At 70.5% G+C, this 40850-nt stretch carries 34 protein-coding genes, 1 pseudogene and 1 riboswitch (1 of these 36 cut by a window edge); of the genes and pseudogenes, 20 read left to right on the top strand and 15 right to left on the bottom strand.

Translation table 11 applies throughout. The features are described from left to right. Positions 1-1138, bottom strand: partial view of a non-reducing end alpha-L-arabinofuranosidase family hydrolase gene (locus ACYVK5_RS02430; RefSeq protein ID WP_460701686.1) — the 5' portion only. Its footprint begins 260 nt before the window's first position; the window shows 1138 of its 1398 coding nt (coding positions 1-1138); its start codon is at positions 1136-1138; the stop codon falls past the left edge of the window. Positions 1139-1323: 185 nt separating this feature from the next. Here ACYVK5_RS02430 and ACYVK5_RS02435 point away from each other — a divergent pair, with 185 nt between their 5' ends. Continuing rightward, positions 1324-1473, top strand: a complete 150-nt coding sequence (locus tag ACYVK5_RS02435) for a hypothetical protein (RefSeq protein ID WP_460701734.1) — start codon at positions 1324-1326, stop codon at positions 1471-1473. Between the two features lie 103 nt (positions 1474-1576). Here the strand turns inward: ACYVK5_RS02435 and ACYVK5_RS02440 are convergent. Both ACYVK5_RS02440 and acs read right to left on the bottom strand, forming a co-directional pair. Further along, positions 1577-1981, bottom strand: a pseudogene (locus ACYVK5_RS02440) (RICIN domain-containing protein); the annotation flags it as partial. A 170-nt stretch (positions 1982-2151) separates the two neighbouring features. Next, a complete protein-coding gene (gene acs, locus ACYVK5_RS02445; protein WP_460701732.1) occupies positions 2152-4185 on the bottom strand; it encodes an acetate--CoA ligase in 2034 nt (677 codons plus the stop codon). Positions 4186-4848: 663 nt separating this feature from the next. Between acs and ACYVK5_RS02450 the strand changes: the two genes are divergently transcribed. Continuing rightward, a complete protein-coding gene (locus ACYVK5_RS02450; RefSeq protein WP_460701687.1) occupies positions 4849-5967 on the top strand; it encodes a DNA glycosylase AlkZ-like family protein in 1119 nt (372 codons plus the stop codon). 13 nt (positions 5968-5980) lie between these two features. Here ACYVK5_RS02450 and ACYVK5_RS02455 read toward each other — a convergent pair whose 3' ends face one another. Together ACYVK5_RS02455 and ACYVK5_RS02460 are read right to left on the bottom strand one after the other, a co-directional pair. Further along, on the bottom strand, positions 5981-7618 hold the full coding sequence (locus ACYVK5_RS02455; RefSeq protein ID WP_460701688.1) for a thiamine pyrophosphate-binding protein: 1638 nt from the start codon (positions 7616-7618) through the stop codon (positions 5981-5983). 72 nt (positions 7619-7690) lie between these two features. Further along, positions 7691-8362, bottom strand: coding sequence for a GntR family transcriptional regulator (locus ACYVK5_RS02460; RefSeq protein ID WP_460701689.1), 672 nt, complete (start codon positions 8360-8362; stop codon positions 7691-7693). 338 nt (positions 8363-8700) lie between these two features. Between ACYVK5_RS02460 and ACYVK5_RS02465 the strand changes: the two genes are divergently transcribed. Both ACYVK5_RS02465 and paaZ read left to right on the top strand, forming a co-directional pair. After that, positions 8701-9573 carry an enoyl-CoA hydratase/isomerase family protein gene (locus ACYVK5_RS02465; protein WP_460701690.1) on the top strand — a complete coding sequence of 291 codons (873 nt, stop codon included), beginning with the start codon at positions 8701-8703 and terminating at the stop codon, positions 9571-9573. After that, positions 9573-11825: a phenylacetic acid degradation bifunctional protein PaaZ gene (gene paaZ / locus ACYVK5_RS02470; protein ID WP_460701691.1), complete on the top strand. Its 2253-nt coding sequence runs from the start codon at positions 9573-9575 to the stop codon at positions 11823-11825. The genes ACYVK5_RS02465 and paaZ overlap by 1 nt, the downstream gene beginning before the upstream one ends. 27 nt (positions 11826-11852) lie before the next feature. Here the strand turns inward: paaZ and ACYVK5_RS02475 are convergent, their stop codons facing one another. Continuing rightward, the gene (locus tag ACYVK5_RS02475) at positions 11853-12461 is read right to left on the bottom strand and encodes a TetR family transcriptional regulator (protein ID WP_460701692.1); all 609 of its coding nucleotides are present in this window, start codon (positions 12459-12461) and stop codon (positions 11853-11855) included. A gap of 75 nt (positions 12462-12536) precedes the next feature. On the opposite strand from ACYVK5_RS02475, the gene ACYVK5_RS02480 reads away from it, so the two are divergent. Further along, positions 12537-13307: an enoyl-CoA hydratase/isomerase family protein gene (locus ACYVK5_RS02480; protein WP_460701693.1), complete on the top strand. Its 771-nt coding sequence runs from the start codon at positions 12537-12539 to the stop codon at positions 13305-13307. A 103-nt stretch (positions 13308-13410) separates the two neighbouring features. Here the strand turns inward: ACYVK5_RS02480 and ACYVK5_RS02485 are convergent, their stop codons facing one another. Beyond that, complete coding sequence (locus ACYVK5_RS02485; RefSeq protein ID WP_460701694.1) at positions 13411-14265, bottom strand: HAD family hydrolase; 855 nt, start codon at positions 14263-14265, stop codon at positions 13411-13413. A gap of 214 nt (positions 14266-14479) precedes the next feature. On the opposite strand from ACYVK5_RS02485, the gene ACYVK5_RS02490 reads away from it, so the two are divergent. From ACYVK5_RS02490 to ACYVK5_RS02530, 9 genes are all read left to right on the top strand, one after another. Next, positions 14480-15268 (top strand): CpaE-like family protein, encoded by a 789-nt coding sequence (locus ACYVK5_RS02490; RefSeq protein ID WP_460701695.1) that lies wholly within the window; start codon positions 14480-14482, stop codon positions 15266-15268. Next, a complete protein-coding gene (locus ACYVK5_RS02495; protein WP_460701696.1) occupies positions 15265-16428 on the top strand; it encodes a TadA family conjugal transfer-associated ATPase in 1164 nt (387 codons plus the stop codon). Before ACYVK5_RS02490 ends, ACYVK5_RS02495 begins: the two co-directional genes overlap by 4 nt. Beyond that, entirely contained in the window at positions 16392-17564 is a 1173-nt protein-coding gene (locus tag ACYVK5_RS02500) for a type II secretion system F family protein (RefSeq protein ID WP_460701697.1), read from the top strand. Before ACYVK5_RS02495 ends, ACYVK5_RS02500 begins: the two co-directional genes overlap by 37 nt. A gap of 296 nt (positions 17565-17860) precedes the next feature. Further along, positions 17861-18079 carry a DUF4244 domain-containing protein gene (locus tag ACYVK5_RS02505; protein ID WP_460701698.1) on the top strand — a complete coding sequence of 73 codons (219 nt, stop codon included), beginning with the start codon at positions 17861-17863 and terminating at the stop codon, positions 18077-18079. 35 nt (positions 18080-18114) lie between these two features. Continuing rightward, positions 18115-18450: a TadE family type IV pilus minor pilin gene (locus ACYVK5_RS02510; protein WP_460701699.1), complete on the top strand. Its 336-nt coding sequence runs from the start codon at positions 18115-18117 to the stop codon at positions 18448-18450. After that, positions 18447-19283, top strand: coding sequence for an Rv3654c family TadE-like protein (locus tag ACYVK5_RS02515; protein WP_460701700.1), 837 nt, complete (start codon positions 18447-18449; stop codon positions 19281-19283). Before ACYVK5_RS02510 ends, ACYVK5_RS02515 begins: the two co-directional genes overlap by 4 nt. A 76-nt stretch (positions 19284-19359) precedes the next feature. Then, complete coding sequence (locus tag ACYVK5_RS02520) at positions 19360-20394, top strand: ABC transporter ATP-binding protein (protein WP_460701701.1); 1035 nt, start codon at positions 19360-19362, stop codon at positions 20392-20394. Next, entirely contained in the window at positions 20391-21254 is an 864-nt protein-coding gene (locus ACYVK5_RS02525; protein WP_460701702.1) for an ABC transporter permease, read from the top strand. Before ACYVK5_RS02520 ends, ACYVK5_RS02525 begins: the two co-directional genes overlap by 4 nt. A 3-nt stretch (positions 21255-21257) precedes the next feature. Next, positions 21258-21494, top strand: a complete 237-nt coding sequence (locus ACYVK5_RS02530; protein WP_408632848.1) for a helix-turn-helix transcriptional regulator — start codon at positions 21258-21260, stop codon at positions 21492-21494. A gap of 120 nt (positions 21495-21614) precedes the next feature. Here the strand turns inward: ACYVK5_RS02530 and ACYVK5_RS02535 are convergent, their stop codons facing one another. The 3 genes from ACYVK5_RS02535 to ACYVK5_RS02545 all read right to left on the bottom strand — a co-directional run bounded on the left by ACYVK5_RS02535 (position 21615) and on the right by ACYVK5_RS02545 (position 23817). Next, positions 21615-22121, bottom strand: coding sequence for a hypothetical protein (locus ACYVK5_RS02535; protein WP_460701733.1), 507 nt, complete (start codon positions 22119-22121; stop codon positions 21615-21617). Between the two features lie 102 nt (positions 22122-22223). Further along, positions 22224-23483: a UDP-N-acetylglucosamine--N-acetylmuramyl-(pentapeptide) pyrophosphoryl-undecaprenol N-acetylglucosamine transferase gene (locus tag ACYVK5_RS02540; protein ID WP_460701703.1), complete on the bottom strand. Its 1260-nt coding sequence runs from the start codon at positions 23481-23483 to the stop codon at positions 22224-22226. A 121-nt stretch (positions 23484-23604) separates the two neighbouring features. Next, positions 23605-23817 (bottom strand): hypothetical protein, encoded by a 213-nt coding sequence (locus tag ACYVK5_RS02545; RefSeq protein ID WP_460701704.1) that lies wholly within the window; start codon positions 23815-23817, stop codon positions 23605-23607. 110 nt (positions 23818-23927) lie between these two features. Continuing rightward, positions 23928-24032, top strand: a riboswitch (TPP riboswitch). Between ACYVK5_RS02545 and thiC the strand changes: the two genes are divergently transcribed. After that, positions 24027-25793, top strand: a complete 1767-nt coding sequence (gene thiC, locus ACYVK5_RS02550; protein WP_460701705.1) for a phosphomethylpyrimidine synthase ThiC — start codon at positions 24027-24029, stop codon at positions 25791-25793. (Overlaps the previous riboswitch by 6 nt.) A gap of 525 nt (positions 25794-26318) precedes the next feature. On the opposite strand, the gene ACYVK5_RS02555 is transcribed toward thiC, so the two are convergent. The 3 genes from ACYVK5_RS02555 to ACYVK5_RS02565 all read right to left on the bottom strand — a co-directional run bounded on the left by ACYVK5_RS02555 (position 26319) and on the right by ACYVK5_RS02565 (position 31428). Further along, on the bottom strand, positions 26319-29198 hold the full coding sequence (locus ACYVK5_RS02555) for a DEAD/DEAH box helicase (RefSeq protein WP_460701706.1): 2880 nt from the start codon (positions 29196-29198) through the stop codon (positions 26319-26321). Positions 29199-29287: 89 nt separating this feature from the next. Continuing rightward, positions 29288-31069: an arginine--tRNA ligase gene (argS, locus tag ACYVK5_RS02560; RefSeq protein ID WP_460701707.1), complete on the bottom strand. Its 1782-nt coding sequence runs from the start codon at positions 31067-31069 to the stop codon at positions 29288-29290. Between the two features lie 122 nt (positions 31070-31191). Further along, positions 31192-31428: a hypothetical protein gene (locus tag ACYVK5_RS02565; RefSeq protein ID WP_460701708.1), complete on the bottom strand. Its 237-nt coding sequence runs from the start codon at positions 31426-31428 to the stop codon at positions 31192-31194. Between the two features lie 475 nt (positions 31429-31903). Here ACYVK5_RS02565 and cysS point away from each other — a divergent pair, with 475 nt between their 5' ends. Then, on the top strand, positions 31904-33331 hold the full coding sequence (cysS, locus tag ACYVK5_RS02570; protein ID WP_460701709.1) for a cysteine--tRNA ligase: 1428 nt from the start codon (positions 31904-31906) through the stop codon (positions 33329-33331). Positions 33332-33394: 63 nt separating this feature from the next. Here the strand turns inward: cysS and ACYVK5_RS02575 are convergent, their stop codons facing one another. Both ACYVK5_RS02575 and ACYVK5_RS02580 read right to left on the bottom strand, forming a co-directional pair. Further along, positions 33395-34150: a C1 family peptidase gene (locus tag ACYVK5_RS02575; RefSeq protein WP_460701710.1), complete on the bottom strand. Its 756-nt coding sequence runs from the start codon at positions 34148-34150 to the stop codon at positions 33395-33397. Positions 34151-34180: 30 nt separating this feature from the next. Continuing rightward, positions 34181-35896, bottom strand: coding sequence for an outer membrane protein assembly factor BamB family protein (locus ACYVK5_RS02580; RefSeq protein ID WP_460701711.1), 1716 nt, complete (start codon positions 35894-35896; stop codon positions 34181-34183). A 257-nt stretch (positions 35897-36153) separates the two neighbouring features. On the opposite strand from ACYVK5_RS02580, the gene ACYVK5_RS02585 reads away from it, so the two are divergent. From ACYVK5_RS02585 to ACYVK5_RS02600, 4 genes are all read left to right on the top strand, one after another. Further along, on the top strand, positions 36154-37527 hold the full coding sequence (locus ACYVK5_RS02585; protein WP_460701712.1) for a tetratricopeptide repeat protein: 1374 nt from the start codon (positions 36154-36156) through the stop codon (positions 37525-37527). A 233-nt stretch (positions 37528-37760) separates the two neighbouring features. After that, the gene (gene tyrS, locus ACYVK5_RS02590; RefSeq protein WP_460701713.1) at positions 37761-39149 is read left to right on the top strand and encodes a tyrosine--tRNA ligase; all 1389 of its coding nucleotides are present in this window, start codon (positions 37761-37763) and stop codon (positions 39147-39149) included. A 531-nt stretch (positions 39150-39680) separates the two neighbouring features. Beyond that, entirely contained in the window at positions 39681-40082 is a 402-nt protein-coding gene (locus ACYVK5_RS02595) for a hypothetical protein (RefSeq protein WP_460701714.1), read from the top strand. Continuing rightward, on the top strand, positions 40079-40850 hold a 772-nt coding region (locus tag ACYVK5_RS02600), incomplete at its 3' end, for an HAD hydrolase family protein (RefSeq protein WP_460701715.1). The genes ACYVK5_RS02595 and ACYVK5_RS02600, both read left to right, overlap by 4 nt.

Here is a 40850-nt window from a genome sequence, read left to right on the forward strand (position 1 = left end):
ACCGGAAAAACCGGCCGTTCGCGCCCATCGCCTCGACGATCATCAGGTACTTCTGCCGGCCCTCGAGCTTGTACACCTGGACGGCCTCGAACAGGTTGGCCTGGGTGTCCTGCATGATGATCTCGTACTGCGTGCCGAAGCTGCTCGGGAAGTTCCCGATCGGCATGCTGGACCGGTAGATCCGACCGTTGTCCCCGGCGAAGAACAAGTACATGTTCTGGTCGTCACCGATGACGGCCTGGTCGATCGGGCCGGTGCCCGAATCGGAGATGCTGCCCTCGAACAGCGGCTGCGGGCTCGACCAGCCGTTCGGGTTGGCCGGGTCGTTCGACGTACGGTAGAGGAACGGCCACTGTCCCCACTGGTACGCCAGCACCCACGTGTTGCGCGGCGCGAAGTAGAACAGCGACGGCGCCACCGTTCCGGAGTTCATCCGGTTCTGCGACACCGAGCCCATCTGCGACCAGTCCGAGAACAGGCCGAAGTTCATCGAACCGTAGTTCTGCCCGTCGAAGATCGTCGCGTACACGAGGTGTTGCCCGTTGTACGGCGCCGTCGTGAAGTCCTTGAGGTTGCGCCAGCCGTTGGCCGGCTGTGCGAGCGGCCCGGTCGAGCTCCACCGGTACGACGACGGCAGGTCGCACGTCCCGCCCGGCGGGTCCGTGGGCGTCCCACCGTCGACCTTGATGAGCTGCCACTGCTGGTTGGAGCCGTTCCAGTCGGAGTACTGGACGACGTTGGCGCCGTCGGCGCCTGAGGCGCCCTGGACCTCGACGGCCTTGCCGCTGTGGCGGGCGATGAGCTGGATGTAGCCGTCGATGTCCTGGATGCTGAACTGCTGGTTGGCGGAGTTGTTGTCGGTCCACTGGATGGCGTCGGCGCCGTCGGTGGTGGAACGTCCTTCGATGTCCAGAACCTTGCCGGACAGGCGGGACTTGAGGCGGTAGTAGCCGTCGCCGGAGTCGACGAACTGCCACTGCTGCTGGTCGCCGTTGTTGCGCGACCACTGGACGATCGTGGCGCCGTTGCTGGTGTCGAGGTTGTACACGTCCAGCGCCTTGCCGCTGTTGCGGTTGACCAGCACGTACCACGCCGTCGTATCGATGGTTGCCGCGGCCGCCCGCGGTGCTGTCGCCACGACTCCTGCGACGGCTACCAAGCAGGTCACCAATGTGGCCACCAGAGTGGCCATCAGTCCCGGTCGCAGCCGGGTGGCTGGTGTCGAGTTCACTTTTCGTTCCTTTCGAGGGTCATGGGTGAGTGGCCGGAGGCCCGGCCGTGATTCGCCGTGTCCGGACGCTTCGGTGCGAACGGAGCCGGCCGGTGCCGGTGGTGTTCCAGTTGCCGTCCATCGTCAGGCCGTTGGTCATCGAGACCCTGGTGACGCCGTTGTCGCGCCTGACGCCGATCCACGCCGAGGAGTCCCGCAGCATCGCCGGCCCCGCCCGGTCGCCGTCGCGCATCGTGCTGTAGTCGAGCTCGATCGTCGCGGTGGACGACGGGCCCTGGATGCGGTGGGTGAGCGTGCGGAGACGTCCAGGACCTTGCCGGACAGGCGTGACTTGAGCCGGTAATAGCCGTCGCCGGAGTCGACGAACTGCCGCTGCTGGTTGTCGCCGTCGTGGCGGGACCACTGGGTGATGCGTGCACCGTCGTGGGTGGCGAGGTCGTACACGTCCAGGGCCTTGCCGCTGTTGCGGTTGACCAGCACGTACCGGGCCGTCGGATCCGCGGCCGAAGCCGAAGCCGAGGCCGAGGCCGCGGGCGCAGTCGCCGGCGACAGGGCCACGCCGACGAGCGCGACGGCGGCAGACGCGACGGCGCGACGGCGGATCCGAACTGCACTTCGGGAAGGCATCGTTGACTCCCTCTCATCGATGGACGGGCGCTTGCGCAGGGCGCCAGACACGAGATCCGGGGAGTCGGTCCGGGCGCGAAGCCGCGTCAGGCCCGATCCGGGAGACCGTGTGAGCGCTAACATCGATGACGATGCTGGCAGGCGCCTTCCCTGAGTGCAACGGTCCGACCAGGAGTTTAACGATTAACTTCCTGGCGCTCCGGGCAGGCCGGCGCTCGGACGGCAAGAGGCGGGCGGGACACCCGGCCCCAGCCGGACGTCCCGCCCTCCCGCTCGACGAACGACACCTACAGTCAGTCCTCCTGGGCGGCCGGGGCCTTCAGGCCGGCCGCGATCTTGTCCATGACCGACGAGTCGGCCAGCGTCGTCGCGTCGCCGACGGCGCGGTCCTCCGCGATGTCGCGGAGCAGGCGGCGCATGATCTTGCCCGAGCGGGTCTTGGGGAGCTCCGGGACCACGAGGATGCGCTTCGGCTTCGCGATCGGGCCGATCTCCTTCGCCACGTGGTTGCGCAGTTCGGTCTGCACCCCGGCGGCGCCGTCGTCCGTCGCCGCCCGGTCGGCGTACTCGCCGCGCAGGATGACGAACGCGACGACGGCCTGACCCGTGGTCTCGTCCGCGGCGCCGACGACCGCGGCCTCCGCCACGATGTCGTTCGACACCAGGGCGGACTCGATCTCCGTCGTCGACAGGCGGTGGCCGGACACGTTCATGACGTCGTCCACGCGGCCGAGCAGCCAGATGTCGCCGTCGTCGTCCTTCTTCGCGCCGTCGCCCGCGAAGTAGAGGCCCTCGTAGCGGGACCAGTAGGTCTCCTTGTACCGCTCGAGGTCGCCCCAGATGCCGCGGAGCATCGACGGCCACGGCTCGGACAACACGAGGTAGCCGCCGGCGCCGTCGGGCACCGTGTTGGCCTCGTCGTCGACGACGTCCGCCGCGATGCCGGGCAGCGGCACCTGCGCCGAGCCGGGCTTGGTCGCGGTGACACCAGGCAGCGGGCTGATCATGATGGCGCCCGTCTCGGTCTGCCACCAGGTGTCGACGATCGGGGTCGAGCCGCCGCCGATGTGCTCGCGGTACCACATCCACGCCTCGGGGTTGATGGGCTCGCCCACCGAACCGAGCAGGCGCAGCGAGGACAGGTCGAACCCCGCGGGGATGTCGTCGCCCCACTTCATGCAGGCACGGATCGCCGTCGGCGCCGTGTAGAAGATCGACACCTGGTGCTTCTGGACGATCTCCCACCAGCGCCCGCGGTGCGGGGTGTCCGGCGTGCCCTCGTACAGGACCTGGGTGGCGCCGTTGGTGAGCGGGCCGTAGACGATGTAGGAGTGGCCCGTGACCCAGCCGATGTCGGCCGTGCACCAGAACACGTCGGTCTCGGGCTTGAGGTCGAAGACGTTCTTGTGGGTGTAGGCGGTCTGCGTGAGGTAGCCGCCCGTGGTGTGCAGGATGCCCTTCGGCTTCCCCGTCGTGCCGGACGTGTACAGGATGAACAGCGGGTGCTCCGCCTCGACCCACACGGGCTCGTGCTGGTCGGAGGCGCTCTCGACGACGTCGTGCCACCAGGCGTCCCGGCCCTCGGTCCAGTCGACGTCCTGCTCGGTGCGCCGGACGACGAGCACCTTCTCGACGGTGGTCGCCGGCTCGCCGTCCTTCGGGGACAAGGCCGCGTCGACCGCGGGCTTGAGCGCGGACGGGGCGCCCTTGCGGTAGCCGCCGTCGGCGGTGATGACGAGCTTGGCCTCGGCATCGGCGATGCGGCTGCGCAGGGCGTCGGCGGAGAAGCCGCCGAACACGACGGAGTGCGGCGCACCGATGCGCGCGCACGCCAGCATCGCGACGACCGACTCGATGAGCATCGGCATGTAGACGACGACGCGATCGCCCGTCCGCACGCCCAGCTCCGTGAGAGCGTTGGCGGCCTTGCTGACCTCGCGTTGCAGGTCGGCGTAGGTGATGGTGCGCGTGTCGCCCGGTTCGCCCTCGAAGTGGAAGGCGACGCGGTCCCCGTGGCCGGCCTCGACGTGCCGGTCGACGGCGTTGTAGGCGGCGTTCAGGGTGCCGTCCGCGAACCACCGGGCGACGGGGGCGCCGGACCAGTCCAGGGTCTCCGTGAACGGGGTCTTCCACGTGAGCAGGGTGTTCGCCTGCTCGGCCCAGAAAGCCAGGCGATCGGCCCGCGCCGCTTCGTGGAGATCGGCCGTGGCGTTCGCCTGCGCCGCGAACTCCTCGCTCGGCGGGAAGGCACGGGTCTCGTGCAGCAGGTTCTCGAGGCTCGGGCTGGGGCCGCCTCCCGACTGGGGCGTTGGGCTTGCGGGCTGGATGTCTGTCACGGTCGGGACCTCCGGTGCGCGTCGTTGCGGGCGTACTCGAGTCGTGAGGGGCTCAAGAGGTCGCGCGACCTCCTATTTGTTCAGACTCCTGACAGGAGTCTAGTCCCACAGGGTGATAGGTATCACGTACCGGGCGCCTCGTGTGAGGCGTGCTTCGCATTCGGGAGCCGGGAGGCCGCGAGCGGTCAGAATCGGGGGCCGAACGGTGGGCTGGGTGTGTGGTGCGCTTGATGCGCGAGGCGTCCGGCCGTATCGATTCGGCCGGATGGTCGGGCGCGTCGCGAGCGGTTCGCGATCCCGGCCCTGCGACGGGCCCGACCAGCACGGTGGCGAGTTCTCGTCCCCCACGAGCACGACATCTGGGAGGTTCCTCAGGCCGGATGTCGCTCTCGCCACGGGGACGGGGGGTGATCAAGCGCCTCGTGCTCCGCCGAACCGTTGGCACGGCCGGCGTGTCCTGGATGCGGACTTCCGACGCGTGGGTTCCCACCGCCCCCTGTGGTGGTGCTGTGTGGTCTATGACACACCGTTAGGGGAGTGTGCGCAAGCGGGACTCGCAATCTTCATCATTGAATTTTCTCGCCAACCGGCAGTAACAGCTGAAAATGCTTTGCCGTCGGGTGGAGTGTCAGACAGCACTCGTACTCTCACCCCATGCCCCGCACGCATCGGCTCTCCGTCACCCAGGCACGGCGTATCGCGCTCCGCGCCCAGCTGCTCGACGCCCGGCGGCCGGTCGATCTGGTGCACACGGTCGAGGATCTGACGTTCCTGGCGGTGGACCCGACGCCGGCGATCGCGCCGGCGACCGACCTGATCGCGTGGTCGCGGCTCGGGAGCAGCTACTGGCCGGGCGCCGTCGACGACGCCATCGCGGACGGCATGCTCTTCCAGCTGCGCGGCACCGTGCGCTCGATGGGGGACCTGCCGCTCTACCTGGAGCAGATGAAGCGGTGGCCGCAGCACGACGGCCTGCGCGGCTGGCTGGCGGAGAACGCGACCTTCGAGCGGGACATCCTGCGCCTCCTGGAGGCCGAGGGGCCGATGCTCGCCAAGGACATCCCGGACACCGCGGTGACGCCGTACCGCTGGGGCGCCGAGGGCTGGAGCAGTCGCCGCAGCGTGGCCGAGATGCTGGAGGCGCTGAACATGCAGGGCAAGCTGGCCATGGTCGGGCGCAAGGGCCGTCAGCGGCTCTGGGACCTGGCCGAACGCGCATACCCCCGGGTCGATCCCGTGCCGTTGGACGACGCCCGGCGGGAACGGATCGGCCGGCGGCTCGCCGCCGAGGGCATCGCGCGGCCACGGGTGCAGAGCAGATCGGGCGACGGCGGCGGCTGGTGGACGGACCTGCCGGGCGAGCCCGTCGAGGTCGAGGGGGTCGACGGCGAGTGGCGGGTGGACCCGGAGCTCCTGGAGCGCGCCGACGACGACTTCGAGCCCCGCACAGCCCTGCTCTCCCCGTTCGACGCGCTCATCGCCGACCGCAAACGCCTGCTCGACCTCTTCGACTACGAGTACGTCCTGGAGATGTACAAGCCGAAGGCGCAGCGGCGCTGGGGCTACTTCGCCCTGCCGATCCTGCACGGTGACCGGTTCGTCGGGAAGCTCGACGCCAAGGCGGACCGCAAGGCCGGCGTGCTGAACGTGTTCGAGGTGCACGAGGACCTGCCGTTCGACGGCCACCTCATGGACGCCGTGCACGCCGAGGTGGAGCGCCTCGCCTCGTGGCTGAGCCTCGGCGAGGTGCGCTACGCCCGGGGCGACGAGTAGAGCGGGGCGCCGCTCAGCGCTTCGCCTGCTCCGCCATCTCGTGCATGTACGGCGCCACCACCTCCGGCGACACCTTCGCGTCGACGACGAGCGTCCCGCGCGCGCCGTGGCGGATCCACTGCACCACCCAGTCCAGGTCGGCAGGCCGTGTCACGGTCACGGCCTGCGCGCCGAACCCGCGGGCGATCGCGGCGAAGTCCATCTCGCCCACGCGCATCACGTCCTGGTCCAGGCCCTGTGCTCCGTACTGGTGCACCTCCGCGCCGTAGACGGCGTCGTTCACGACGATCACGAGGGTCGACCTCCTGAGCCGCACCACCGTCTCCAGGTCGGCGATACCCATGACGCCGCCGCCGTCGCCCGTGATGATGACGGTCAGCGCGTCGGGCCGCGCCACGAGCGCCCCCGGCGCCGACGGGAAGCCGAGCCCGATCGACTGGAAGGCGGTCCCGACCAGCACCGTCGCGTCGGGCCGGGGGACCGACAGGTAGCTGGGCGCCCAGCCGATGAAGTGACCCCCGTCGGACACGAGCTGCCGGTTCTTCGGCAGCATCCGCTCCAGGTAGGTGAACAGGGAACGCGGATCCATGCGACCGTCCCGCGCGACACCCTCGCCGGTGTCGCGGACGGTGTGCAGGTCGCGTTCGCCGGCCTCGTGGGCGACTCCGCACCACGGCTCGGGCGGCGTCTCACCGGCCTCGAGCGCGCCCAGCAGCGCGATGACCGTCCGGCCGACGTCGGCCCGCAGGTGCAGGCCGACGCTCGCGTGCGTCGGCCGGGCGGCGACGTCGACCTGCACCACCTTCGCCCCGGGAGCGAAGGCGGTCCCGAACGCCGTCTGGAAGTTGTTGAGGCCGGCGCCGAGCACGAGCACGACGTCGGCCTGCCGGATCAGATCGGCGGCAGGCGGGGAGGCGAAGCCCCCGCACACGCCGATGTCGTACCGGCGTCCGGCGAACAGGCCACGCGCGGGGGCGGACGTCGCCGTGATCGCCCCGATCCGGTCGGCCAGCAGCCGCACCTCGGCCGCCGCGCCCACCGCGCCGCGCCCGGCGAGGACCAGGGGACGCTTGGCGTCCCCGACCAGCGCGGCGACGGCCTCGATCTGTTCCTCGCGTGGTTCCGGGAGTTCGGGCTGCGGTTCCAGCCGCGGAACGACGTCGTCCCGCGCCTCGGCGTTGGCCTGGTCGTAGGGGATGCCGAGCACGACGGGCCGACGGCGGACGAGGGACTCCTGGATGGCCGCGACGGTCTGCTTCCCGGGTGCGGCGGGGTTCACGTGCCGCACCAGGGCACCGGTCGCCCGCGCGATCGAGGCCTGGTCGACGTCGATGTCGCGCGGCCCGCCCGCGGGGGCGTCACCGGTCACCAGGAGCATCGGGGTCCGGGCGAGTGCGGCCTCGGCGAGCGGGGTCACCGCGTTGGTGAAGCCGGGCCCGTAGGTGGTGGTCGCGACTGCGAGACGGCCGGTGATCCGGTGGTAGGCGTCCGCGGACGCGACGGTGGCCGCCTCGTGGCGCACCGGGGTGACGCACGCATCGGTGCGGCTCAGGGCATCCAGGAGATGGGCGTTCCCGTTGCCCATCAGGGCGAAGACGTCGTCGGCGCAGGCCGCGACAGCGTGGGCGACAGCTTCGGAGACTGTGGTCATGAACGTCGTCGTTCCTCTCGCTCCGTGGGCCGGACGGGGTCGCCGCCGGCACCGGGACATGACTTGCACTGCTCACGCCCGGGGGGTTCGCCCCCGGGCCGCGAGGTACTCGTTCATCGTGCGCAACTTGTGGTCCCGGACCGCCCGCTCGACGTCGTCCAGCGGGGCGCCCGAGGTGACGAGTGCAAGGATCCGGTCGTGCTCCTGGACGGAGACCGCGGGCCTGCCGGGCATGGCCGCGAAGCTGGAGCGTCGCACCAGCGACATGTGCAGCCACTCGCGCCGCAGCAGTCCGAGCAGGTGCTCGTTGGGGCAGGCCCCGCAGAGCACCCGGTGGAACTGTTCGTTCAGCGCCGTGAAGCGCACCGGGTCGAAGCCGTTGCCCAGCAGGTCCCGCATGTCCTCGTTGAGCGACCGGGCACGCTCCAGCCGTTCGCCGTCCAGATGGGGTGCGGCCAGTCCGGTGGCGGCACCTTCGAGCCACGCCAGGGTCTGCATGGCGTCCGCGTACTGCCCGACGTCGACCCCGCGCACCTCCGCACCCACGTTCCGGGTGAACGTGACGAGGCCCTCCGCCTCCAGGCGGCGCACCGCCTCGCGCACCGGCACAGGGCTGACGTCGAGCTCGCGCGCTATCTGGTCCAGTACCAGCCGGTAGCCGCTGGTGTACTGGCCCTCCAGGATGCGCTCGCGCAGCGTGCGGTAGACGCGCTCGGACTTGGAGACGCTCGGGGCCTCGGTCACGACCGGTTCCTCCTTCGCAACCATCGTGTTTGATCTCATATATGATCCCACGCCGAGGATCGCGCCACGACAGCCGGGCTGTCAAGAGGCGTGTTGGGAGAGACGGTTCACCCGGCGGGCTTCGTCCACTCGAGGGTGTAGCGGAAGAAGAGCCGCTGCCGGAACCGCGCTCCCGGAAGTATCCCCGCGGCGGTGGCTGCGACTGGAGCGCTTCCGCGACCGCGTCGATGCCTCCGCCGAAGGTTCTCATCGTCGGCGTCGTGTGGCAGGATGAGTTCCTGAACGATCGGTCACTAATTCCCGGTCGGAGACCTGGACGACGTCGTCGGGGGGTGCACATGGCCCAGAGGGCTCGCGAGCAGATCGGCCCGCTCCGTGTCGAGCGTGCGGCCGATCGCGTCGTCGCCACGCTGGACCGGCCGGGCGCCCGGAACGCCGTCGACCTCGCGACGATCGAGGCGCTGCACGCGCTGTGCGCCGAACTCGAGGTCGAGCCGCGGACGCTGATCCTCACCGGCGCGAACGCCGACTTCGCCGCCGGTGCCGACGTCGGCGAACTCCTCGATCGCGACGCCGACGATGCCCGCGCGGGGATCAACACCCACGCCTTCGACCGGATCGCGGCGCTCCCCATGCCCGTGATCGCCGCGATCGACGGCTACGCCCTCGGCGGTGGTGCCGAGCTGGCCTACGCGGCCGATCTCCGCATCGGCACGCCCCGGATGCGGATCGGCAGCCTCGAACCGACCCTCGGCATCATGCCCGCCGCGGGAGCCACCTGGCGGCTGCCGGCCATGATCGGCACCACACGCGCGCACGAGATGCTGCTCACCGCACGCGTGCTGACCGGCGGCGAGGCCCTGGCCTGGGGTGTCGTCACCGCGCTGCACGATCCCGACGACCTGCTCCCGGCGGCCCACGATCTCGCCGACAGGATCGCCCGGCTGGCCCCCGAGGCCGTCCGGCACACCAAAACCGCTCTGCGGGCCCGCCCCGACCAGCACCCCCGGCTGGAGCTGGACCTTCAGGCAGAGCTGTTCGAGAGCGACCAGAAGCGCCGGCGCATGTCGGCGTTCCTGGACCGGAAGCGCCGCGACCCGGCGCCGACGACGGGTGAGGCGCGGAGCGGGGGCCGGGAAACCCGGCCCACGCCCGACGCGGTACCCGAGCAAGCGGCGACACCCCTGCCCGCAGTGACGAAGGAGAAGTGATGACGAACCCCGTGCCCGTGCTGCCGTCGTACGTCCGGGACGGCTGGTGGACCCCGGCCGGCGCGAGCGCGCCCGGCGGCACCGCCACGGACGCTCCCGACCCCACCCGGGCCGTCGTCGTCCACGATGCCTCGACCGGCGAGCCCGTCACCCGCGTCTCCGCGGACGGTCTCGACCTCGCGGCCGTGCTGGACCACGCGCGCGACGTCGGGCAGAAGGCGCTCGGCGACCTCACGATCCACGAACGCGCCGTCCTGCTCAAGCGGATGGCGCTCGAGCTCACCGCGCACAAGGACGCGCTCTACGAGGTCTCCGCGCGCACGGGCGCGACCGCGCGGGACTCGGCGTTCGACATCGACGGCGGCATCGGCGTGCTCTTCACCTACTCGTCCAAGGGGCGCCGCGAGCTGCCCAACGCCAACCTGATCCTGGACGGCCCGCCTGAGCTCCTCTCGAAGGACGGCTCGTTCCTCGGGCGTCACGTGTACACACGGCTGTCGGGCGTGGCGGTGCAGGTCAACGCATTCAACTTCCCCGTGTGGGGGCCACTGGAGAAGTTCGCGCCCGCGTTCCTGGCCGGCGTGCCCACGGTGATCAAGCCCGCGACGCCCACCGCCTACCTCACCGAGGCGTGGGTGCGCGTCCTGGTCGACGCCGGCCTGCTGCCCGACGGCTCGCTGCAGCTCGTCTCGGGCAGCGCGCGGGACCTGCTGGGACACCTGAGGCTCGGCGACTCCGTCGCCTTCACCGGCAGCGCCGACACCGCGCGCCGCCTGCGCGGCTCGATCGCCGAGGGGGTGCGGTTCAACGCGGAGGCGGACTCCATCAACGCGAGCGTGCTCGGGCCCGACGGTGTTGCGGGGTCCGCCGAGTTCGACGCGTTCGTGCGGCAGCTCGTCACCGAGATGACGGTGAAGGCCGGGCAGAAGTGCACGGCGATCCGCCGCGCGATCGTGCCGGAGTCGCTCGTGGACGACGTCGTGGCGGCGGTGGGCGCACGGCTCGAGCAGAAGGTCGTCATCGGCGACCCGCGCGCCGCGGGCGTCACCATGGGCCCGCTCGCGTCGCTGGGACAACGGGAGGAACTGCACCGGCAGGTGGAGAAGCTGATCGGGGCGGGCGGCCGGGTCGCCGTCGGGCCCGCGGACTTCACGGCGCCGCCCGAGGTGGTGCGGGCCGACGGGACCGTGGGGGAGGCGCCGGACGGCGCGTTCGTCGCGCCGCTCCTGCTGCGTTTCGAGGACGCCGAGGCGGCCGCGCTGCACGACGTCGAGGCGTTCGGCCCGGTCGCCAGCGTGGTGGGCTACCGGGACGTCGATCACGCCGCGGAACTCGTCGTGCGGGGCGGGGGCTCGCTGGTGACGTCGGTGGCGACGAGTGACCCGGCCGCGGCCGCCACGCTGTTCGGGCGCCTCTGCGCGGCCAACGGCCGCGTGCTGTTCCTCGACCGGGACGACGCGCGGACCTCGACCGGGCACGGCTCGCCCGTGCCGCACCTGGTCCACGGGGGTCCGGGGCGTGCGGGCGGCGGCGAGGAGCTCGGCGGGGTGCGCGCGGTGCACCACTACATGCAGCGCACCGCGATCCAGGGGTCGCCGCGGATGCTCACCGAGCTCACCGGGGTGTGGCACACGGGGGCGCCGGCGCGGAGTGCGGGCGTGTCCGGGACGGGCGCGGGCGCGGATGAGGCCCGTGGCGGCGAGCGCGTGTCCGAGACCGGCCCGGCCACGCCCGCCGCCCCACCCCACGATGTCCTTGCTTCGCGGCGGAACATCGCGGGGGCCCCGGGGCTCGTGCACCCCTTCCGGAAGTCCCTCGCGGAGCTGCGGATCGGCGATCAGGTGGTCGCAGGACCGCGCGAGGTGACGCTGGCGGACATCGAGCACTTCGCGGAGTTCACGGGCGACACGTTCTACGCGCACATGGACGAGGCCGCCGCCGCGGCCAACCCGTTCTTCCCGGGACGGGTGGCGCACGGGTACCTGCTGGTGTCGTTCGCGGCGGGGCTGTTCGTCGATCCCGACCCCGGACCGGTGCTGGCGAACTACGGGCTCGAGCACCTGCGGTTCCTCACGCCGGTGTCGCCGGGGGACGCGGTCACCGTCACGCTGACGGCCAAGCAGATCATCCCGCGCGAGACGGACGACTACGGCGAGGTCCACTGGGACGCCGTGCTGCGCAACCAGGACGACGAGACCGTGGCGACCTACGACGTGCTGACGCTGGTCGCGAAGGAGTGGCCGCGGGCGTAGCCGTCGGGCCTCGGGGGCGCTCGGGGGTCAGGGGGCCCGGAGTCCGGTCAGGGCCAGGGCGACGACGTCGTCGGCCAGGCTGTCCGCCGACTCGCGGCCACCGGGCCGGTACCACTCGACGATCGAGTTGATCATGCCGAAGATCAGGCGTTCCGCGACGCGCGGGTCGAGGTCGGTGCGCAGGTCGCCCGACTGCTGCGCGGCCTCGATCAGGGTCGTGACCTGCTTGTCGAAGGCGCGGCGGCGAGCCAGCGCGGCGCGCTCCGTGTGGGTGTTGCCGCGGACGCGCAGCAGGAGAGTGACGTACGGGAGACGGTCCACGAGGACGTGGACGGCCTCGCGAAGCACGAGTTCGAGCTGACGGATCTCCCCGCCGGAGGGCGCGGCGGCCGGGAGGGCCGCCTCCAGCGCATCCAGGGCCTCGTCAAGGGCGGCGGCGAGAATCTGTTCCTTGGAGGAGAAGTGGTGGTAGATCGCCGACTTGGACAGGCCCAGCCGGTCGGCGAGCGTCGCGATGGACGTGGCGTCGTAGCCGCGTTCGATGAAGGTCTCGACGGCGACGTCGAGCAGTCCTTGCCGGTCGTAGCCAGGACGGCCCCGGCGGGGAGGTGCGGCCGGGACGGTCTGTTCGGTCATACCGGCCACTATATTGACCGAACGATCGGTTGGTAATGTTGCCGACGCAGGTCCGCCCCGGCGAGGAGGTCGATGATGATCCGAATGTCCCTGGACGACGGCGTCGCGGAGGTGGCGCTCGACGCCCCCGGCCGGCTCAACGCCCTCGACGAGTCCGGACTCGACGAGCTCGCCGACGCGCTCGCCCGTGCCGAGGCCGAAGGCGCGCGGGCGCTGCTGCTCCGTGGTGAGGGCAAGGCGTTCTGCGCGGGCCGGGACATCGCGGACATGGACCCCGCAACCGACGACGTGCTCGGTTTCCTCGCGGGGCGGGTGGAGCCCGTGCTGCGCCGGCTCGCGCGCTTCCCGGCGCCGACGTTCGCCGTCGGGCACGGTGCCTGCCTGGGTGTGGGGCTCGGTCTGCTCATCGCGGCCGACGTCGTCTACCTGGCCGACGACGCGAAGGTGGGCTCGCCGTTCGGCCGGCTCGGCGCGGTGCTGGACTCGGGCGGCCACGCCCTCTTCGTGGAGCGGCTGGGCGCGCATCGTGCCCTGGACCTGATCTACACGGGCGACCTGCTCAGCGGCGCGGAGGCCGTGCGGGCAGGGCTGTTCTCGCGGAGCTTCCCCGCCGACGAGGTGCTGAGCGCGACGCGTGCGGCCGCGCGGCGGGCGGCGTCGGGTCCGACACGGGCGTTCACCGTGAGCAAGGAGATCGTCGCGGAGATCCGGGACGCGCGGCTCGGGCTGTGGTCGGCGATGGACCGCGAGAACCAAGGCCAGGCGGCGCTGCGGGACACCGCCGACTACGTCGAGGGGTTCGCGGCGTTCCGGGAGAAGCGGAAGCCGGAGTTCCGCGGGGAGTAGGGGTAGATCGTCGTGGTGCGGGTGCGGGTGCGGGTGCGGGTGCGGTCGGTCGGATGTCGGGTGGTCGGCTGGATGTCAGATGATCGGTCGCCCGGGCAGCCGATCATCCGACATCCAGCCGACCACGTCGACCACGTCGGCGGCGCCGGAGGTGGCGGACGACGAAGAACGCCGCCACGGCGATCGCGATCCCTCCGACGACGGCCGCGACCGGGACCGGCTCGACCCGCGGCTTGAGCGCGATCGGCTTGGTGAAGTGCAGGTTCCCCCAGCCGGACTCGGCGGCGAGGCGGCGCAGGGTGCGGTCCGGGTTCACGACGAATGAGTGCCCCACGGCGCCGAGCATCGGGGCGTCCGTGATCGAGTCGGAGTAGGCGAAGCTCCCGGCCAGGTCGTAGCCCTCCCGGGCCGCGAGGCCGCGGATGCCGGCGGCCTTGTTCTCGCCGTAGTTGTAGAAGTCGATCTCGCCGGTGTAGTGGTCGTCGACCACCTCCATGCGGGTGGCGAGGACGCGATCGGCGCCGAGGACGGCCGCGATCGGCTCGACCAGCTCGGCGCCCGAGGCGGAGACGATGACGACGTCCTGCCCCAGGGCGTGGTGGTCCTCGATGAGTTCCACCGCTTCCGCGTAGACGTACGGGTCGATGTGCTCGTGGACGGTCTCGGCGACGATCTCGCGCACCTTGCGCACGTCCCAGCCCTTCACGAGCGAGCTGAGGTGGGCACGCATCCGCTCGGTCTGGTCCTCGTCCGCGTTCCCGACGAGGAACAGGAAGTGCGCGTACGCGCTGCGCAGCACGTCGGCACGGCTGATGAGTCCGCCGGCGATGAACGGCTTCGAGAACGCCTGGGACGAACTCGTCGCGATGATCGTCTTGTCCAGGTCGAAGAAGGCCGCGGTGCGGCCTGTCGCGGCGGTGCGGCCCGGCCGGGCGGGGAGGGGTACCTCGTCGGTCACCTTTCGAGCCTAGCGGGCCTGTCCGATCTGACCGATGTCCCGAGGCGGGTGGCGTGCAGATTTCACCCGGCCGCAACGGTTCGTGGCAGGGGTCGGCGGCACGCGGAAGTCCCGTCGCTCCGGCGTCGCAGGTGTCCGACAAGGACCACGAGGGTGTGGATCGGCGACTTGTCGACAGGCCGCCCCGGCAAGGCGCCCGACGACGTTCGTGGCGGTGAAGGCTGGTGGTCAGGCGCTGGACGACGGCGACGGGACGACGGCCGGGGGCGCCCGGCGGACAGGGGGACCGACCATGGGGCGGAACGGGCGTGTGATCGCCGTGACCGGCGCGAGCGGAGGGGTCGGGGCCACCGTGGTCTGCGCGGCGGCCGCGCTCGGCATGACCGGGCGCGGGGAGCCGGCGGTGCTCGTCGACCTCGACGCCGGCGCGCCCGGCGTCGAGATCCTGCTGGGCATCGAGGAGGTCCGGGGCGTGCGCTGGCCGGAGCTGTCTGCCGCCCGGGGAGAGGTCGACGGCGACACCCTCGTGGCCGCCCTGCCGCACTGGCGTGGCGTGCCGGTGGTGAGCGGGAGACGGCGGACGGAACCGCCGTCGGACGACATCGTGCTCGACGTGTGCGCCGGCGTCGTGCGGTCCGGACGCACCGTGGTGCTCGACCTGCCGCGACCGAGCTCCTGGACGGGGGCGGTGCGCGCGCTGCTTCACGGGTGCGACACGGCGGTGCTCGTGACGCCGCTGACCTTCCCTGGTGCCGCCGGCGCCGAACTGGTGCGTGACCAGCTCGTCGCGGCCGGTGTCCGTGACGTCCGCGTCGTGGTGCGCGGTCCCGCACCGGGACAGGTCGATCCGGACGCGCTCGGTGCCGCGCTCGGGCTGCCCGTCGACGGCGTCCTGGAACGTGACCGCTCGCTGCCCGGAGCGATCGAGCGCGGTGACGGACTGCCGGCCGGCCGCCGGAACGCCGTGGCGCGGCTCGCCGAGAACCTGGGAGCGGCGCTGTGACCGCCCGGGCGCTCGACCCGGCACTGCTGGACGACGTACGGACGCGGATAGCACGCGGCGGCATGGGCCCGTCCGACGCGGTCCGGGAGGCAGTGCGGGACAGCGGCCGGGTGCTGGGCTCCACGGCACTCGAGGTGCTGGACCGGGCGGCGCGGGCGGAACTGCTGGGCGCCGGCCCGCTGCAGGATCTGCTCGAGGAGCCGGACGTCACCGACGTCCTCGTCAACGGGCCCGACGAGGTCTGGGTGGACCGCGGGCGAGGTCTCGAACGTGTCGACGCGACCCTGGGGACGACGACGGAGGTGCGGGCACTCGCCGTCCGGCTGGCGGCGATCGGCGGGCAGCGCCTGGACGACGCCCAGCCCAGCGTCGACGCGCGGCTGCCGGACGGGACCCGGCTGCATGCCCTCCTCGCGCCCCTCGCCCCGGCGGGGGCCGCGATCTCACTCCGGGTGCTGCGCACGCGGGCGTACTCGCTGGACGAGCTCATGGCGGTCGGGACCCTGCCGTCCGGCTGGGCCGGACTGCTCCGGGCACTCGTGGAGAGGCGGGCGAACATCCTGGTCAGCGGGGGTACGGGAAGCGGGAAGACGACGCTGCTCGCGGCTCTGCTCTCCCTGGTCGGGGCCGGGGAGCGGATCGTGACCGTGGAAGAGGCGCGTGAACTCGTGCCCGACCACCCGCACGTGGTGTCCCTGGCCACGAGGCGCGCCAACGTCGAGGGCGCCGGCGGCGTGGACCTCGCCGACCTGGTCCGGGACGCCCTGCGCATGCGACCCGACCGGATCGTGCTGGGCGAGTGCCGCGGGGCCGAGGTCCGTGAGGTGCTCATGGCCATGAACACCGGTCACGACGGTGGCCTCGCGACACTGCATGCCAACGCCGTCGCGATGGTCCCGGCACGGCTGGAGGCGCTCGCGGCACTGGCGGCGATGCCGCGTGAGGCGGTGGCGGCGCAGGCTGCCGGGGCGCTCGACGTCGTGCTGCACCTGCGGCGCGAACGTGGCGTGAGGTTCCTCGCGGAGATCGGCGTCGTGGGCCGCGACGGAAGTGGCGAGCTCGTGGTGCAGCCTGCGGCGTGGTGGGACGGATACGGGTCCTCCTTCGAGAACGATCCGCCCGTGTGGCGGGAACTGACCGGGCGGTTCGGGCCGTGGTGAGCGTCGTGCCCGGCGTGGACGGGGGTGTTCCGGTCGTCGTGGTCGGGGTCCTGGTCGCAGCGGCGGTGCGCCTCGGGTTCGCGCCGGCGGGGCGACATGTGCGCGAACTCGGGATCCGCGCCCGTCCGGGCGGATCCGGGGCGGCCGATGGCGCCAGGCCTGGTGCACGGCACGTGCGACGGCCCGGAGGAGAGACCGACGGGTCGGGCGGGACGGGTCCGGTGCGCGTGACCGTGTTGCAGGTGGTCGCGCTGCTGCGGGCGGGCGTTGCCCCCGGCACGGCGTGGTCGCGGGCCGCCGGCGTCCCGGTGGACCTCGCCGGAGTGCCCGACGGGGATGCTCTGGGACGTCTGCTCGGGCCGGGAGACGCACGGGCGGTCGTGGCGGCCACCAGGCTCGCGCTCGACGTCGGCGCCCCGCTGGGCCAGGTGCTGGAGTCCGTGGCGGACTCGCTCGTGCGGGACGCGGAGGCTCGGGCCGAACGAGAGGCTGCGCTCGCCGGGCCACGAACGACCGCGCGCGTCATCCTCTGGCTGCCCGTGGCCGGAGCGGGGCTCGGGTGGCTGCTCGGCGCCGACACGCTCGGCGTGGTGACCGACGGCGGCCTCGGTACTGCCGCGGCGGTTCTGGGCGCGGCGCTCCTGCTTGCCGGATGGGCCTGGTCCGCACGACTGGTGGCACTGGCGCGCGGCAGGCCGGGCAGCCCCGAGATCGACGTGCAGGTGCTGCTCGACCTGCTCGCGGCGGCCCTCGGCGCAGGGTCCGGCGTGCCGCGGGCACTCGGCGCCGTCGGGCACGCGGCCGGCGGGAGCAGCGGGGCGGCACTCCGCGGTGTTGCCGACGCGCTGGTGCTGGGCGCGCGCTGGGAGCAGGCGTGGGCGGGAACCCCCGATGCTCTCCTGCCAATGCGGCGAGCGCTACGTGGTGCCTGGACCGACGGCGCGGCACCGGGCGAGGCGCTGCGGGCTGCGGGCCAGGAAGTCCGCCGGGATCGGAGCACCGCGGCGCGCACGGCGGCAGTACGGCTCGGGGTGCGGCTGGTGCTGCCTCTCGGATGCTGCTACCTGCCGGCGTTCGTCCTGGTGGGGCTGGTCCCGGTGCTGCTCGCGCTGGGAATCGACCTGCTCGGCGCCTGACGGCGCGCGGCCGCGGCACGCGCGGCGACGCTGCGTGACGGCCGCCGACGATCTTTCCCGGGGGTGTGCCGGCCTGGCCAGGTCGATCGGGAGTGCCCGGCCGGAACTCTGCGAGGGGCCTGACTCCGGGGAGTGACCCCGAGGTCTGACTCCGCGGCGCGCCGGCCTGGCCACGCCGGCCGACAGCGCCCGGCAGAGGACCTCCGCCGGGCCTGGAGTGCTCCGCCGCGGGATGCGGCGGGCGCGTGAGATGTCCCGCCGCACGAGGCGGCGGGCGAACGAAGGAGGAGATGACGATGACCGACACGAAGGCTGCCGTTCCGGCGGGACCCGGCGCGGGCGGCGAGCGAGGATCCCCGGGGAGGGACCCCGAGGCGGGGATGGCCACCGCCGAGTACGCGATCGCGACGCTGGGCGCGGTGGGGTTCGCGGGCCTGCTCATGGTCGTTCTCACGGGTGGTGACGTGAAGTCGTTGCTCACGTCGCTGATCACGACGGCGCTTTCGGCGGGCTGAGGATGGCCGCGCACCGGGATGCGGAGCGGGGAGCCGTGACTGCCGAACTCGCCGTCGCCCTCCCCGCCGTGGTGCTGGTCCTGGTCGCGGTGCTCACGCTCGTGGCCGCGTCCGTGGCGCAGATGCGCGCCGTGGACGCGGCCCGGGCGGGAGCCAGGGCGGTCGCGATCGGCGAGGAGGAGGCGGCAGTTGCCCGGGCCGTCGCGCGGATCGGTGGCGACGACGCGGACCTGTCGATCGACCGTGACGGCGACCGCAACGGCGACGGCGAATGGGTGCGGGTGACCGTGACGACGCCCGTCGTGAACGGGTGGGCCTCCGGGGGGCCGCTCCGGGCACGCGGCACCGCGACGGCGTGGGTGGAGCCATGAACCGGCGGGCCGCGGAGCGCGGCGCGGGAACCGTACTGGTGCTCGGGATCATCGGTGCGGTGCTGACATTCGCGGGCGGGATCGCCGCGCTCGGGGCCGCGCAGAACGGTCGCGGTGCGGCGCAGTCGGCCGCGGACCTCGGCGCGCTGGCGGGTGCCGCGGCGCTGCGGGGCGGCTTCGACGCGTGCGCGACGGCGACCGCGGCTGTCGCGCGCAACGGGGCGGAGGCGACGTCGTGCCGGGTGCAGGCCGCGGGCATGGTGCGGGTCGAGGTCCGTCGTGCGGTGGCGCTGCCCGGGCGGTGGTCGTCCCTCGGCGCCGCGCGTGCGGACGCCCGTGCGGGTCCGCGGCCGGTGGAAGCAGGGCAGGGGCAGGTGGTGCACGGGGCAGATGTTCCCGGGCGCGTCTCACGCCTGGCGGCTGCCGTCAGGAACCACCGGAACGGCCGGATCCCACCACACCTCTTGTGCGAGCTGTCGTTCGCCGCAGGGGAGGCGCTGCGGTGCGACGCCGCCGTCGCGATCGAGCGGCTGAACGTGGCGTTCCGCGCGGCGTTCGGGCGGAACCTGGCGGTGCGCGACTCGTACCGGTCGTACGAGGAGCAGGTGGCGGTCGCCGCCGGCAAAGGCGCCCTGGCCGCGCCGCCGGGGACGTCGAACCACGGCTGGGGCCAGGCGATCGACCTGGCGGGCGGCATCCAGTACTTCGGGACGGCCGAGCACCGGTGGATGGTCGCGAACGCCGCGAGGTACGGCTGGATCCATCCCGCCTGGGCGGCGTCCGGTGGCGCCAAGCCCGAGGCCTGGCACTGGGAGTACGGCACCGGGGCGTGACCCGAGCCGAAAAATGGAGTGACATGACCCCGCTACGAACCGTAGTATCACTGCTACGAAAAGTATGGAGGGTGTGATGACGGATAGGCAGCCGTCGCAGGAGTCGGCGGACCTGGCAATCGATGTCCGCGACCTGCGGATGCGCTACGGAACGAAGGATGTGCTCACCGGCGTCTCGTTCACGGCGAGGCGCGGAGAGGTACTGGCGCTGCTCGGTCCCAACGGCGCCGGCAAGAGCACCACCATCGAGATCCTGGAGGGGTTCCGCACGCGGTCCGCCGGGCAGGTCACGGTGCTGGGGCAGGATCCGGCGCACGGTGACGAGGCATGGCGTTCGCGCCTCGGCGTGGTGCTGCAGTCGTGGCGGGACCACGGCCGGTGGAAGGTGCGTGAGCTCCTGGGCTATCTCGCCAGGTTCTACGTGCCGTTCTCGGCCCCCGACGTCGAGCGGCCGTGGGACGTGGACGAACTGCTCGCGGCCGTCGGCCTCACTGAGCATGCGGACCAGAAGGTCAAGTCGCTGTCCGGCGGCCAGCGCCGCCGCCTCGACGTGGCGATCGGGATCGTCGGCCGGCCCGAGCTGGTCTTCCTCGACGAGCCGACGGCGGGCTTCGACCCGCACGCCCGCCGCGAGTTCCACGACCTCGTGCACCGGCTGTCCGACTTCGAGAACACGACGATCCTGCTCACCACGCACGATCTCGACGAGGCGGAGAAACTCGCGGACCGGATCCTGATCCTCGACCAGGGCACGATCGTCGCGGACGGGTCGGCCGATGAGCTCGCGCGCCAGATGGCGACGGGTGCGGAGGTGCGCTGGACGACGGACGCGAGGCGCCACGTGCACGCCGTCGAGCACAACGATCCCACCGCGTTCGTCCGCGATCTGCTGGCGACGGACCTCGGGATCACCGAGCTCGAGGTGCGGCGCGCCAGCCTGGAGGACACGTACATGGCACTCGTGCACCGTGCGGAGACGAGGCAGGGCGCCACCGGGAACGGCACGGACGAGTCACGCCCGGACGGTTCAAGCCCGGACGGTCAGGGCCCGGACGCGACCGGTAGCGCCCTGACGAGCAAGGACGGCGAGACGCAGGAGGTGCGCTCATGACGGCGGCGACGAACGATGCCCGGTGGGCGGCGGCCCGCGCCGGCCTGGTCCGTGGCTGGCTGGAGACCAAGCAGTCACTTCGGGAGCCGGGGGACGTCCTCTGGTACTTCCTGATGCCGGTGATCTTCGCGGTCGTGCTGCTCTTCATGCGCGGCAGTACGGTGCCCGGCACCGACTTCGAACTCGGTGCCATGGTGTTGCCGAGCATCCTGGGGATGTCGATCGCGTTCGGCGGGCTGACCGGCCCGGCCGGGACCATCGCGACGGACCGCGAGGACGGCACGCTGCTGCGGGCCAAGGCCACGCCCAACGGAATGATCGGGTACCTGGTCGGCAAGATCGTCATGTTCGGCGCGACGACGCTGATCAGCATCATTCTCCTGATCATCCCGGGCATCGTGGTGGCAGGTGACCTGCGCTTCGACGCCCGGACCTGGGGGCTCCTGCTGGTGGTCTACGTGATGGGAATGGTCACGACCGTTCCGATCGGCGTGGCGCTCGGCTCCCTGTTCAAGAGCGCCTCACAGGTGGGGCTGCTGTTCCTGGGCTCGATGCTGCTGATGATCCCGGCCGGGATCTTCTACCCGATCACCGCGCTGCCGACCTGGCTGCAATGGATCGGGCAGGCGTTCCCGTACTACTGGCTCGGGCTGGGAGCCCGGTCCGCGATGCTGCCGTCCGAGATGGTGACGGTGGAGATCGGCGAGTCGTGGCGGACCCTCGAGATGTTCGGCGTCCTCGGCGCCTGGGCCGTCGTGGGCTTCGTCGTCGCGCCGATCGTGCTGCGGCGGATGGCCCGCCGGGCCTCCGGAGCGGCCGTCGCCGAGGCGCGGGATCGCGTCATGGCACAGGGATGGTGAGCAGTGGGCGAGACCACCACCGACGTCGTCCACAACCGGATCGCGATGCTCCGGGCCGAGAGGGGGATCTCGCGGCGCGAGCTCGCGGAGGCGCTCGGCGTGCACTACCAGACGGTCGGGTATCTGGAGCGAGGGGAGTACAGCCCGTCGCTGTACCTCGCGCTCCGGATCGCCGAGTACTTCGGCGTGGCGGTCGAGGTGGTGTTCTCCACGCGGCCGTTCAAGCGGCTCGGGGAATGAACGCGGGCATGTGGCAGCGGCGAGGTTGAGCCACCGTCAGCGGCACATCGAACGGTCCCCGTCCAACGGCGGGGATCGTTCGCCGTTCCCTCGCCTCGCTGGTAGCGCGCGGGCGGCGGTCTACGTGCCGCTCGCCGGGGCCTGGCTCGTGGTGCCGGGTGCGCGGTAGGCGGTGCGCATGTGGTCGCTGGTGAGGAAGTCGGCGATGCCGATCATGATGAGGCTGAAGATGATCTGTTCGGTGACCATCCATGTCGGGTAGAGGCCGGGGATCGCGGCCACGACGAGGGTGATGACGGGGAAGATCTGGGAGAACAGGCGGAGTCGCTGGTAGGCCCACCTCCAGCCCTGCGCGGCTCGCCAGGCGAAGTAGAACAGGGTGAGGGTCATGGCGAGCACGACGATGGTGCGCATCCAGACCGCGAACGGGACGGCTTGTCCGTCCTGGGCCAGGACGACGGCGAAGATGACGGCGCCGATTCCGATGACGAGTTCGGCGGCCAGGAGCCACGTGATCCAGGTGAACGCGCGCCGGGTCTTCGGGTGCGTACGGGCCTTCTCGGGAACCTGGACGCCGGACTGGCGTCCGCCGGCGATTCGGTCGATGCGCGACAGCAGATTCTCGATGGTGGGCACGCTCCGAGCCTAGGAGAGTGTCTGCGAACAGGCCCGCCCGGGAGACTCCCGGGCTCATGGACCGCGCTGGACGTGCGCGACCAGTGCAGTCCCCTACCGGAACTGGTGATTCCTGCCGGTATCGGACGTGGATCGTGCAGGTTGAGCGTCCCTCGATTGTCGGCGGATGCCGCGACGATCCGCGCTGCGGTCACGGCCCCGGGCGGCGTTCAGCAACACGTCCACCAGCCTTTCGACCGCGTCCGGGCGGCCGTGCTCCCGGGCGGCGTGAGCCATGCGCTCGCGTCGCCCGGCGTCGTCCAGCAGTGGTTCGATCCTGGCCTGGAGATCCGCTGCGGCGATATCGCCCTCAAGAACGACCGCCGCACCGACGTCTCGCAGACGATGTGCGTTGTGCGCCTGCTCGTTACCCGCCGACGACGCCAGCGGCACCAGCAGCGAGGGCTTGCCCAGGGCGGTCAGCTCCGCGATCGTGCCCGCCCCTGAACGGGACACCACCACGTCGGCCAGTGCCAGCACGTCCGGTAGCTCGGTCCCCACGAACCCCAGTACCCGATACCGGCCCGCCGCCTCCGGCGGCAGCCCGGCCGCCGCCTCGCGCATCGTCTCCACGTTGGCCGGACCGCACTGATGGATCACGTTCGCCCGGCCCAGCAGCCACGGCAACGACTGCGCGATCAGCGTGTTGATCTGCACCGAACCCTGCGCCCCACCGGTCACGTACACCACCGGCAGACCGGGATCGAAGGAATCGAGACCGAGCACGTCGACCGCCTTGATCGCCTCACCCGACAGCACCTCCGCACGCACCGGATTCCCCGTCACGACCGCCCGCTGCCGCGCTCCTTCGGGCAGCAGATCGAGCGTGGAGGGCGAGGACACGGCCACCCTGCTCGCCCCGCGCACCAGCGCACGATTCGCCAGCCCGAGACGGACCGTCTGCTCATGCACCACCAGAGGCCGCCGCAACATCGCCGCCGCCAGACCGATCGGAACCGCCACGTACCCGCCCGTCGACAGCACGGCATCGGGCCGGAACCCGGAAACCACCCCATGCGCTTGCGCCACACCGACCGGCACCCGGGCCAGGTCCCGCATGTTCTCCACGCTCAGCATCGCCAACGGATTGGACGCCCGACGAATCTTGCCTGTCGCCACCGGCGCGAACTCGATCCCCTCCTCCTGCGCGACACGCTCTTCCAGACCACCCGCAGCGCCTGCCCACAACACCCGCACCACGACGCCCTCCACCGCGAGCCGCGCCTGCAACGCCTGCGCCGTCGTCAAGGCCGGATACGTGTGACCACCCGTCCCACCGCCGGTCACCAGCAGCCGGAACTCACCAGCACTCACGAAGGAAACCCCCAGGTCGGCGGCAGTATCAGGGCCTGTCACGAGGACCGTACAGCCTCTTCTCCACGATCTCCAGCAACGGTGCGATGCGGCTCGGCACGCCCGTCATGCGCACACCGTGTCAGCCCTCCTCTGGCTGCGCAGGTCGGTTCAGCACCGCCACGGTGCCGTCGCCGTCGACCCGGAGGCGCCGCGGGTCGCCGTCGGCGAGATCGAGCGCGGCTTCGAGCAGAACCGGGTGGACGGAGCCCCACCGGGCAGGCAGCCAGTGGTAGGTGCGCAAGGCGTCGAGAACCGGCCCTGGGGGTACGCGTTGCACTGTCATGTCGTCCACGGCGTCATATCATCCCAGGTCAGAGGCCTGTTTGCGAACCAGGTGGCGCTCGCTGAAGATGTACGGCCCCACAGTTGACGCGCGACTGCCGACGTGTTGTAACGTGACCCTCGATCCCACGGGTGCCCTCGCAAGGGCTGAGATCGGGCTGTCGCGGCCCGGACCGTCGAACCTGACCGGGTAATTCCGGCGTAGGAAGTTGGAGAGTGATGACCACCATCCCTTCGCGCACGCTCGCGTACGACGTCGACCACGAGAGCGGCCTGCGGGTCCCTGTCACCGAGATCACCCTCGCGCCGTCGCCCGACGGCACCCCGAACGCCCCCGTCCGGGTCTACCGGACCGACGGTCCGGCGTGCGACCCGAACCACGGGCTTCCGGCGGCTCGCGCCGAGTGGATCGCGGAACGCGGCGACACCGAGGAGTACGAGGGCCGCCCACCCGCGGCGGCCGACGACGGCCGGCGCCGTCGCCCCGCCGAGGACGAATGGAAGGGCACGCAGCGGCCACCGCGCCGGGCGCTTCCCGGGCGCACCGTCACCCAGATGCACTACGCCCGTCGCGGCGAGATCACCCCGGAGATGCGGTTCGTGGCCCTCCGGGAGGGCTGCGACGTCGAACTGGTCCGGTCCGAGGTCGCCGCGGGGCGCGCCATCATCCCGAACAACGTCAACCACCCCGAGTCCGAACCGATGATCATCGGCCGGGCCTTCACGGTGAAGGTGAACGCGAACATCGGGAACTCCGCCGTGCACAGCTCCATCGCGGAGGAGGTGGAGAAGCTGCAGTGGGCGACCCGCTGGGGCGCGGACACCGTGATGGACCTGTCCACCGGCGACGCCATCCACACCACGCGGGAGTGGCTCCTGCGCAACTCGCCGGTCCCGATCGGTACCGTGCCGATCTACCAGGCACTGGAGAAGGTGAACGGCGACGCGAACGCGCTGACCTGGGAGATCTACCGCGACACCGTGATCGAGCAGTGCGAGCAGGGTGTGGACTACATGACCGTGCACGCCGGCGTGCTGCTGCGGTACGTGCCGCTCACGGCGGACCGCGTCACGGGGATCGTCTCGCGTGGTGGCTCGATCATGGCCGGCTGGTGCCTCGCGCACCACCGGGAGAGCTTCCTCTACACGCACTTCGACGAGCTGTGCGAGATCTTCGCCGCCTACGACGTCGCGTTCTCCCTGGGTGACGGCCTACGCCCCGGCTCCATCGCGGACGCGAACGATGCCGCCCAGTTCGCCGAGCTCGACACCCTCGCCGAGCTCACGAAGCGGGCCTGGGAGTACGACGTGCAGGTCATGGTCGAGGGCCCCGGCCACGTCCCGCTGCACCTCGTCCGGGAGAACGTGGAGCGGCAGCAGGAACTGTGCGACGGCGCGCCGTTCTACACGCTCGGCCCGCTCGTCACCGACATCGCCCCCGGCTACGACCACATCACCTCGGCGATCGGCGCCGCCGAGATCGCCCGGTACGGCACCGCGATGCTCTGCTACGTCACGCCCAAGGAGCACCTCGGCCTGCCGAACAAGGACGACGTGCGCACCGGCGTCGTCACCTACAAGATCGCGGCGCACGCCGCCGACATCGCCAAGGGGCACCCCGGTGCGCGTGAGCGCGACGACGCCCTGAGCAAGGCCCGATTCGAGTTCCGCTGGCGCGACCAGTTCGCGCTCTCGCTCGACCCGGAGCTCGCGCAGGAGTTCCACGACGAGACGCTTCCGGCGGAGGCCGCCAAGACGGCGCACTTCTGCTCGATGTGCGGGCCGAAGTTCTGCTCCATGAAGATCTCGCAGGACATCCGCGACGAGTTCGGCGGCGCGGCCGAACAGCAGGTGATTGCCGGTGCGGCGCCGGGCGCGCTCACGGAGGCCGAGGCCCGCGCCGGCATGGCGGCCAAGTCGGAGGAGTTCCTCGCCGCGGGCGGCACGGTCTACCTCCCGGACCCCCAGGTCGGCGCCTCGAGCTGACAGGCGGTGCCGGGCCTCTGGTCAGGCAGGGCCCGGCGCCCTCGTCCGACTGGGCCCGGCACCCCCGTCCGACGGCACCCCCGTCCGACGGCACCCCCGTCCGACGGCGCGGCGGCGACCCGGATGGGCGGCGAACCGTCCCGCTGGCCGGACGGGGCCGGAACCCGGCTACCAGCCGAGCCCGGGGAACGGCCAGCCGTTCATCACGGCGAAGACGGCCACGCCGACGCCGAGTCCGAGGATGATGAGGATCATCAGGTCACGGCCCGGCGCCGCACAGAGCCCGTGGAAAGGCGGACGGTCGTGTCGGCCAGGACCTCTGAGGAAGGCAACTGGGGCATGTGACACATTCTGGGCACATCTCGCGTCGAACGCCAGGAAAGTAGCCGCGGCCCCTGCTCTGGTGCAGGGCGGGGCTGATGTGGTCGGCAGTCCGTCGTGTGATCGGCAGCTTGAACTGCCGATCACACGACGGACTGCCGACCACAGCTCCGGCGGTGCGAATCGCCGGCGGCGCACACCGGCTTACGGTGCGTGTGGCAGCACCGCGTCCAGCAGGCGCACCGCGGCTGCCTTGTCCAGCGGGGAGTTGTAGGAGCCGCACTTCGGCGACTGCACGCAGCCCGGGCAGCCGTCCGAGCACCCGCACCCGGCGATCGCGTCGCGGGTGGCACGCAGCCACGTCGCACCGAGCTGGTAGCCACGCTCGGCGAAGCCGGCCCCGCCCGGGAACGCGTCGTAGACGAAGACCGTGGCCTGTCCGGTATCGGCATGCAGCTCCGTCGAGACCCCGCCGAGGTCCCAGCGGTCGCAGGTCGCCAGCAGCGGCAGCATCCCGATCGAGGCGTGCTCGGCCGCATGCAGAGCCCCGGGCGTCTCCTCAGGACCGACGCCGGCGGCCCGCAGCACGAAGTCCGGGACCGACCACCAGACCGCCGTCGTGCCCAGAGTGCGTTCGGGCAGGTCGAGGGCCTCCGTCCCGAGCGCCTGCAGGTCCGGCAGCCGGCGCCGCTGGAAGCTCACCACCTGGCTCGTCACCTCGACGGGACCGATCCCCCAGGTGATCGGTCCCCATGCGCGCGTGACGACGGGCCGGTCCTCTCCGGAGGCCCGGCCCGCGGCGGCAGCGGCCCGGTCCTCGGCTCCCTTGTTCTCGCCGGAGGCCTGGCTCGCGACGGCACCGATCCGGTCCTCGGCGGCCCGGCCGTCGCTGCCGTCGCCGGACCCGGCGATCTCGCCCGTTCCGCCGTCGTCGGCCCCGACGATCGCCACCTCCATCACCTCCCGCGACCACGTCCCGTAGTCGACGTCGTGCCGCACGACGACGGCGGTGTGATCGGTGAGATCGAACCGGTCGACGACATAGGTCACGCCCTGGTGGACGTAGACCGCGCCGTCGTGGACCTGGCCGTCCGCCGACGGCGCGTCCACCGTCCCCAGCAGCCGCCCCGACCCCGCCTCGACGACGCGCACCGGCACACCGCCCGACCCCCGCAGGTCCGTCAGGCCCGCCGCGGACTGCGCGTGCGTCCAGTACCAGCCCGACGCCCGACGGCGGAGCGCACCCCGCGCGACCAGCACCTCCAGGACGTGGCGCACGTGACCCGGATCGCCGAACCGCTCCAGGTCGGCCGACCGCAGCGGCACCTCCTGGGCCGCCGCGCACAGGTGCGGGGCCAGGACGTGCGGATTCTCGGGGTCGAAGACCGTGGCCTCAAGAGGCGCGTCGAAGACCGCCTCGGGATGGTGGACCAGGTAGGTGTCGAGCGGGTCCTCGCGCGCCACGAAGGCGACGAGCCCGTCGGCGCCCGCGCGCCCGGCGCGCCCCGCCTGCTGCCAGAGCGACGTGCGCGTGCCCGGCCAGCCCGCGACGAGCACGGCGTCCAGGCCGGAGATGTCCACCCCGAGCTCGAGCGCGTTGGTCGTGGCCAGCCCCAGGATCTCCCCCGTCCGAACGGCGCGCTCCAGCTCGCGGCGCTCCTCGGGCAGGTACCCGCCGCGATACGCGGCGATCCGCTCGGAGGGATGGACGACGGCGGTCGTGGCGGGCACGATCGCGTGTCGCAGGTGGTCCCGGGCTCGTTGAGCGACGGACTCCGCACCCCGGCGGCTGCGGGTGAACGCGAGCGTGCGGGCGCCGGCGGCGGCGAGGTCGGCGAGCAGGTCGGCGGCCTCGGCGGTGGCGGAGCGGCGGGGATTCTCCCGGGCCTGCTCGGCCGGCGGAGGCGACTCGTGATCGGGGTCGGCGTCGAGCGCCCAGGGGTCGTCGTCGCCGACGCGCGGCCCGCCGGAACTCGTCCCGCCTTCTCCCGCGGAGTCGTCGCGGGCGCTCGCGGTGCCCCCGGAGCCGGTGCGGCCGGGCTCGCCGTCATCGTCGTCGGCCCCGGAACCACCGCCCGACCGGGTGAAGCCGTACCCCGCGATCTCCGGCGGCTGCCACAGCGCGAACGTGCGCCGCCCCGCGGGCGACGTGTCGCGGTCGACGACGGCGATCTCCCCGGCGGGTACGCCGATCAGCCGCCCCGCGCTGATGCCGGGTTCGGCGCTCGTCGCGGAGGCGACGACGAACCTGACCCGGCGTGCTTCGCTCCCGCCGAGCTGGTCTCCGCTCTCGGCGACCGTGGGCGCCTCATCAGTGGGCGCGGTGGACGAGCGCCGCGCGGGGGGAGGGACCGACGGGAACGTCGGGACCGCCGCGTAGTGCTCCGCGAGCCGGGTCAGCCGGCGGAGCACGTGCGAGACATGCGCGCCGAACACCCCACGGTAGGCGTGACCTTCGTCCACGATGACGTACCGCAGCCCGCGGAGCAGCCGTGACCAGCGGCGATGGCCGGGCAGCAGCGCGAAGTGCAGGAAGTCCGGGTTGGTCAGCACGACGTCGGCGTGGCTCTGGGCCCACACTCGTTCCTCGCGCGGCGTGTCGCCGTCGCAGGTGGTGACGCGGACGTCGCGGGTGCCGGCCGCGTCGAGCACGCGCCGCAGCGCGTGGAGCTGGTCGGCGGCGAGGGCCTTGGTGGGGCTGAGATAGATGGCGGTCGGCCGCGGGGCGTTCGCCGACGACGACGGCCGCGGGTCGCCATTCGCCGCCGGGTCACGATCGCCGGCGGCGGACCGGATGTCCGACAGCACCGGCAGCCAGAACCCCAGCGACTTCCCCGAACCCGTCGACGTGGCGAGCGCGACGTGCCGGCCACGCCACGCGGCGTCGGCGGCCTCGGCCTGGTGGACCCAGGGCCGGTCGGCGCCCAGCGCCCGGTAGCCGGCGACGATCTCCCGGTCCGCCCAGTCCGGCCAGTCGGCCTGCTCACCGGCCCGTCCGGGAAGGGTCCGGACATGAGTGAGCCGCTCTGCACGGACCCCCTGTGCGGTGAGCACGCTCAGCAGCGGATGTTCGGCGGACGGCACGGGCCAAGTGTGGCAAACGAGCTGTGGTGCCGGGGACGGAGGGGCCGACGCGGTCACGCCCTTGCGGTGGTTTCGCTGCGACTACCGGGTCACATGCGTTCGGGTGCGGTGATACCCAGGAGTCTGAGGCCGGTGTCGAGGGTGTGGCCGGTGAGGTCGCACAAGGCGAGGCGGTTGGTGCGGGTAACCGGGTCGGGGGCGGTCAGAACGGGGCAGGTGTCGTAGAACTTGGTGTAGGCGGTGGCGACGGCGTAGAGGTAGCCGCACAGGCGGTGGGGCTCAAGCGTCTCGGCGACGTCGCGCACGACCTGGTCGAACTCGTCCAGGGCGAGCGCGAGAGCGCGTTCGGCCGGTTCGAGCGGTGCAGTGACGTCCACGGCACCGGCCGCTGCCGGACCGGGTGCGGCGTCGGGTTGTGTCTGTTCGGCTTTGCGGAGGATGGAGCGGATGCGGGCGTGGGCGTATTGGAGGTAGACGCCGGTGTTGCCGGTGAAGGAGACCATCTGGTCGACGTCGAACACGTAGTCCTTGGTGCGCGTGTTGGAGAGGTCCGCGTACTTGACGGCGGCGATTCCGGCGGCGTTCGCGATTGTGTCCAGCTCCGTCTTGTCCAGGCCCGTCTCCCGTTCGGCCAGGATCGCGTGGGCGCGGCCGACTGCTTCGTCGAGCAGGTCGGACAGGCGCACGGTGTCTCCGGCGCGGGTCTTGAACGGGCGCCCGTCGGTGCCCAGCACGGTCCCGAACGGCACGTGCTCGGCGTGCATGGTCTCGGGGAGCCAGCCGGCCCGGCGTGCAGTGTCGAACACCATGCGGAAGTGCAGGGCCTGGCGGGCGTCTACCACGTACAAGATCGTGTCCGCTTTGTACTCCTGGACACGCAGGCGCAGGGTGGCCAGGTCGGTGGCCGCGTAGCCGAACCCGCCGTCCCGTTTGCGCACGATCAGTGGCACCGGGTCGCCGTCGGCGTTCGTGATGCCGTCGGTGAAGGTGACCATCGCGCCCTCGGACTCGACCGCGATCCCCGCCTCCGCGAGGGCCTCGACGATGCCGGGCAGGGCGGGGTTGTAGCGGGACTCGCCGTCGAAGTCGTCGTGGTCGAGTTGGATGTTCAGGCGCTGGTAGATGGCCTCGAACGCGGTCTCGGACTCGGCCACCAGGTCCTGCCAGGTCGCCACGGTTGCCTCGTCGCCTGCTTGGAGGGCGACGACGCGGGAACGGGCACGGTCGGCGAACGCGGGGTCGGCCTCGAACTCCTTGCGCGCGGCCTTGTACAGGCCGTCCAGTGCGTCCATCGTTTCGGCGCCCTGGCCTCGCCACTGGGCTTCGGGGTGTTCGTCGAGGTACTGGATCAGCATGCCGAACTGGGTGCCCCAGTCCCCGATGTGATTCTGGCGGATCACGCCGGCGCCGAGGTGATCGAAGACGCGGGCCAGGGTGTCGCCGATGATGGTGGAGCGCAGGTGGCCCACGTGCATCTGCTTGGCCACGTTCGGCGCCGAGTAGTCGACCACCACCCGCTCCCCAGTACGGGAGGCGGGCACACCGAGCCGGTCATCAGCGAGACGCGCGGCCACGTTCGACCAGATGGCCTGGTCCGGGACCGTGATGTTCAAGAACCCCGGGCCCGAGACTTCGGCCTCGATGGCCGGGCTCTCCTCGCCTGCGAGGTGAGCCACGACGTCCGTGGCGATGTCGCGCGGAGCCCGGTGCGCCTTCTTTGCCACGGCCAGGGTGCCGTTGGACTGGAAGTCCGCGCGCTCGGATCGTCGGACCACCGGGTCGGTGCCAGCCAGCTCGGCCGGCAGCACCCGGGTCAGGGCAGCCTGCACGGCTGCTTCCACCTGGTCCTTGATCGCGACAACGTCAGACACGCAGAAGGCCTCTCGATGATGGGAAGAACCTGCCAGAACGGCAGGCAGGGCAAAGTCTACGGACCACGCGCCTCACGGCTGGTCGGGAACGGGCGCGCAGTTCGGGGGAAGCGGGCCGGACTTCAGCTTTTGTCAGAAGGCGTGGGCTTCACGGTGTGGATGCCGAGCAGCTCGCGTACCGCGTCGACGGCCGTCGACGGTGAGTTCTGTACGGAGTTCGTCGGGCCGAGCATTCTCTTGCCGATGTCCCGACCCTGGAAGGCGCGACCGAGCCAGGAACCCGTCGTTGCCTCGCGGGTGATGGGGAAGTTTCTCGCGGAGATGGACTGGATGCCTACGGGTTCGCCGTCGCGGAACACACTGAGCTCCCAGAGACGGAACTGCGCATGGTCGGCCCGCTCACCGTGAAAGTTCCAGGTAGACAGGTGCGATGGTCGGCTGCGACGAGGATGCGCTCGTTGTACGTGAGATCGCGTGCACACGCATGGAGGCGTCCCTTCGATGTCTTACGCGGGCAGTCGTGTGGATGAAGGTCACACTGCCCCTGGCAATGCACTGGAGAGAAGCCCTGCACATGGACGGTTCGGCGAGTCCGTCGGGGTGACTCGTGCTGCTAGTCATCTCTGCTAGTCGCTTGCGTCGGGAGCCTCCTGCTGGTGCGACATTGGCCATAGCCTGCTGAGATGAACCGCATCGCGGGTCATACCGGGGGCGACTGTGACGTGGCCGGTCGCCTCGTAGCGACAGGTCGCCAGCCCGCCGCCGTTGCGGGTTGAAGGCCGCCACGTCGTCGTGGTTCGTTGCCGTCACATCGGACAGATCTGGAGAGTAGGCATGGCGATTGCCTTGTACAACACGCTGACGAGGCGTGTGGAGCCGCTTGAACCGATGACGTACGGGGTGGTGCGGATGTTCGTGTGTGGCCCTACGGTGTACGACCTCGCTCATGTCGGGCATGCCAAGACCTATACCCAGTTTGATTTCCTGGCGCGCTACCTCCGGCTTCGCGGCTTCGAGGTGACCTATGCACAGAACATCACCGATATCGACGACAAGATCATTCGTCGCGCGAACGAGCTGGGGCGCGAGCCACGTGGCCTTGCTGCCGAGTTCGAGGATGCCTACCGACAGGACATGGCGGCGCTCGGGAACACCCAGGTGGATGTTTACGCGCGTGCTCACGACCACATCGATGAGATCGTCGCTCAGGTGCGGGCGCTGGTCGATCGTGGGCACGCCTATCGGTTGGGCGATGGGTGGTACTTCGACCTGTCCACGTTCCCGAGCTACGGAAAGCTCTCGGGGCGGACTGAGGTTGCCGAGGGTGACTCTGTGGCGCGGATCGACGAGAACGACGCGAAGCGCAATCGTGGTGACTTCGCGTTGTGGAAGGCCCGGAAACCGGGCGATCCGTTCTGGGACACGCCGTTGGGGCCGGGGCGGCCTGGTTGGCACATCGAGGACACCGCGATCACGGAGGCTCTTTTCGGCCCGCAGTATGACCTGCACGGCGGGGCGGTCGACCTGATCTTTCCCCACCACGAGGCGGAGATCGCCCAGATGGAAGCGGCCTCGGGCAAGGAGCCGCTGGTACGGCACTGGGTGCACACCGGTCTGTTGCGGGTCGACGGCGCGAAGATGTCCAAGAGCTCGGGCAACTTCCTGACGGTTCGTGATGCGCTCGCGATGAGCGACTATCGGACTTTGAGGTACGCGTTCTTGTCCCAGCACTACCGGTCATCGATGGAGCTGTCGGTGGACACCCTGGAGCAGGCGCGTGGTGCACGTCGCAGGGTGGAGAACTTCGCCCGTCAGATCGATCGGTCAGCGCAGGAAGCCTCGACGGTTGTGGACGCGGCGGAGCGGACGTGGGCTGCGATGCTTGAGCGCTTGGATGACGACCTGGATACGCCAGCCGCGCTGGCCGTGCTGTTCGGCTACATCCGTGAGCAGAACCGAGGTGGTCTGTCGGCAGGGCCGTCGGCGGGGCGGCTTCTTGAGCGCGTGAACGAGCTGTTCGACATGTTCGATCTTGACGTTTGCTCGGTGGATGACGCCGAGGTTGAGGCCGAGCTCGCGCGCCGCGCAGAACTGCGTAGAGCGCGCGACTTCGCTGGTGCCGACCAGATCCGTGATGCACTGGCCGGCCGGGGGATCGTGATCGAGGACACCGCGAATGGCACCCGCTGGTGGTTGGCCGACGACACGGTCTCGAACGGCGACCGTGACCCTGCAGAGCCGGGCGTCAGCGTCGGCGACTGACCAACAGTGCTGGCGAGCGTGGTGCTCAGGACGTTCCTGAGCACCACGCTCGCCTCGTGCCGGTCAGACGAGTTGGCGTTCCCGGACCGGAGCGTCCAGGACGGAGCGGACAGCGATGCGGGCTCGGCTCCCGACGACGTCCTGGAAGGGGTACGGGTCGTAGCCGAGGCCGAGACCGGCGACGGCGATCTCGATCTCGCCGTCGGCCGGGTGGTGTTCCTCGACGACCCAGGCGAGTTCGGCGTCGCCCTCCGGGGTGATGAGGTCGGCCCACTGGCGGGCCTGGTCACAGGTGAGGCCGTTCGGGAGCTTGATGCTCGCGTTGAGGTCGGTGATGGACCGCAGCTCGCACCGGGCGTGCGGGTGGCGGGGTGCGCCGACGGTGACGATCAACTCGCTGGTCGTTGGTCCGACGGCCTCGATCCGGACGGACACGGACATGGGCGCCGGCATCGCGGCGAAGCACGCGGTCGTGTTGCACAGGAGCAGGGCCAGGTCCTGTGCGGTGAGGGTGGTCAGGCCGTGGCGGTCTCCGCCCCACTCGGCGCGCCACGGGTCGCCGACGAGAAAGGTGCCGTCCTCGTCGTTGTAGCCGACGACGGCCACGACGTGGCCTTCGCGGTCGACCTTGTGCACCAGATCGTTGTCGGGCATCGGGTAGGCGACCCCCGGGTGGAGCCGGACGATCACCGAGTACCCGATGGCCAGGTGCTCCTTGAGGTTGGCGATGAATCGCGGCTGGAACGGGTCGTAGCTGCCGATCGGCAAGAGACCCGCGCCGTTCAGCGCGCCGGTGCTGATGTCACGGACGGTTAGCATTGCGCATCCTCTCCTTCTTCGTGTTGCCGGTCATTGCGTCGAGGCGTCGTCCTGACCGCCCTTCTCCCACTCATCGATGACGTTGGTCACGTCCGACCGCGTCGGCGTCCGGGCGTGCATCTCCGGGAGTGGAAGCGAGGACGAAGCGATGATCCGGGCGGATCCGCCTCGCCAGATGTGGTGGGGGTCGATGCCCTGCCCGCGCATGTACTGCGCGGCGTCCTCGGCCAAGCCGGGCTCGACGGACTTGCCGTGCGCGGCGAGGACAGCTGTGAGCACCGGACCGCCGGAGTTCGCGCGAGACTCGGCGGGTACGGGTAGTTCGGCGTCACCGAGCGCCCGGGCCTGCGCGACCTCGGGGCGCTGCATGGAGCCGGTGTCGACGACGAAGCTCATGACCCGCCGACCAGTGCTGGAGTACAGGCGGCCGTAGATCGCCACTTCGGCGTAGCGCTTGTCCTGGTTGACCTCGCCCGCCCAGTAGTACGAACGCAGGCCGTTGCGCAGCATCCTCTCGTGGCCGGTACGTCCGAAGTGCCGCAGGTCCAGGTCGATCTCGTCGGCGTGCTCGTCCGTCTGATACTCAATACGGAGGAAGTCACGGTCGGCGCCCATGACGTACTCGGACTCGATGCTTGGTGGGGCACCGGCGTCGGTCAGGGAGACCGAGACGAGATAACCGTCCGCAGGTGGGTCACCGCCGCAGATGAGGATCTGCTCGGTGTCGGCGATGACGGGCGCGGAGTACGCATTGAACCCGATCGGGACTTCCCAGCTCACCGAGAGGTCGGCGAGGCTGCGCTGACTCAGCCAGGCGCCGCCGTGTACGTAGATGCTCCCATCATGGATCGCCGGTGTGGACCAGATCCCGAGCGGATCCACCTCTGTCGAGCGAATCACGTTCCCGTCGATCGATCCCAGGAGATGCAGTGCGCCTTCGAGGGTCCCAACAGCCACGACGCCGTCCGTGATGCACGGTGCCGACCGCACTGCGACGCCCCGGTCTGGTAGCTCGGTCTTCCATCTGATGGTTCCCGCGTCAGGGTCGACCGCTACGGCATGGCCATCGCTCGTTCCAGCCACCACCAAGCCGTTCGCCGTGTCCAGCGCGGGGCCGGCCGTGTCCGAGGCGACGACGTAGTCACGGCCGATCGGCGTAGCCCAGGAGATCTGGCTCGACGACTTCTCGAAGCACACCAGGGCCAGGGATGCCCCGTCGCCGCGACGTAGGCCGGCGAGCGCGTAGAACCTCCCGTCGGAGACGACTGGCTTGCCGAAGAAGATCGATCCAGGGAGCACGGCAAGCTCGGTGACCCCATCGGCGCCGAACTCGAGGATGTGATTCCCGATGAAGATGATGTACCGGCTGCCTACCGCCACTGCTGTCGATCGAATGCGTGACCCCAGGTCGGCTTCCCAGCGAACATGACCATCACTCGGGTCGAGGGCCGAGTACTTGGTGAACGAGTTCGGAACGCAGAGTTCGCCGATATCGGCGTTGTAGATGCTCTGCGCGTACGCCCCCATCGGGAAGGAACGCCGCCAGCGTTCCTCGTGGCTGTCCGTCGTCAGCCGATAGTCGAACGTCTTGGCCTGATCGTCATAGCCGACAGTAAGTATGCCGTGCGGTGTCGCCAGGGGCACACGACCGACCCCGTGCAGCGGCGTCGCTGCCAGAACAGTTGCGCGAACGTCACAATCCTTGCGGGGCGTCGCTCGTCGCCAGAGCTTGTCATCAGGCCTCATGCGATCACCTCCTTTCTCACGTGTAGTGCGGTTGGAGCGCCAGGCCGTGGCTCTCGTGGCCGATGCGCTTGGGACGACCACGTTTCCCCTGGTGACGCCCTGGAAGTGAGCTGCGTGGATAGCTGGTTCGGCGAGTCGGTTGGGGCGACTCGTGCTGCTAGTCACCTCTGCTGGTCACTTGTGCCACATCCCCCCGCTGGGGGCTGATTGGCCATAGCCTGCTGAGCGAACGAGACCAGCGTCGTTGGGGGCCAGTCATGAACGTCGACCCGTACGGGAACGAACCGATCAGTCCAGCCGTCTGGGAGCGGACGGAGATGCGTACCGCGCTTGCCCGCCGCGACCTGAAGCAGGTCTACGAGCTGTTGCAGCGCATCGGTATCTCCCAGCGTTCGATCGCGCGACGTACGACGCAGAGCCCGTCGGAGGTGTACGAGATTCTTCGCGGCCGGCAGGTTCTGGCGCACGACGTGTTGGTCCGTATCGCTGACGGGCTCGGTGTACCACGCGGGTACATGGGAGTGGCGTATGACGAGTCCACCGAATCGGTGCTCGACATGGTGGTGGCAAACATCTCGACAGATTCGTCCGAGCGTGAAGAGGCTCGCCGGATGCTGTCGCACGCCGCGAATATGACCATGGAGGCTGACGTCGCGGACGTGACCTCTTGGTGGCAACCGGTAGAACGGCAGACCGCGCCGGTCCCGTCAAAGGTGGGGGCGTCGGACGTCGTCCAGCTCAAGTCGCTGACCGCCACGATGCGAGTTGTCGACTACCAGTACGGCGGTGGAGCGTGTCGCGATGCGATCGCAGCCCAGGTGCGTTGGGCGCAACAGTTGCTCCTGGCCGACGCCACCGAAAAGACTCGCCACGACCTGCTCGTCGCCTTGGCGGACCTGCACAACCTTGCGGGGTGGACCTCGTTCGACACCGGGATGTTCACGGTGGCCAGGCGCCACTTCTCCCGAGCCCTGGAGCAGGCGAAGGCCGTCGGCGATCAGTCGCTGTCAGCGAACATCCTGTATCGGATGGGGCGCCTTCATCTGCATCGAGGGCTCCCGCATGAAGCGCTGAGGTTCTTCCAGCTCGGGCAGATCGCCGCACAGGACTCCGGGTGCGGGGTGACGACCTCGATGATGTGCGCCAATGAAGCGTGGGCATACGCGATGCTCGGCGAACGCTCCCAGATGAAGCGTTCGCTCAACCGGGCGACAGCCGAATGGGAGCAGGCAGACCGCGACCGCGCCGCAGCATGGGTGCAGGAGTTCAGCAGGTCTGACCTGCATCTCGACGCTGTGACCGGTGTCGTCCTCACCACGGGACCTGACGTCCCCGGAACCGACATGGAACAAGCCATCGGGCACCTCACTCATGCCCTGGGCCGACGTGGCCCAGAAATGGCACGCAGCCGAACCTTCGATCTCACCGCGCTCGCAACCGCTCATCTGCGCACGGGAGACATCGACGAAGGGCTACGAGTCGGCCACGAGGTCGTCGCGAGTGCCACGACAGTCCGCTCCGTTCGGACCCTCGACAGGTTCGAACCGCTCCAGACTGCACTGAACGACGTCCAGCAGAACGAAAGCACAATGGCGCTGCAGCGTCAGCTGAGCACGCTGCGAGGTGCTTAGAAACCGTAGTAGTCCCGAACGCTGCCAGACCGCCAGAGGGGCACGACCGCTTTGACGCGCTCGGCGCCCGATATCCGTCTTCGCAATGGCACCGTTGTGAATGATCGACTCGTGGCGCTGCTCCGCCATTCGGCGCCGTTCCCGCGCGTCCATGCGGTCGAAGCCCGGCGAGCGGCCTCACGGGCAGTCTCTACCAGCACGATTCCCATCCTCGATCTCCAGGAGCAGACGACATGACCCGCCTTGCCCAGTCCGTCCAGACCGCCACCGCGCTGCTGCGAGGGGCGGACCTGGCCGGCTATCGGGCGGTCACCGACCTGCTTTCGGAGACGACGGCTCGCCGTACCCTCGACCTGTCGGACCTCAGCCTGAATGAGCAGGCGGAGCTCATCGCGGCTCGGACTCAGCAGCTCCAGCCGTCCGCGGACGCTCTTGCCGAGCGCGTCGCCCAGGCTGCTTCGGCGAACCGGCAGTTCATCGCGAAGTTCGGCATCGACCCGACCGGTGCCGAGGTCCACCTCGGGCACGCCGTGCCCATGATGCTGCTGTCCCGCTTCCAGCGGATGGGGCACCAGGTCGTGCTCATCGTCGGTGACGTCACGGCCAAGATCGGCGACCCGTCGGGCCGGTCCGACGAGCGTCCGGCCCTGACGGACGATGATATCGCCCGAAACCTGGCCACCTACAAGGAGCAGGTCACCCCGTTCTTCGACTTCTCTCACGCCCAGTTCCGCTACAACGGTGACTGGCTGCGAGATGTCACGCTGCCTCAGATCATCGAGATCCTCGCGAAGATCCCCGTCTCGATGCCGCTGCAGCGTGAGGACTTCCGCAAACGCCTGGAGGCCGGCCAGGGTCTGTCGATGGCGGAGCTGATCTACTCGGTTGTCATGGCGCTCGACTCGGTCGAGATCGACTGCGACCTGGAGATCGGCGGCATCGACCAGTTCCTCAACATGCAGATGGGGCGCAAGGTCATGGAGATCAGCGGCCAGACCCCCGAGATCGTCGTCGCGACTTCGCTCATCGAAGGCACCGATGGCACGGGCGCCAAGATGTCCAAGTCGCAGGGCAACTACGTCCCGGTCGCGGCGCCGGCGGGCGAGATCTTCGGCAAGCTCATGTCCGTGCCGGACCGGCTGGTCGAGCCCTACTTCCGAGCGCTGTCGGAGTGGACCGACGCCGAGCTCGCCGTCGTCACCGAACGTCTTGCCGCGAAGACGCTCCACCCGATGGACCTCAAGAAGATCCTCGCCGGTGAGATGACCGCCGCTGTCCACGGTGTCGATGCCGCGATGAAGGCCCGTGAGGAGTTCACCGCGCAGTTCTCCAAGCGCACCTTCAGCGACGTCTCTGACCTGCCTGTAATCGAGGACCTCACGGTGTCGGTCGTCGATGTGGTCAAGACACTCGGTTTCGCGAAGTCGAACTCGGACGTCCGCCGGGTCGCCGAGCAGAACGGCCTACGGATCGTCGTGGAGGCCGAGGACGGCCAGCGGCAGACGACTCTCACTGCGGACGAGGCGCGGGAAGCCCTGGCTACCGCGCTCGCGGGAATCGACACGACCTCGGGAGACGTCTTCCTCAAGGTCGGCCGCAAGCTGGCCAAGATCAGCGATTGATACCTGTGATCGAGGATCCAGACCAACCGTTTCGGGACCCGTCTTCGACCTCTTCAGGACGCTCGTCGCAGCGCTGACCGCTCGTGAGCGCGCTGTCCGCCCCGAATGGCGCCACCGCTTCGACATCCTCCGCCCCGCAGACACCACTGCGCGATGGCACCACTACGAATGACCAGTAGGTAACGCAACCAGAGATCCACTACTCGGCCCTCGCCTCGCATGGCGGCCACATCCTCAGCACCACAACAGAGACGCTGCGCTGCTCTCTGCCACAACGGGTGCAACGACGCGACCCAGTGCGGCCCTGTCATGCACCGGCGTAGGGCGTCTCCCGCAACGACCAGCCGCGCTAGGCACCACACCCGTCTCCCGAACCAGGCCATGCCGACGACTCACCTGGCGACAGAACGCGGACAGAGTCTGGGAACAGACCCGCAGACGTCGGCCGGAACGGATCGCCGTCTGCGGGTCGCACCAACCAGGCCCAGCAGCCTGATCCGCGACGTGACCCGAACGCCGAGGGAGTCCCTCATGACGCCGACCATGCCTCGCCCGACCGCTGTCGGGTATGCGTCCGCGTCCGACCCCGAGACGCTCGACCAGCAGCGTCACGCCGTCACCGAGCACGCCCGTATCGAGGGATACGCGCTCGCGCAGATCGTGACCGACCGGTTCGACGGGTTCACGATCAGCCAGATCGTCGAGGCCGCCCGCCTGCACGAGGCACGGCTGGTCATCGTGCCCGCCGATACGACCCTCGCCACCGCCAGCGCGCGTCTCACGCACGAGCTCGAACACCACGGCGCGGCCTGCGTCGTCATCGATGACTCCGCCATGAGCGCCGTCGAACCCCGGTCTGCGGCCACAGCGCCGCGCCTGACCGACGTGCTCCACCGCCATACGCCCCGACATGCAGCAAGGACGACGCCATGAACGAAGCACGAACGACCACCACCGCTGTGGCCGACGGCCTGGCCACGACCGAGAACACGACCACGGCCGACGGGCCGATGCTGATCGCCCTGGACGTGGACGACACCCTCGTTCCCGAAGGCACGATCGACGTGCCCCCGGTCACCGCGGACGCCGTGCAGGACGTGATCGCCGCCGGCCACCACGTGGTTCTCTCGACAGGGCGCTCCCTGGTCGGCGTGATGCCGGTCGCCGCGAGCCTCGGTCTGACCAGCGGCTGGCTGGTCGCCTCCAACGGCGCGGTCACCGCACGCCTGACACCCCACATGCCGGGCGGGTACGAGATCACCGACGCCTTCACCCTGCACGTGCCACCCGTCGTGAACCTGGTCCGCGAGCTCATGGCCGAGACCCAGATCGCCGCCGAAGAAGTCGGCCACGGCTACCACGTCACCCGCCAGTTCGAGCCCGGACTGCTCAACGGCCGCCAGACCCTCGTCACCCACGACCGCCTCCCCGAAGCCACCCCGCGGCTCGTGCTGCACGCACCCGGCGTCACTCCCACCCTGCTGCACCACCTGCGGGCACTCGACGTGACCGCCACCCCGGCGGGCGAGGACTGGATCGACCTGGCCGCAGGCCTGATCTCGAAGGCCACCGCGCTCTACCGCGTCCGGCGCCGCCTGGGCGTCCATCCCGACCGCACCCTCGCGATCGGGGACGCCGCCGTGAGATCGGCCAGGGGCGCGGTGTCACGCTCTCACGTGGTCCGTTTCCCCTGGCCGTCTC

The organism is Myceligenerans halotolerans (assembly GCF_054782975.1).

What these genes read in the sequence shown, in the direction of transcription:
- ACYVK5_RS02450 (WP_460701687.1), top strand. Translation starts at nt 4,849, where the DNA reads ATGCCCCGCACGCATCGGCTCTCCGTCACCCAGGCACGGCGTATCGCG.
- ACYVK5_RS02455 (WP_460701688.1), bottom strand. Translation starts at nt 7,618, where the DNA reads ATGACCACAGTCTCCGAAGCTGTCGCCCACGCTGTCGCGGCCTGCGCC.
- ACYVK5_RS02465 (WP_460701690.1), top strand. Translation starts at nt 8,701, where the DNA reads ATGGCCCAGAGGGCTCGCGAGCAGATCGGCCCGCTCCGTGTCGAGCGT.
- paaZ (WP_460701691.1), top strand. Translation starts at nt 9,573, where the DNA reads ATGACGAACCCCGTGCCCGTGCTGCCGTCGTACGTCCGGGACGGCTGG.
- ACYVK5_RS02475 (WP_460701692.1), bottom strand. Translation starts at nt 12,461, where the DNA reads ATGACCGAACAGACCGTCCCGGCCGCACCTCCCCGCCGGGGCCGTCCT.
- ACYVK5_RS02480 (WP_460701693.1), top strand. Translation starts at nt 12,537, where the DNA reads ATGATCCGAATGTCCCTGGACGACGGCGTCGCGGAGGTGGCGCTCGAC.
- ACYVK5_RS02505 (WP_460701698.1), top strand. Translation starts at nt 17,861, where the DNA reads ATGACCGACACGAAGGCTGCCGTTCCGGCGGGACCCGGCGCGGGCGGC.
- ACYVK5_RS02515 (WP_460701700.1), top strand. Translation starts at nt 18,447, where the DNA reads ATGAACCGGCGGGCCGCGGAGCGCGGCGCGGGAACCGTACTGGTGCTC.
- ACYVK5_RS02520 (WP_460701701.1), top strand. Translation starts at nt 19,360, where the DNA reads ATGACGGATAGGCAGCCGTCGCAGGAGTCGGCGGACCTGGCAATCGAT.
- ACYVK5_RS02525 (WP_460701702.1), top strand. Translation starts at nt 20,391, where the DNA reads ATGACGGCGGCGACGAACGATGCCCGGTGGGCGGCGGCCCGCGCCGGC.
- thiC (WP_460701705.1), top strand. Translation starts at nt 24,027, where the DNA reads ATGACCACCATCCCTTCGCGCACGCTCGCGTACGACGTCGACCACGAG.
- cysS (WP_460701709.1), top strand. Translation starts at nt 31,904, where the DNA reads ATGGCGATTGCCTTGTACAACACGCTGACGAGGCGTGTGGAGCCGCTT.
- ACYVK5_RS02575 (WP_460701710.1), bottom strand. Translation starts at nt 34,150, where the DNA reads ATGCTAACCGTCCGTGACATCAGCACCGGCGCGCTGAACGGCGCGGGT.
- ACYVK5_RS02580 (WP_460701711.1), bottom strand. Translation starts at nt 35,896, where the DNA reads ATGAGGCCTGATGACAAGCTCTGGCGACGAGCGACGCCCCGCAAGGAT.
- ACYVK5_RS02585 (WP_460701712.1), top strand. Translation starts at nt 36,154, where the DNA reads ATGAACGTCGACCCGTACGGGAACGAACCGATCAGTCCAGCCGTCTGG.
- tyrS (WP_460701713.1), top strand. Translation starts at nt 37,761, where the DNA reads ATGACCCGCCTTGCCCAGTCCGTCCAGACCGCCACCGCGCTGCTGCGA.
- ACYVK5_RS02595 (WP_460701714.1), top strand. Translation starts at nt 39,681, where the DNA reads ATGACGCCGACCATGCCTCGCCCGACCGCTGTCGGGTATGCGTCCGCG.